We start from the raw sequence: 57,671 nt of genomic DNA, 5'->3' as shown, positions 1-57,671 counted from the left end.
ATTTTTTTCACCTATGATGATTGCTGAGTCTGAGTCGATACTTTTGAGCCAACCAGCGCAAAGTAAGTAATGTATAAGTAACATGCAATTGGTAAAAATAGCGCCATTTGCACACCAATAGAATCCGCTAAAATACCTTGTAATAGAGGAATAATTGCACCACCCACAATCGCTAAACATAAAATGCCTGAGCCTTTAGAGGTGTATTTACCAAGACCATGTAGCGCTAGGCTGAAAATCGTTGGGAACATAATCGAATTGCATAGACCCACGAGTAAAATTGCCCACATAGCAAGGCTTCCCTCACCCGTCATGGCAATCACAACAAGCATTACGGCAAGTAAGCCATGACATGCTAATACCTTACCTGCATTAAATTTTTGCATTACAGCCGCACCAATAAAGCGACCAACCATGGCTCCTGCGAAATAATAACTAATATAATGAGCGGCCTCTTTTTCTGCTAAACCCGCAATATTATCAAGGGTCAAAAAGCCCACTAAGAAGCTACCAATTGCCACTTCTGCGCCCACATACACAAAGATACCTACGGCGCCTAAAATTAAATGGCGATAACGCCAAACACTGCCTAAATCAACAAAGTCTTCTAAATCTTGATGAGCCGCTTCACTGTCACTTTCTTTACCTAGTTTTGGTAGCTTTAAAAATGCGAAGATAACGGCAAGTATTAATAAGCTTAACGACAACATTAAATAAGGTAGCTTCACTTCTTCTGCCGTGGCTTGGCTAATTTCAGATAGAATCAACCAACCACCAAAAATTGGCGCAACCGTCGTTCCTAATGAGTTAAATGCTTGTGTCATAGTCAAACGTGAAGAGGCTGTCTTTTGCGGACCAAGTACGCTTACGTAAGGATTTGCAGATACTTGTAAAATAGTGATACCTGATGCCAGTACAAACAAGGCCAGTAAAAATAGCTCATAAACATGGGCAACAGCGGCAGGGTAAAATAGTGCACAACCAACGGATGCAACCACCAAACCCACAACAATACCAAGCTGATAGCCAATTCGACTGACCAACTTACCTGCCGGAATTGACATCACAAAATACGCACCAAAGAAGCAAAATTGGATGAGCATAGCCTGCGTATAGTTAAGTGAAAACATACCTTTTAAGTAAGGGATTAATATGTCATTTAGACAAGTTATAAATCCCCACATAAAAAATAATGTGGTCAATGATGCCAGTGCGAAGTGTTGCTTTGGCATATCTGCTTGGCTTGAAGCAGCCGAAACAGGAGTTGATACATGAGCCATAATTTTCTTCTCTAGTTAATTATATTTATCAGTTTGTTACAGCAAAATTTGGTACTTAATCACTAACAACAAATAGCGAAATATGTTGCAACATTAAATGTAAGCGCTTACATTTATAACATATTAATCATATTTAGCAATTTATTTGCGGAAAAATTGTAAGCGCTTACAGCCGAGTCTAAACTCTAATCAGCTAAGTCTTACACTAACCCGAAGGACGCGTATCAACTGTGCATAAATCAATTTCACTGTTACCTGATTCACCTTTACTCAAACCCGAGTTCACTTTCGGTGTTGCAACAGCCTCATTTCAGATTGAAGGTGCACGCGAGCAACGCCTCGATTGTATCTGGGATACATTTTGTGAAAAGCCTGGAACCATCGCAGACCAAAGTCATGGTAATGTAGCTTGTGACCATGTTGCTCGTTGGCAGCAAGATGTCGAGATGATTGTAGACTTGAGCGTAGATGCTTACCGCTTATCTATTTCGTGGCCTAGAGTCATGCTTCAAGATGGCTCGGTAAACGAGCAAGGAATGGCGTTTTATGTTCAGTTATTAACAGCTTTAAAAGCACGTAATATTAAAACCTATGTCACTTTATATCACTGGGATTTACCCCAATACCTTGAAGATAATGGTGGCTGGTTAAATCGTGAAACGGCCTATAAATTCAAAGAATATGCCGAACTTGTGACTCGCCATTTGGGTCACCTGGTTGATTCATTTGCAACCTTGAACGAGCCTTTTTGTAGTGCCTATTTGGGTTATGAGGTGGGTGTACATGCACCTGGTATTAAATCACAACAGGCAGGTCGTCAAGCAGCTCATCACTTATTGCTTGCTCATGGCCTTGCCATGCAAGTATTACGTAAAAACTGCCCAGAAACAGAAGCGGGTATCGTATTAAACTTCAGCCCGACCTACCCTTTAACAGCCGATGATATAAAAGCCGCAGAACTTGCTGATCAGTACCATAATCAATGGTATATCAAAGCTGTTTTAGAAGGCGCTTACCCATCTTTATTTAATGATTTAGCTGATGAAGTTAAGCCCACTATTGTTGCTGGCGATATGGCGATAATTAGCCAAGCCGTCGACTTTATTGGCGTTAACTACTATACCCGCATACACTACAAAAATACCGCTGATGGCTGGTTTGAAGAAGCAAGCCTTGCGGGTGTACGTGTTACAGATATGGGCTGGGAAGTTTACCCACAAGGTTTAACTGAGCTTTTGGTATCACTGCATCAGCAATATGATTTGCCAAAAATGTATATCACTGAGAATGGCGCAGCCATGGCCGACACGTTAGAAAACGGTGAAGTGAACGACATTGAACGTGTAGATTATTATCATACCCACTTAAATGCGGTTTGTGATGCAATTCGCCAAGGCGTCGATATTCAAGGCTACTTTGCGTGGAGCTTAATGGACAACTTTGAATGGGCGTATGGCTACGAAAAGCGCTTTGGATTAGTTTATATTGATTATCAAAACCAACAACGCATTTTAAAAGAAAGCGCAAAACAATATCGCACACTACTTAAACAGCGATAAAAATAACAACAATCGAGAACACACATGCTGACTAAAAGAGAAAAAATAGCCTACGGATTAGGCGACACAGCAAGTAATATCATCTTTCAAACGGTGATGTTATTTTTAACTTTTTTCTATACTGATATCTTTGGTATTTCACCCGCTATTGTTGGCACCTTGTTTTTAGTGGTGAGAGTCGTTGATGCAATTACTGACCCATTGATGGGGGCTTTAACTGATTCAACCCGTACTAAGTGGGGAAGTTATCGTCCCTACTTACTCTGGCTTGCCCTACCATTCGGGGTGATCAGTATGATCACCTTCACCACGCCAAACCTACCTGAGTCAGGTAAAGTCATATACGCTTTTGTTACTTACACTTTACTGATGCTGGTTTATACCGCTATTAATATTCCTTACTCAGCGTTAGGGGGAGTATTAAGTGGCGACCCTAAAGAGCGAGTATCTATTCAGTCTTATCGATTTGTATTTGGCATGCTCGGCGGCTTAATTGTCAGTGCCTGTACTTTGCCTTTAGTCAACTGGCTTGGAAAAGGTGACAACGCCACAGGCTATCAACTCACTATGGCCTTGATGAGTGGCTTAGGCGTCATTCTATTTTTAATTTGTTTTCGCTTTACCAAAGAACGCGTTGCGGCTCATAACAGCTCATCATTAAGCTGGAAAAACCGCATGAGCACGCTTTGGCAAAATGGCCCGTTTAAGGTGTTGTGCTTTGCTGCATTTATGCTGTTAACCAGTATGGTATTACGTACAACCCTTGCCATTTACTATGTAAAATATGTACTTGGTGAAGCCGAGCTAGTCACTTATTTTGTTACCATCGGTATGATAGGTAACATTCTTGGTTGTGCTTGTGCGAACCCACTGAGTAAACGAGTTGATAAGAAAACCGCCTATATTCGTTTGCAATATATCTCTGCAGCAATTAGTTGCGTGGCATTTTGGTTGCCTGGCGAGCAGCTGATACTTGCCTTTGTGGTGTACTTTTTATGGTGTTTTTTCACGCAAATGGCGACCCCTTTATTGTGGGCAAAAATGGCTGACACCATAGATTATGGGCAATGGAAAACTGGTGAAAGACTGACAGGCCTTGTTTACGCGAGCGTAGTATTTTTTATTAAGCTTGGTCTTGCCCTTGGTGGTGCAATTGCAGGTTGGTTACTCGCATTTTATGGCTATGAAGCAAATACCGAACTGAGTGAGCAGACACTTTCGGGTATCTTAATTTCATTTACCCTTTACCCTGCAATAGGTAGTATGCTTGTCGCTTTTATCATGAAAAGGTATATTCTTGATAATCAAACAGTTGAGCAGATCAGTGCCGACTTATCGTTAAAGCAGCATCCATAACTTTGTTTAGTAAGGAATAACATGGCCACCATTTATGAGGTGTCGAAACTTGCAGGTGTTTCCCTTGCAACCGTTTCACGAGTAATGAACAACAATGCAAATGTCAGTGATGCCACCCGTAAAAAGGTCACTGCTGCAATGGATAAACTTGGCTATAGACCTAATTCAATTGCTCAGTCATTGGCATCAAATTGCTCTAACAGTGTTGGCTTATTGGTCTCTGAATTACAAGGTCCATTCTACGGGCCTATGATGAGTGGCATTGAAGATACCTTTCGTAATCAAGGCAAACACCTGATTATTGCTGCAGGTCACAGTGATGAAGAACGCGAAAAACAAGGCATTGAATTTCTGATTAGTCGTAATTGCGATGGTCTTATTTTGCATGTTGAAGCAGTTAGCGACGAGTATCTTATTAAACTCAGTAAAGGTCGAACTCCCTTTGTATTGATCAACCGCTATATCAGTGAACTCAGTGACCGCTGTATTCTGCTTAACAATATCAAAGGTGGTTATTTAGCTGCTAAACATGTTTTAGAGCATGGTCATAAAAAAATTGCCTACATCAGCGGGCCTCTTTGGAAACAAGATGCCAAAGACCGCCTAGAAGGACATAAGCAAGCACTACATGAGTTTAACCTTGAGTTTGATGAAAACTTATTATTCCAAGGTGATTTTATGGAAGAGAGCGGCTATGAAGGATTAAAAGCCCTTCATCAACAAACGCATCCTTTCACTGCTTTGATATGTGCCAATGATGAAATGGCGGTTGGTGCCATGGCAAGTGCTAGAGATTTAGGTTTAACTTTACCTAAGCAATTATCGATTATGGGTTATGATAACGTGTTTTTCACCCGCCATGTTTACCCACAATTGACCACGGTTAACTACCCAATAGATGAAATGGGTCGTATGGCAGCGGACTGGGTGTTAAATCATGTTTATCAAAAACAAACCCCACCGCTACAAACATTATTTGAACCTGAGCTAGTAGTTAGGCATTCAATTAGCTGTCAATAAGCTCTGATAACAAGCCAAGATTAATCGGCTTTAAGAGGACTTGCTCAATCTCAAGAGGTTCGATTTTTTTAGGCTCTGGCTCTGCGCCACTAACAATAACTAACTTTAAGTTAGGGTGGCGCTGTTTAATTTCGCTTGCTAAATCAAGGCCTTCACCATCTGGCAAGTGCATGTCGAGTAAGACTTTATCAAAGTTTTGATCGTCTTTGAGTGTCGCAAGACACGCAACACAGTTTGGTGCTATTACCGTTTCAACACCTAAACTTTCAAGCAATAACTGAGTGATTTGCGCCGCATCACTGTCATCTTCCACCAATAAATAGCGAGTGCTCTGTATGGTCATTTCAGGGCTGTCATCTTGCTCAACCACAGGTTCAGTTTTACCTTCGCAAATATAATGATTTAGCACTTGGTAAAGCAACCCAGCATCAACAGGTTTTGCAATCATATCGTTAAAGCCAAGCGCACTTAATTCTGTTTTCACCCCTTTCATAGTGGCGGCGGTGAGGGCAATAATGGGCCCTTGATAACCCATTTTGCGAAGCTCAATAGTGGCTTCTTTGCCACCCATAACGGGCATATGCAAATCAATAAATACTATATCAAAAGGCTTACCTGCTTGCTCTGCATTAGCTACTTTTTCAATCGCTTGTTTACCGTTTTCTGCATATTCTACTTCTGCGCCAGTACTGGTGATCATATGACCAACCAGATTGCGTAAATCTTTTAGGTCGTCTACCACTAATACCCGCCCACTTGTTTTAAGCGTGGTTAGTTTTTGCTGAAAATCTGGGTTTGAATCAAAGCGAAGTACTTGGCGTTCAATATCTCGAATGTTGCCAGGGTAAATAGAAAGAGTAAACTCTGAGCCCACGCCTTGGGTTGACTCAAGTTCAATACTGCCTTGCATACGGCTCAGTAGCTCTGAACAAATTGCAAGGCCAAGCCCTGCTCCCCCCACATCTCGGGATTCAACATCAGCAATTTGTTCAAATGGCTTAAATATCAATGCTTGTTTTTCTGCTGGAATACCTAAGCCTGTATCTTTAATGCTAAAAAACAGCATTTCACGCTCCTGGACCCAAGCAGTCCAAGCACGAACGGTAATTTCACCTTGGTTAGTAAACTTAATAGCATTATTAATGATGTTAATTAGAATTTGGCGCAACCGAGTAGCATCGGTATTGATCACTAGAGGTAGTGCCTGTTGTGACTCAAAATTAAGAGTTAAGCCTTTATCAAGCGCTGAGACACGCATTAGGGTATAAACATCAGTCATTAAACTATCTAAATTGACATCACAGCAGTTTAGTTCAAGTTTATCAGCAGCTATTTTTGATAGGTCGAGGACATCATTGAGTAAGCTCAATAAGTGCTTACCATTTCTATAAATCACGCTCAACTCATTTTGGGCATGTAGATTTTTATCGCTGTGCATGAGTAACTCAGTGTAACCCAAGATGGATGACAATGGTGTACGTAACTCATGACTTAAATGTGCCAAGAAGCGGTCTTTAGAGCGGTTTTCTGCTTCGGCTTTTAAGCGCTCTACACGCTCATCTTCAACATCTCGGCGAGCTAAAGCATAACGAATAGCACGGGCAAAGCGGCTAGAGTTCATCTCACTCTTGACAAGATAATCAACCGCACCAGCATCAAGCGCTGCAGAATCGAGAGCTTCATCAGATTGCCCTGTCAGCATGATAATCGGACCGCGAAAACCGTTATCAACGGCCCGTTTCAGCACTTCTAAGCCATCAGAAGCACCTAAGCGATAATCTAACAAACAAATATCATGCTTGTTTTCGCTAAGCACACTAATGGCTTGTTCTGGGCAGCTTAACCACTCAACATCGAATGTATGGGAACCTAATTGTTCTAGGTAGTCGCAGGTGAGAATATAGTCATCTTCATCGTCTTCTACTAAGAGTAATCGGGTTACCTTATCTAACATTCTGGCTCCTTATGCCAATTAGCCTAATTAAGTATTGTCGCTAATCGGAATTAATCGTTTCGTGATGTTGGCAGCTCTACAAACTCTACCCAGTATTTTCCTAGTGTTTGCATCAATTCGACTAAACCTTCAAAAGTAACCGGTTTCGTGATGTATGATGCAGCGCCTAAGTCATAGCCTCTAACCATATCTTCTTCTTGTTTTGATGTGGTTAAAATCACAACCGGAATGCCCTTCAAGTTAGGGTTCGCTTTGATTGCTTGGAGCGCTTCTCGACCGTCCATGCGCGGCATATTTAAATCAAGTAAAATCAAGCCCGGACGTGGCGATTTTTCTTTTTCACTAAATTTGCCTTTACGCTCAAGATATTCAAGCAGCTCTACACCATCTTCAACAAAAAATAGCTCGTTCAATACACGGCTTTCGGCCAATGCATCTTGGGTTAATAAACGATCATCTTCGTCGTCGTCAGCCATTAAAATAGTAATTGGTTTAACTTTATTAAGTGGCATTACGCCTCTCCTTGTAGTGTGAAAAGCGATGTTTCCACAGGTAATTTAATTGTAAAGCTTGCACCTTCATTAACGCGACTATTCGCCGTGATTTCTCCACCATGGCGTTCAACGATTCGGCGACAAACTGATAGGCCTATGCCTGTGCCCTTATATTGAGAGCGACCATGCAAACGCTGGAATGGTACAAATATTTTTTCTAGGTACTCTTCAGAAAAGCCAATTCCGTTGTCTGAAATAGTAATTATTTCCCACTCTACCTCTGCGTTATGAACTTGACTAAACTCTTTGTTTCGCTGGTAACTAATGTTGATTACAGGCGGCACATTTTCACGCCTAAACTTCACTGCATTAGACAGAATGTTTAAGAACAATTGCAGCATTTGGCTTGGATCAGCTTGAATGTGCGGTAACGTATCGATATTAACAGTGGTTTCAGATTCATTAACCGCGATTTCAAGATCATCAAGTACTTCTGCAACAACCTCATTTAAGTCAGTATCAGTAAAGTCTTTGCCCCGAGTCGTTACTCGTGAGAATTCAAGCAAATCATTGATTAAGTTAGACATTCGCTGAGCTGCGTTTTTCATGCGATTAATATAATCAATGCCTTTTTCACCGAGATCATCTTTGAACATTTTTTCAAGGCGGTCACTAAAAGCTTGAATCTTTCGCAGTGGCTCTTGTAAGTCATGACTTGCAACAAAAGCAAATTCTTCAAGCTCTCGATTTGAGCGGCTTAATTCATCTGAATAGATGGTCAGCTCTTGGGTGCGCTCTGCTACTTTTGCCGCAAGGTTCTCATTTTGATTTTCAAGTTCAGCTCGGTACTTGGCTTGGTTACGCAAATTGATACGTGTTAACAAGAACATACCAATAATTAATAAAGTGCTAGTAACAGCTGTAATTGCAAATGTTAACTTAGCATCGTCTTTTATTTGCGAGAGTTTAGTGAACTGATCTATCTTGAAATTAAGCTCACGCATTTGAATTTCATCAACTGCTAGGCGAATTTCTTTATATAAGTCGCGACCTTGGTTAGTTAATAACAAACTACGAGCCTTAACGTCTTTATTGGCTAAAGCCAGATCGGTCGTTTTAGTCATTACCGCAATTTTGTCATTTACTAAGTAAAGAAAACGAGCAATGCGATCTGCCTGACCCGGTATTTCTGAATGCAAACTTTTCACAAGCATTATCTGTGCTTGCATCGAGGCAATTGCATCATTGTAAGGCATTAAGTAGTCTTCACGATCAGTGAGTAAATAACCACGTTGACCCGATTCAGCTTGCACCAAAGATAAGTGTAATCGCTCAATTGCTGTATTGAGCGAGTTCGTGTTATCTAGGCTGTTTTGTGTTTCAGTGAGCGAGCGAATACTATCAATAGCTAAAAAAGCGTTAGCCACCACGATACAGAGCACCACGGCAATAAAGCCAGCCCAATTGATCGCTATTTTTCCTTTTTGTTTGTGCATTTACTTCCTAATCTATGAGTGCTTAGTCAGCCCCGTGAGTGTCACTTATTTCTTGTAAGTGCTCACTACACTGCTGGCAATTAGCTATTATTTTATTTAATGCCTCAAGTGCTTTTTGCTTTGGCATATCATTTTCTAATACGAGCTTAACTAACTCTGCATTCATTGAAATACGGTTTAGCGGCGCACGAGCGTCGTGCACCATTTTTCGTAAAGACTCGTTATTATTCATAGCCATCCTTTGTTATTTATATTCGCCAATGCCTCCATAAGCATTTAAACGGTTATAAAGAGTTTTAGTACTGATCCCCAGCATTTGTGCTGCAATCGTCTTATTACCTTGTACTTTATCTAAAGTAGCGTGGATCAATTCTTTTTCAACTTCTTCAATAGTTTGCCCTGCAACAACTTGATTTGCTTGGCTCTCTTTATTCACTTTAGAGAACGGAGACTCTAATGATTCAGGCAAGGTAATAGCTGCGCCTTTAGGGTCACTCATAATAAAAGCCCGATGAATAGCGTGGCGAAGCTCACGCACGTTACCAGGCCAATCATGCCCTTCTAGCTCTTTGATTTGCGCTGCTTGCCATTTAAAGTCGGTGCCGTTTTCTTCATTGAGTTGCTCTAAAAAGGCATTGGCGAGCAGTGGAATATCTTCTTTTCGCTCACGTAGCGGTGGAATATCAATGGGGAATACCGCTAAACGAAAATAAATATCTTCACGAATAACATTGTTTTGCGCAAGGTCGGTTAAGGTGCGGTTGGTAGCAGAAATAACACGGCAATTCACCGCTTGCTCTTTGGTGCCACCCACTCGGGTTACTTTTTTGCTTTCAAGAACGCGTAGTAAGTTTGGTTGCATATCAATCGGCATTTCGGTGACTTCATCTAAAAACAAAGTACCACCAGCAGCTTGTTCAAATACACCCTCTTTGCGCGCAATAGCCCCTGTAAACGCGCCCTTTTCATGACCGAACAATTCGCTACCAATCAGCTCTTTTGAAAATGCACCACAGTTGGTTGCCACTAACGGACCATCACACTCAGTCGCATTATGAATTGCCTGCGCCACCACTTCTTTACCTGCACCACTTTCACCCATCAACATCACATTGGCAGAAGTGGCTGCAACACGCTCAATCATAGTATAAAGCTTCTGCATCACCTCAGATTCACCAATCAGAGTGCCAAAATGACGTTTTATTGCTGGCGTTGCTTTTTTCTTAGGGGCTGATTTTTTCGGGTTGAGTACACGCTCGATATCTTCGCGTTGTAAAGGTTTAACAAGATGCCCTACATTAGGTTCACACATCTCTGCTAGCTTACCTTTTACTGAAGGGTGCCCTGAAATTAATGTGACTCGAGGAGATTGACCTATTGCTTTTAAATGCTCAAGTAAATGAAGGCCGCTGCCATCTGGCAACATGAAGTCTAAAAAGACATGATCAAACGTGTTGTTTTCAAACCATTGCTCCGCTTCTGCCAAATTTGCTGCGGTATTTATATTATGCCCAAGAAACTCCACTATGTGACAAACTACATCGCTAAATTCACTGTCATCATCGACCAAAAGTACGTTCAACATATTCATTTCCTAAGCTTTTTTCATCATTCTACGCAAATTTTTTTCGAAAAGAAAACCAAACACGCTAGATACCTAAATAGTTCTTAATTACAGTTATATTACCTTATTAGTTTCAATTTGGGGTAAGTATAATGAATTAAATGCGAAAAAAAGGTTATTATGGCGCATTCAATATTAAGCTGAGCTGTACTTGCGTTAATTTAAAGTTGTAATCCCATGAAGCTATTAAGAAAAGTAATTCACCCAAGTTTAAGTAATGACTATGGCACGATATTTATTCGTAACACTGCGCGTGCTATCGTATTAAAGGGTGAACAAATACTACTTTTATATACCGCCCGTTATGATGACTACAGCCTACCAGGTGGTGGAGTTGATGAAGGCGAAAGCATTGAGCAAGGGCTTCACCGAGAATTACATGAAGAAACAGGCGCACAACACATCCAAGTAAACCGACCACTGGGGTTATACGAAGAAATCAGGCCTTGGTATAAAGACGACTTCGACTGCGTTCATATCAAGTCTTATTGCTACTTCTGTGAAATAAGCGATGAATTTGCAGAGCCAAAAATGGAACATTACGAAGTGCAAAATGGCATGCACCCTAAATGGGTAAATATTTTTGATGCCATAGCACATAATGAAACCACTATGGCAATGAGTGATAAACAGGGCTTATCAATTCAGCGCGAGACCTTTTTATTAAAGCGAATTGCTGACTCGCTTTAGTTTTATTTAAATGGAAAGCATGCTGTAACACTTTGAATATGCATCTATTGACATGTTTTCATCGCTTTTGGAGCGATATAAAAACGCAAAAGTCCTAGTAAATTACTCAATAAAAACACTGCTTCCATTACCACTGCTACTGGCGAGAAAATCAGAACATTATGTGTTAACCAACATAGTGTACCTAAGAGCATAAAAAGCCTTAGTAACAAATCTTTACTCTGAAACGAAGCATAAGTCTGAATTAAGGTCGCTGTTAGGGCAATAAAACTCACCCAAGTGTGCCAAGTAAATAGCACTGCGCTTATGCTCAAAAGCATAAATGCAATCATCACCCAAGTTTTGCGCGCAAAAATAAAGTAACCATAACGTAGTGCTGCGATCAGCATTAAACATGCTGCACTTAAGTTATCGAGCAGCATAAAGTGCACAGATGTGAGTAAAACAGAGCTAAACAAACAAGCTAAAATTGCTTGTCTTTGTTTAAACTGAAATGAAGCCAAATCGAGTAATGTGGCAATGGCCACTAAGCATTGAGATAAAATAAACATAACGACTCCTGAAAAATCAGCAGTGTAATGTTCACTGTTTTGCTGCGCCTTAACTTAAGTTAAGACGCCGCCTAATTCGTGATAAAGAAATAGCTGAGATCCCTAAATACATAGCAACTTCGTTTAAACTCAGTTGTTCAAGCCAGTGCGGTTTTTGATCCCGTAAATATTGATAACGCTGCTCTGGCGTATTCAGTAATAAAAATGCTTCTTTTGCTTCTTTAAATAGTAGCTGCTGACTAATCAGGTTATGTTTGATTGCTTGCCAGTCGGCACTCTCGAGTAAAACTAAAGGCACCTTAATAAGCTCAGCATCACGTATTACTTTAAGTTGGTAAAGCGCAGGGGTTTTAGTTAACCAATTACCATAAAGCAGTGCAAATTCATCTTGAAAGTAAAACTCTTTACACTTTTGCACGCCTTGTGATGATGCATGTAATGCGCCAAGCACCCCAGACACAATTAAGTAACCAGCATCTTGTTCGTCGCCTTGTTGTAATAAAACATCACCTTTAGCGCAACGTTTTATAGAGCATTGCCCAGCAAGCTTGTTACGAAATTCACTGGCAAGCTGATGATAACTATCACCTAGCGGAAGTAACTGGGGATCAGTCAAGATTGCCAACCTTGCATTAATAACGCAGTAATTTGCTCTGCGTTAATACCTTCTCGAACAATAAAGCGCTCACCACACCAAAGCGGTGAAAAACCACTATCGCCTATGGCTTCGGCTTTTGAGCGTAATGCGGTCATCGCAATCGACGCATAAGGAAAAGGCGGTGCCTGCTCTGGCATTGCACCTAACTCTTGCATGACTCGGTTGCGAACTCCTCGTGCTGGGCGACCTGAAAATAAGGTCGTCAATTCTGTAGAATCTGGCTCGGCCGTTTTTAATACTTCACGATGTAAAGCACTTGTCGTAGCTTCTTCACAAAGTAAGTAAGCACTGCCTACCTGCACTGCAATCACGCCCAAGGCTTGGTACTGTGCTACATCTTCAGAAGTACAGATCCCCCCTGCTGCAATAACGGGTATATCAAGCTCTACACACTCTCGTACTAATTGCACAGTAGTGGGTTGCAACGATAAATCCATCGATAAAAAATGCCCACGGTGGCCGCCTGCTTCAATCCCTTGTGCAATAATCGCATCGGCCCCATTTGCTTGTAACCAGCGCGCTTCATCTAACGTTGTGGCTGATGAAAGAACAGTCCCGCCCCACGCTTTGATCTGAGAAACAATATCCTTACTTGGCAGACCAAAATGAAAGCTGACAACAGCGGGCTTATAGGGCGCGATAATATCTATCACTTGTTGATTAATTGGCTGACGAGAAGCATTACGGGTTAATTGTGAGGCATCTACATTTAACTCTTCAAAATAAGGTGCTAGCACCCCATGCCAAGCAGTTTGCTGAGCCAATGTATAGTCAGGTGTCTGATGACAAAAGAAATTAAGATTATATGGCTTATCAGTATTCAGGCTTATGTAATCAAGTTCTGACTTAAGCTGCTCTGTCGAAAGCATAGCACAAGGCAACGATCCAAGCCCCCCGGCTTCACAAACAGCCACAGTCAGCTTAGCATTTTGCACACCCGCCATCGGTGCTTGAATAATTGCAAGTTCAGTATTTAACACAGAATTTGTCATTACGTATTCCTTGTAAGTTTTGCAGCCTGTTGCAGTATTTACATAAAAAGAGAGCGAAGCAAACACAAGATAAAAATAAAGTTATTACAAAACAAAAACATAGAAAAATAAAAAACAGGTATTAGCTTTGCAGACTCTCTCCTACAATTTTGTAAGGAGATAATGATGACTGATACTGTTACTACAATCAATCCAGCCAATGAGCAAACCTTAAATACGTATAATTTATTGTCATTGCAACAAGCACAGAGTGAAGTTGACCAATGCCATCAAGCTTTTTTAAAGTGGCGCACTACATCACATGAACACCGTGCAAAATTACTTAATCAACTAGCAGAAGTGATTGAGTCTAATCAGCAAGAAATAGCACAACTGATGACAGATGAAATGGGCAAGTTATATCAACAAGGTCTTCAAGAAGTTGAGCTGTGCGCTGCAATTTGTCGCTACACCGCAGAACAAGGGCCTCAAGTGCTTGCTGATGAAAAGCGAGATATGCAGGACGGTCATGCAATTATTAGTTACCAACCAATTGGTGTGATTCTAGGTATCCAACCTTGGAACTTTCCGCTTTATCAGGTTATTCGATATGCTTGCGCTAATATCATGGCGGGTAATACCACGGTGCTAAAACACGCTGGTAATGTATTTGGCATGGCCGAAAAGATTGAGCAAATGTTTTCACAAGCAGGCTTTGATGATTATTGCTTTAAAAACTTACTGATTGACGGCAAAACTGCAAGCGAGCTAATTGCGCACTCAGCTATTCGTGGGGTGACATTTACTGGCAGCGATGAAACTGGCAAAAAAGTTGCTGAGCAAGCTGGCAAACAAGTGAAAAAAACCGTCCTAGAACTTGGCAGTAATGATGCTTATATCGTACTTGATGATGCCGATTTAAATACTGCCATTAGCGCATGTACACAAGGTCGTTTGATCAACAATGGGCAAACCTGTGTAGCAGCAAAACGTTTTATTGTTGTTGATGCGTTATATGATGATTTTAAAGCCTTAATTAAAGAACAATTTGAGCAAGTTGTGCTTGGCGATCCAAATGATGAAAAGACAACGCTCGGTCCAATGGCTCGCAAAGATCTGCGTGATAAACTGCATCAACAAGTTACAGACTCAGTCAATGCTGGAGCTAATATTATCACCGGTGGCAAGGTTGCTGAGCACACCGGCTTTTACTACACCGCTACCCTTCTTGAGAATGTTAAACCAGGAATGCCTGCTTACGATGATGAATTATTTGGCCCTGTCGCATCACTTATCAGAGCAAAAGATAATGCTGAGGCAATGCAAATCGCTAATGACTCTCGCTATGGCCTTGGCGGCGGTATTTTCTCAAAAGACGAACAGGCAGCCATTGAGCTTGCAAAGCAGCACTTTGATACTGGTATGGTCAATATTAACGGCTATGGTCTTGCGCAACCAAACTTGCCATTTGGGGGGGTAAAAGACAGTGGTTATGGCCGTGAACACGGCGGATTTGGGTTACGAGAATTCGTTAATATTAAAACCATTATGGTCAACGATTAAAATAAAAAGGGCTCATATGAGCCCTTTTTTACACCACTTCACTTAATTAAGAGATCAATTATAAGGTAATAGAAGCTCGTTGATAGCAGGCAAAAATTTAGTTATTTAGTTTTTCTAAGTCAGAAATTTTTCATGTAGGTAACGAGAGGGTTAATCACTCAAAGTGATTAAGTATTATTGCGGGTTGGTATTACACCTAATATTTATTACTCTTTAAACATTGGCACTTGCTGCTTGGACGCAGCAGGCATTTTCAACTCATCAATCGCTTCCTCTTTGTCTATTTGTTCTAGCTGTTTTTGATTAGCTGAGTCTGGGTTATAAACAAGCTCTGTAAGTAGGGCAAAATGGTCAGAGCCATATTTTTCCAAACGCTCTATTCGCTTGACACTGAACTCATTACTATGAAAAAGATGATCAAGTGGCCAACGCATAAAAAAGTAACTTGCATGAAAGGTGTTAAAAAACCCGCGCCCTTTACGTGGGTCCAATAGACCGCTGATACGCATAAACAAACGTGTGCTGCGTGACCAAGCAACATCATTTAAATCACCAGCAACGATACAAGGTCGCAGTCTGTTTTTAAGTGCTTTTGCTAAAATAATGAGTTCAGTATCTCGGGGGCGCGAGCTGTCCTCTTCTGTGGGGCTAGGGGGAGCTGGATGAATAAAGTGCCCTTGCACTTCAATCCCATCAGCATCTTCAAACAAAATATGAATAGAAGGTATATCGCTTTCGATAAGCTCACTGACTTGCTGGCGTTTAATTTTGAACTTGCTGTACAAGTGCATGCCATAACGATTATCTTTTGGGCAGTACACACGATACGGGTACTCTGGTTCTAAACAGCTCAGTTTATTTTGCCAAGTTTGATCAGACTCTAGAGTAATGAGTAAATCAGGTTGGTGCGTTTTTACTATACCAATGAGTTTGTCATATTCGGTGTTCGACATCAGGACATTTGCCGACATAATACGAATACTGTGCTTATCGCTTTTATTGCTTGAGGCAACTTCTTTGTTAGCCAGTTTTGTGTAGGGGTAAATCCATCCGACTTGCAAAATCAGCACAATGATACTTGCAACTGCGCAACCAATAAAAAGCCATGAATCAGTGGTGCTAATTAAATAACCTGCCGCAATTAAACTCGCACAAGCAAGGTAAACCACTTGCAAGCGTACAAAATCACAACTGCGAATTAGATAATGTTGGGAGTATGAAAATGGCAAGATTGAGACCACTAGCAGCATGGCCAATAGTGAACTCAATCCATAAGTCATGATCGATGCAAACAAAATTAGCGGCTCAAAATAGAAATAATTTCTCGGGTGTCTTCCACTAAACGCACGACAGTACCGTCGACTTGAATTGAAATTAGACCATCTCTATCTCGTGATTTAATCACTTTACCGCGGCGGTAAATATCACGATCTAGGATATCGCCTTTACGTAATTTTTTTTGCCAACCAGGTGGTAAATCACCACCATTATCAAGTTTTTTTTCAAGGCCCGGCGGGAGACTTTTACCTTTATCCTTATCCTTGTCTTTTGCAAGTGCGCCAGCCGTCACTAGGCTTAAACCTATCACTGCAACAGTTAACAATGCTTTCATGCGAGTGTTCCTTCTATTAGTTTCAGTTAAGCGTAGCAAGTTTTTCTGAACTGGATATGAAACAAGCAAAAAAAAAGCCGCTAAGCGGCTTTCGACAGGATTAACGATGGCGAGTGACAATTGATAAAATCTCTCGCGTATCGTGTACTAGATGAATCAGGCGATCGTCGATTTCGATGGCAATAATGCCATTTCGGTCACGACGTTTAATCACTCGACCATGGCGATATATATCACGGTCAAGAATATCACCATGATGATAACGCTTATACCAACCTGGTGGTAAGCCACCACCATGCCCTACTTTTTTGTATAAACCGGGTGGCAAATCACGATAGCTGTAGCGGTCATATCGATCATAGTAGCGATCATGTTTGTCATGATGATAATGCTTGTGGTGTTTCTTATGTTTATGGTGCTTTTTATGCTTTTTACGTTCGTGTTTTTGTTCGTATCTATCATGGTCACGATCATGTTTCGCGTTTGCTTCCATAGGTATCAAACTTAAACCTAAAACGGCAACTGAGATAGTAATTAATTTATTCATAATAGAGACCCTTAACGTTTGCTCTTGGTAAAAAGCCTAACGTTTTAGCCTGAATCATAGATGAAGGGTTACAATTTAAAAACGTAACTATTTACATATCAACACATTAGAAAGCCAATCTTTACATTTCTTTAAACTTCTTTGGCACTATTTATGAAAAACTGGGTCTGAGTTACAGCTCCGTTTGCATCGTTTGTCGTTATATTTACCAACGCAAACAAACGCTTCCTCACTACATAATAAGGATAATTTATGAATGCACTAAAATGGTGTTTGATATTTAGTATTGCTGCACTTACGGGTTGTAGTGCCATAATGAGTCAATATGGAAATCAAAAAACGCAATCAAGTTCTTTGGTTGAGTACCTTTATCCAGATCAGCAAGACAGAGCTGCCCATCAAGCGACCATCCCAACCTTGAACTTACCTGCCACTGTAGGAATTGCCTTTATCCCTAACAAGTACAATGGTGGCTTGCATCATAGTGACGAAGTGGCACTGCTAAACAAAGTTAAAAAGCAGTTTATGCAATATGACTACATAGACCGCATTGAAGTGATCCCAAGCACTTATTTAAAAGGCGGCGAAGGGTTTACCGCATTAGAGCAAGTATCTCGTTTATATGATGTGGATATTATGGCGCTTGTTTCGTACGACCAGGTGTCGCAAAGCTTAGAAAATAACGCTGCATTTTTATATCTAACTATTGTTGGTTTATATGTGATTCCGGGCAATGAAAACTCAGTACAAACCTTTGTAGATACCGCCGTATTTGATGTAAAAAGCCGAAAAATGCTGTTTCGCGCTCCAGGTATTCATAAAGCAGAGCAACGCAGCACAGCTATTGGCATTGATGAAATAGCTAAAGAGCAGTCGCTGGCAAGCTTTAATGGTGCCGTTGATGACATGATCACAAATCTCGATGCTGAATTGGCGCAATTTAAAACCCGCGTAAAAGAAGAAAAAGTAGCCCATATCACGCATAGAGATGGCAGTGGCAGTAGCTTATTCTGGTTAGTAGCGCTACTGGCTGGCTTTGCTGTCCATCGCCGTAGTTCGTGCAGACAAAGTTATTAATCGCGAAAGCTTTTACCCATCCTAAAAAGCAGTTACCCTTTGGTTTTTGTTGTACCTAACCAAAGGGTTTTCATGAAGTTGTCGATACTCTCAGTGCTTGTGAGCACCTCATTATTTAATCAACAAGCCTTTGCTAATAATGAACTAGAACATATTACAACTACGGCCTCGCGTAGCGAAGTGTTGTCAGATCCATTGCCTGTTGTGGTCAGCAGTATTTCACAAAAGCAACTGGCGCTTATCGCTCCAACTCACATTGAACAAGCCCTTAAACAGGTTGCTGGTGCTAATCTTCAACACGGTAACGGCCAAGAGTATTTACCCGCTTTACGTTCGCCTGTACTTTCTGGTGCAGGAGCCTGCGGCGGCTTACTTACCGCTGAAGATGGTATTCCACTTCGCGCAGCTGGTTTTTGCAACATCAATGAATTATTCGAAGCCCACACTGAAATGGCAGAACGCATCGAAGTACTGAAAGGCCCGGGCTCTGCTCTTTACGGTTCAAACGCAGTACATGGTGTAGTCAACGTGATCACCCCAGATACAACCTATGACCACAACCAACTTGGTTTTGATTACGGATCGTTTGGCTACACCCGCTACAAACTGGGCACTGGCCGTGATTTTGGCCAGCAAGGTTTAGGCATTAATGCCACGATCACCCGAGATACGGGTTACCGTGATGACGAAAGTGTTGACCAAGAAAAGCTATCACTGCGTCACCGTTTTGATGGCGAAAAACTAAGTGTAAGTACAGGCCTAACCTACACTCACTTAGATCAACAAACTGCAGGCTACATAGAAGGCTTTGAAAGTTATAAAGACGAGCAAATAGCACAGTCTAATTTTGATCCAGATGCGTTTCGTAAAGCACGTTCTTTACGTATTTGGTCAAAACTAAATTGGACACAAGATGAGGCTAACAACTTTACCCTAACGCCTTATATCCGCGACCAAAACATGACCTTCTTTAAGCATTTTTTACCGGGTACTCCCCTTGAAGAAAATGCTCAGCAAGGTGTTGGCCTTCAATCAAGCTGGCAGCATAAGTTAACTGGTGCAAGCCTCTTAACAGTTGGCTTTGATGGTGAGCTGACAGATGCTGATTTTTTACAATATCAGGATAGCCCGACTCAAGGCTCAGCGTTTTTAGTCGCCACCGTACCTCAAGGTAAACATTACGATTATCAAGTAACTAGCACCCTATTAGCACCATTTGTTAACCTTGATTGGCAGCTTGATGACTTACTCATCAGCCTTGGTGGTCGATACGAGCGTATGCGCTATGACTACACTAACCATATGTTGGCTGGTCGTACAAAAGAAGATGGCACAGCATGCGCAATGGGCGGGTGCCGTTATTCTCGACCAGAAAGTAGCGTAAATAGCTTTACGAACTTCTCGCCAAAGCTTGGTTTAAGCTATCAATATGCTGATAACCAGTTTATCTACGCCAATGCTTCAGAAGGGTATCGAGCACCGCAAGCGGCAGAGCTTTATCAATTACAACGCGAACAAAATGTTGCAGAACTTAACTCTGAAATAGCTAAAAACCTCGAGCTTGGTTTAAAAGGTCAACAAGCACAGCTGCATTATGTATTTAGCATTTATGCAATGAATAAAAAGAACACCATTTTCCGCGACAGTGATTTTTATTATGTCAACGACGGCCATACCCAGCATCGTGGTGTTGAGCTTGAATTAGCCTATGCCATTACACCAAGCTTATCGATGCAAATAGCCGCAAGTCATGCCAAACACACATATAGTTATAATCAGTTACTCGGTGGGGTTAATATCAATGGCAATCTCATTGATACTGCACCACGTAACATTGCAAACTTACAGCTACTTTGGCAAGCAAACGATATAACACGTGTTGGACTTGAGCTGCATACCACCAGCAGCTACTTTACTGATCCTGAAAACCAGCATAGTTACGAAGGCCACTCATTAGTTAACTTAAGAGCAGCATGGCAGCTAACACCTAACTTTACCCTTACTGCACGAATAAACAATTTAACCGATGAGCACTATGCTGAGCGCGCAGACTACACCACATTTAGTGGCGATCGCTACTTTCCGGGTAGACCGCGCAACGCCATGATATCAGCAAGCTATCAGTTTTAAGTAACCGTTTTATTTGGTGAGCTATCTCATAGTTCACCCACGCTGTTTAGTGTTTTGGTATGATAAAAGTACCTATAGCTATCTTTCCAAACAGCGTGTCATCTTCTCAAAACGTAATTCGTAACCTTCTATTAGTACTGGGCATTTTTCTAATTGCAGCCAGTTTACGTGCTCCTATCACTGGGATCGCACCTGTACTTGAACAAATCATTGAACAATTTCAGTTAAGTGCATCACAAGCCGGTATGTTGACTACTTTACCTTTAATCGCGTTTGCTATTGCCTCCCCCATGGCGGCGAGCCTTGCTAAAAAGTGCGGTCTTGAAGTATCGCTGTTCATTGCCCTTGTGCTTATAGGTGTAGGAGTCGTATCTCGCGTTATTGACTCAGCCACAGTGTTATTTATTGGCACTGCAGTGATTGGCGTCGGTATCGCGATTGGTAATGTGTTATTGCCAAGCCTGATAAAACGGGACTTTCCCCATAAAGTGGCTGTTATGACGTCTAGTTATGTTTTGGCAATGGGGATATTTGGCGGAAGCTATTCAGCAATAATCATTCCGCTGGCAGAATATAAAGAACTTGGCTGGCAATTAGCCCTCGCCAGTTATGCCCTATTAGTTGTACTGGCTACTGTTGTGTGGTTACCACAACTTAAGCAACATACCATGCCAAAAAAATCATCTGTGCCAAGTAGTACACAAAGCAAAATTTGGCACTCAGCACTTGCTTGGCAAATCACTTCACTGCTCGGCTTTAACTCATTTTTCACTTATATCATGCTAGGTTGGCTGCCCAGCATTTTAATAGAGGGTGGTCATAGTGCGCAGCATGCTGGTGCTTTACAAGGCGCCTTTCAAGTTGCCTCCGCCCTGCCAGGGATTGTGCTTATTCCGCTACTTGCCAAATTAAAAGATCAACGTATTTTAACTTTAAGCCTTGCGTTACTTGGGGCGCTTTGTTCACTTGGGTTATTAGTTGCACCTAGTTTCGCGATGTTTTGGTCAATCACTCTAGGTTTTTGTTCAGGCGCATGTTTTATTCTAGGTTTATCATTCGTAAGCCTGCGAACTCAAGACTCAATGCAAGCCGCAGCTTTGTCGGGCATGGCACAATGTATCGGATATTTATTGGCTGCAACCGGCCCTATTATTGCGGGTGCCTTACATAGTTATTTTAATAATTGGGAAGGAGCACTTTGGCTGTGTATTGCATCAAGTCTACTGTGTGCTTTGTTTGGTTATTTAAGTGGCCGAAATCTAACTATCGGCCAACAACAAAAAGGGGCAGCTAATTAGGTGCGGTTTCAAAGATACTCATATCACTTAGGTTATCGAGCCAAGGCTTATGTGAGCGATACCAAATATGCGCTTTAGGGATAAGTTCATCAGCTTGCTCTACAGCGCCAATACGTAAGCCATAAATACGCTCACCTGCACCTACAGAAGTCGCGTACAAGGCTGTACCACAGTTACCACAAAAGCCTTGCGCACGCTGATTACCACTTTCGGCTATTTTTATATATTCTTTTGGCTCAGCACCTGTAAAAGTAACCCCATCTGGCACAGACACCACAACAGTGCGAAAAGGCGCACCCGAGATAATTTGGCAATCTGTACAGTGACAGTTAATCACTTTATTTTCATCAACTTCTGCACTGTAAGTTACCTCACCACAATGACAACGACCTGTTACCTTCATATTAAATTCCTTGTTGAGATGACTGCTCTTTTACTGGGTAGTGATTGGCATGTTTTAAGCTTTGTAAGTCATTAAAACGTACCCCATGCTGGGCCATAATAGGATGTATTTTTTTGCTGATCAATTGCCTAATGTAAAAGGGCTGATTCGGTACAAAATGGTGGATTGTGTGTGTACGACCAAAATCAAAACAAAATAATTGAAACGGTAAAAACCAGCGACTGGTGATCACATGCGTTTGCTCTAGCAAATTATTTACACCACCATAATAATGCATTGAAGATGTCACCAAGTTAAGAGACGTTGAGCGAATGATATTAGGCACGATAAGTACCACCATTAAGAATTCAGCCCCAGTAAGTAACTCTAATCCCCAAGCGGGTAATGTAAATGGCTGCACAAATTGCAGAGCATAGTAAGCAATTACCCCATAAAGAGTCGCAAAATACGCTGTTGCAACAGGAAAGCCAGCATTAAAAACTCGTAAAAACTTAAAGCCACTAATTTCTTTATTAAATCGCTTGGTATTAATTAATAAACCTAGCAAGCCATCAGTGATAACCAACACCCTCAAAAATGGTGATTTTATGCCATTGCCCACTAAGCGCTCCTCTAAATCTTGCGAGGTGCCGGATACTTTATGGTGATGTAAGTGAATTTTTCTGCGATACCAAGGGTTAACCGTATTTGGCCGCATTAGCCACACGGTTAGCATCATCAGGTTATGTGTAAAAGGACGATTACTAAAATACTGCTTATGGATCAGATCATGTTCAAGTTCATGCGATATCGAGGTAATAAAAGCAGCCAAAATGATACACAGCCATGCAGGAATAATAGCTAAATAATAGAGTGTCGCAACGCCGAACAGTGAACATAACGACACGAGTAGAATAGCCATAGCAATCGTATTTTGCTGATTAAGTATAGGATAAAGCGCTCTTAGCGACTGCTCTTCAGCCTTAATAGCTGAAACTATCGTCTTTATATTTTGCTTTGCAGTTGATTTTGACATAGTAAGCTTTTACTAGCAGGTTGATATCAAAATCATACCGTAATTACCTACTGCGCTCGAGGAAATTGCGTTAAAAATGGCAGTATATCGCTTGCTGGCAATGGCTTTGAAAAGTAATAGCCTTGGATATAGTCACAGCCAGCTTCTGTTAGTACAGCCAATTGTTCGCGTTCTTCAACCCCTTCAGCAACAACTTTAATACCCAGAACACGACTCATTTGAATAATTGATTTGACCAGCGCTTCGTCACCTGAATCAACATGTACTTCATCTATAAAAGACTTATCTAGCTTAAGTACATCGACAGGAAAACGGCGTAAATAGCTAAGAGACGAATAACCCGTACCAAAATCATCTAATGAAATTAAACACCCTGCTTGCTTCAACTGCCTTAACACATCTAGATGATTGGTATTTTCTGGAGCTAAAACACTTTCGGTTAATTCAAATGAAATTTGGGATGGTTTAACCCCTTGGCTTTTAATAATCTCAAGCCATGTATTACGCTCAGGGTTATACTCAGTAAACTCAAATAAAGAACGGTTTACGTTAAAAACAACGTTTTCATAACCTTTTGCTTCTAACTCTTTTACTTGCTGACAAGTTTTAGTCAACACGAGTTCACCGAGTGGAATAATCACCCGAGACTCTTCAGCCAAAGGAATAAACTCAGCAGGTGATAGCCATTGGCCTTGATTATTCCAGCGTACTAAACTTTCGAATTTAGCAACTGTGTTATTTTCAATATCGATAATAGGTTGAAAATACACTTCAATATCATTGTTTTTCACAGCTTGGGTAAGCTGTTCTACTAACAAATTGTGTTTTTTGACCTTGTTATCCATCTCTTTACAGAAAAACAGGTACTCATCACCTGTTTGCTTGGCATTTAAGGTGGCAAGTTCAGCTTGGCGTATTAAACGACGGGCAACCTTTTCAATTTTATAATTTGAAGTAGCCGTTTCAGTTTGCTCAAATTGACTCATTCCCAGCGTAACTGAAACCTGCTGACTAATTCCACCAATCGAAAAAGGTTCAACAAGTAACGCGGTAATTTGTTTGCAAACATGCTCAAGTTCACTAACGTGCTGATAAGTTTGTAAGATGGCAAAGCTATCACCATCAATACGCGAAAAAGCACATTCTTTAAAACTGCCATTAAGCCGTTTTGACAGCTCGCATAGTACCTTATCACCAAACGTTAAGCCGTAGACTGTGTTGATGTCTTGAAACTTATCAACATCGAAGTAGATCACTGCTAAGTTAGTATTCGCATCATCTTGGTAAGACAAAGACGATATTAGCTTGCATAAATACTCTTTAAAGTAAAAACGATTGGTTAAACCGGTGAGTTGGTCATGGTTTGCGTGAAAATAGATTTTCTGTTCAGCTTCTTTTTTCTCGGTGATATCCAAAATAAACGCAACATAGCAATCTTCACCATTATTTTGCATTTTGGTAATAGATAAAAATTGCGTATACAGCTTACCTTGTTTGGTTTTATTCGTTATTTCACCAGACCACTTACCCTCTGTATTAATTTGATGCCACATCGCTTTGTAAAAATGTGGATCATACTTGTTTGAGCTTAAAATTTTTGGGTTTTGCCCTAATACTTCACTCAGCGAGTAACCGGTCATTTCAGTAAATGCCGTATTTGCATAAGTAATATGTACATTATGGTCGCAAATAAAAATCGCTTCGTGGCTTTGCTCGATAAGTTGATTTGCAAAATCAAGTTTAGCAATAAAGCGGTCTTTTTCGATTTCTCGCTGAATAAGACCTGTAAATAACGAGAAGAAAGACTCTATTTGCATCGCATCGTTTATTTCATGCTGAAATAGTGCGACAAGAATAGTATCTGTTTTGCCAGATATACTTTGTAAAGGCACACCCACATAGGCTTCTATGCCCATATCAACAAGTAACTGATCGTTAGGGAATAGCTGCTGAACTCCAGAGCTATAACTTGAGATACTGCCACACCTTACATCGTTGCATGGCGTACAGCGGATATCGTAGCTGATGTTTTCTACAATTTCGTCATGCTCAGCCAAAGCGATGGTTGTCGCATGCAAAGTCGACTCATCAACTTGAGCTAAAAAAACATGAGAAGCACCAAGCACTTCCGATAAAGACAGGCATATTGCATTATAAAAGTTTTCACTTTTTAAATTTGAAATACTTTCAACTATACGCTTTAAGTCGTATGTACCCACGCTAAGTTACCTTACCCGATATTGTGCACTAAGTGATTGACCTCACTTATAGTTTAGAAAACAAATTGTATTATAAGACGCATGCAAACACCATCGTACTCTAGTCTTAAACGGTTACTTTCCAAGCAAATAAGCACACATTTTTCATGGTTATTTGTAGATCAAACATAGTTTGAACTTGGTCGGTTATAAATAGAACAAAAGTTGCTTTAATAGTGGTGGAGTTGGTACTTAAATTTGAGTTATAAGCTCTGGGTCCTAGGTTCTGGGTACTAGGCGATAGGCGATCACTCGGCTGATAGCTGATAGCTGATAGCTGATAGCTGATAGCTGATAGCTTTCAGGCATAAAAAAACCCTAACCGATTGGCTAGGGTTAAAAAGTGGTACCAGTAGGCGGACTTGAACCGCCACGCCCGAAGGCAACGGATTTTGAATCCGTCATGTCTACCAATTCCATCATACTGGCTTCATTTTTCTTTAACCTTCTAAACACGAGAAGATAAAGAAAAACCACTTTAGAGCAAAAGCTTTTTAAACTGCTTTTGTCTCTATGCCAAGCATTATACAAAGAATAGGTAAGGCAGCAAGCGTTTTATGCGGTGCCACTACTCAACCGCACAATAATTAAACAAGTTGTTAACTTTAGAGTTTTGGCATCATTCGTGAAACAATAGCCTGACAATCGATGTCATGACTAAGACAGCCGTACTGGCTAAAACTCACTTCATTTAGACGACTCTTCACAAACGCGTCTGCAATAAGTGGCTCGCCAAATTGTAATAGCGTTGATGCTTGCCAAAGTAGCGCAAGCCTTTCAATTATGCGTCGAGCATGCATTTCGAGATTCGCGGCATCAGTGAGCATTCGTTGTAGTTCATCTAACTTTGTCGCGTAGTCGAGGCTCAAACTGCGTGCCTTTTCAAGCTCATTCATAAGCACCTTCAGAGATTCAGGCTCACGATTAAATACACGCAAAAGATCAAGGCACTGAACATTACCAGAACCTTCCCAAATTGAGTTAACAGGTGCTTCTTTATAAAGTCGACTGATAATGTTGTCTTGCACATAACCCACGCCACCAATACATTCCATAGCCTCATAGGTCTGCTGCACCGCACGCTTACAGATCCAGTATTTACCTATTGCAGTGGCACTGCGTACTAATGCAACTTCATTGCTATTACCTTGATTATCAAGAGCATGTGCAATACGCATGGAAATAGCAAGTGCAGCTTCAGCCTCGATAGCTAAATCTGCCAGTACATTAAGCATTAGTGGCTGCTGGTGCAGGTTTTTACCAAATACACTTCGCCCTGAAGTGTGCCATATCGCTTCTTTCACAGCTTGCAACATCAACGAACTTGAACCAAGCATACAATCATAACGAGTCAAAGCGACCATTTGAATAATAGTTGCAATGCCTCGCCCTGGCTCTCCTAGCAACCAGCCATGCGCGCCTCTGAACTCTATTTCAGAGCTCGCATTCGATTGATTACCTAACTTATTTTTTAAACGCTGAATATACATGGCATTTTTCTCACCAGTTTCGAGCCAGCGCGGCACTAAGAAGCAGGATAATTGGTTTTCATCAGTGTTAGCGAGTACTAAAAATGCGTCACTCATGGGCGCTGAGCAAAACCATTTGTGCCCAGTTAAAGCGTATAATTGCCCTGCGCCACTTTCATTAATAGCTGCGGCTTTAGTGGTATTGGCTCGAACATCAGAGCCGCCTTGTTTTTCGGTCATCGCCATACCTATAGTGACACCCTTTTTTTCAGACCAAGGCTTATTATCTGGGTCGTAATGATTTGCCATTATTTTCGGTAGCCACATAGCTGCGATATTTTCTTGGCTGGCAATAGCTGGCACACTGGCAAAAGTCATGGTTAATGGACAGCCGGAGCCCGGATCTGCATGATTGTGCAGCACTGCCATCACAGCTCTTACAACATGACTCCCGGCTTTTTGTTGCTGCCAAGGCAATGCGCAGTGCCCTTGCTCTATGGCATGCTGCATCAGCTCATGATAGCTTGGATGATAGTCAACTTGGTCTATGCGTTCGCCAAACCGACTGTGAGTCGTTAATTCTGGTAAGTGTTTGTTTGCTAAAAAACCAGCTTGCAGTAGTACGCCACCCACTTGCTCCCCATACGCAGCTAAATGCACAGTTCCCCACTGCCCTGCAAAACGGTTTTGCCAATACTGTAATACGGTATCAGCCTCGTAGGCATTGTAGTTTTCAAGTGGTTTGGGTTGATTAAATACCTGATGGGTTTCGCTTTGAGAAACGGCCATAATTGTGTGCTCATTTTTTATTATTTTCTCAACTATAGCAGGTCAGACCTGTTTGTCGACTTGCTAAACGGCCGTTAAGTATTTCTTGTTTGCTCGGGACTTTGCTAAACTACTGCGCAATTTAATTGGATGAGATTGTTTATGTCAGCTGAGTTTCCACGTGCCGGTTTCTGGCGCCGCTTTGCCTCTTTAATCTACGATACCTTGGTTATCATTGCCTTTGCGATGCTGACTACCGTACTGTATTTATTAGCTGTTCAAGGGCTAATTTCTTTAGACTTACTAAGCATTGGTGACGCTGAGGATGTATCTGCTTTCATTCAAAACTCGCCATTACTGTATGGCATTCGAAGTGCATTATTGGTAATAGTGAGTATTAGTTTCTTTAGCTACTTTTGGGCTAAGAGTGGCCAAACAATTGGTATGCGGGCATGGCGTTTAAAGGTGCAAACCCTCGATGGTAAATTAATTAGCTGGCAACAAGGTGCACTTAGAGCCATTACTGCGCTATTAGGTTTAGGTAATTTAGTGGTGTTGGTCGATTTTAAAAATAAGCGCGCATTGCAAGATTACATCGCAAAAACTGAAGTGATCACCCTCACCAAAGAAGAAAATAAACGTATTTATCGCTCACTTGATTAAGTGATTAAGCAACACATCAAGTACAAAAAAAGCGTGGCAACAAACCACGCTTTTTTGTGCATTTTAAACGAGCATTACACTCGTTTATTCAATAGATAAGTAGCAAACCCTATAAACAGTAAGCTTGGTAACACAGCACCAACCACAGCTGGAATTTGATAAACCATCACCACAGGACCAAAAATTTCATTGGTTAAGTGGAAAGTAATACCTGTTATTACACCCATGATGATACGTGCACCCATGGTTACTGTGCGAAGCGGACCAAATATAAACGATAAGGCAACTAACAACATAACGGCTATAGATACCGGTTGCATAACCTTACGCCATAAAGCTAACTCATAAGTGCTAGTATCTTGCTCATTCTGTTTTAAGTAACTTAAATATGACCAAAGCCCAGTAAACGACAGTGCTTCCGGCTTAACCGACACCACCCCGAGCTTCTCGGCGGTCAGTTGCGAGTCGTAAAACTCTTCTTTTTGCTGCTCTGTACTAATTTGCTCTGGCGTGATCATTACTTTGTTTACATCACGCAACAACCAACCATCTTTACGGTTCACGGCTTCTTTTGCTTTCGTAATTTGAGTAAGTTGCAACGATTTATCAAAGTGATACATGTGAACACCGCGTAAAGTGCCCTGCTGATCGACATCTTCAATATTAATGAAATTGCTGCCATCTTTAGCCCACACACCGCGCTTGGCATTAAAAATATCCCCACCATTAATTGCTTGGTTACGGATTTCTTTTGCCTTGAGCTGTGCTTCAGGGGCGCCCCATTCACCTAGCGCCATCATACAAATCGCCATAAACATCGCGGTTTTCATTACTGATGCAATAATTTGTAAACGTGACATACCCGCCGCTTGCATGACTACCAGCTCACTGTTTGATGCCAATGCACCTAAGCCTGTTAAGCCACCAATCAAGGCTGCCATTGGGAAGAAGATAACTAAATCACCCGGCATGCTGTATATGGTGTAGATCAGCGCGGTTGCAATATCATAGCTACCACGACCAACCGATTTTAACTGCTCAATAAACTTAATTAGGGTACTAATTCCTACCAGTACCATTAAGGCAAAACCGGTGGTTTGAATTATGCTGCGACCTAAATACCAGTCGAGTGTTTTCATCATGCGTTTAACTCCCGCTTAGTCACAACTGCTTTTAACCATGCGCCGAGCGGGCGACCTTTAATAATCAAGAATCCACCAATAAATAAGGCTGACAAATGGATCCACCATAAACCAATTGAAGGAGGAATTTTGCCATCTTCAACTGCAAATTTAGCCGCATTGAGTAATATGAAATACCCTAAATACAAGCTGATTGCAGGCACTAATTTAGCAAATTTACCTTGGCGTGGATTTACCACACTTAAAGGGACTGCTAGTAAAGTTAGTAATGGAATTGACAGCGGAATAGCTAGACGCCATTGCCACTGTGCAATGGCTTCAGAGGTTTTCATTTTGAATAAATCAAGCGTTGGAATAGCTTCTAACTTACGGCGCTGATGTTCAATTTCTTGATCTTGAATTTGCACACTGTAACCATCGAACTCTGTTAAGTTTAACGCAGCAGACTCGCCATCTGTTTCGTAGCGCTTACCATCGTTAAGAACAAGTTGCTGTTCACCGTTTTCTTGCTCAATCACCACACCACGTTCTGCATACACCAAACGGGCTAAGTCACCTTTTTCACGGTCGGGTAGCTGAGCAACAAATACCTTGTGTAGCTCTTTGCCACCATTTTCAATATTGTGAATAAAGACCACGGCTTTTTCGTTACCGGTTTCTTGGAAACGACCGGCACGTAATGCCGATAAGCCTGCATCCGCTTTTGCTTGCTCTTTTAATTGATATTCTTGTTCACTGGCCCATGGCGCAACATAAAGTGTCAGCGCCCCAGCTAAAACAGCCATCGCAGTGCTTGAAATAAGGGTTACCCGAACCACGTACCACTCACTAACACCGCAGGCTTTGAAAACAGTCATTTCGCTGTCGGCATAAATGCGACTGTACGCCAAAATAATACCCAAGAAGATACTCAAAGGCAGTATAAGAGAAGCTAGTTGAGGAAGTTTTAGTGCAATCATCGAAAGCACAAGTTTAGCTGGAAGACCCCCTTCAGAGGCGTCTCCTAAGATAACGACAAACTTTTGAGACACAAAAATAGTCATCAAAGTTAAAAATACGGCGACCTGCGACTTGAAGACTTCAGTGGTCAAATAACGAAAAATTAGCAATGCTCGCCCCTGTTAAACATCGAGTTTCACTGGAATAGTAAGGAATTTTGAGTAAACTAGTTATTTTACTCACTTTATTATATGCCATCAAAGTTAAATATCATACCTAGCAAGAACATATAATCTTGCATAAATGGTGCAGATGGCGTCTATTATGTGATATTGATATTCACATTAAGATAAAGTTCAAAAACACATAAATAGAGTCATAGTTTATGTACTAAGATTAGTGCTATTAAACTAAAAAATGTAAGAAAGGACTCGAAAAAGAATTTCTTACCCTTATAAACTAAGGTTATACGACTCAATATCAGGAGTAACAATGGAATTTAGCGTAAAAAGTGGTAGTCCAGAAAAGCAACGTAGCGCATGTATTGTAGTAGGCGTTTATGAGCCACGTCGTTTATCCCCCATTGGTGAACAATTAGATAAAATCAGTGACGGTTATATCTCAAATTTGCTACGCCGCGGTGACCTTGAAGGTAAACCAGGCCAAGTATTGCTATTACATCATGTACCAAATGTACTGAGTGAGCGTGTGTTGTTAGTCGGTTGTGGTAAAGAGCGTGAGCTTGATGACAAACAATATAAACAAATCATCTCAAAAACGATTAACACGCTAAACGAAACCGGTTCAATGGAAGCAGTATGCTTTTTAACAGAGCAACACGTTAAAAGCCGCGACACCTACTGGAAAGTGCGCCAAGCAGTTGAAACAACTCAAGACTGCTTATACACCTTCAACCAACTGAAAAGCAAAAAGAGCGATCCGCGTCGCCCACTTCGTAAAATTGTTTTCAACGTGCCAACACGCCGCGAGTTAACAATTGGCGAAAGCGCCATTGAGCATGGCTTAGCAATCGCTGCAGGTAGCAAATTATGTAAAGACGTTGCCAACATGCCACCAAATATCTGTAACCCTGCGTATTTAGGGGAACAAGCACAAGAGCTTGCTAATAACTTCGATAATGTAAGCGTTGATATTATTGGTGAAGAAAAAATGGCTGAGCTTGGCATGAATTCATACTTAGCGGTTGGTCGTGGTAGTGCTAATGAATCAGTTATGTCAGTAATCAACTATCAAGGTGGCGACAAAGACCAATCACCTATCGTATTAGTAGGTAAAGGCTTAACCTTTGACTCAGGCGGTATTTCAATCAAGCCTGGCGAAGCCATGGATGAAATGAAATACGATATGGGTGGTGCAGCGGGTGTTATTGGTACTATGCGCGCATTGGTACAAATGCAGTTACCTATCAACGTTGTCGGTGTTTTAGCCGGTTGTGAAAACATGCCAGGGTCAAATGCTTATCGCCCTGGTGATATTTTAACAACGATGTCAGGTCAAACCGTTGAAGTGTTAAACACTGATGCTGAAGGTCGTTTAGTGCTGTGTGATGCCCTAACTTATGTTGAGCGTTTCGAACCAGATACTGTTGTCGACGTAGCAACACTTACGGGTGCGTGTATTATTGCTCTGGGTTCACATGCAACGGGCTTACTATCTAACCATAACCCACTTGCCCATGACCTACTTAAAGCGTCTGAGCAAAGTGGCGACCGCGCATGGCAGCTTCCGCTATGGGATGACTATCAAGAGCAACTTGAAAGCCCATTCGCTGATTTTACCAACTTAGGTGGTCGTGCTGCAGGTACGATTACAGCAGCATGCTTCTTATCTAAATTCACCAAAAAATACAACTGGGCGCATTTAGATATCGCAGGTACAGCATGGCGCAGCGGCGGTAAAAACAAAGGTGCAACTGGTCGTCCGGTTCCTATGTTAACCCAGTATTTGTTAAACCGTGCGGGCATAAGTGAAGCAAGTCACGATTAAGCCTTGTCGAAAGCTTAAAACTAACCCTAAATAAGGCGCCAAATGGCGCCTTATTAATTGAAGCAATTCGCGTTCTATGTCAAAATCCCTGCTTTGATCTGTGTATCTGTGGGGACGAAAGTCACTATGAATATGAACGCACAATTTTACGTTCTAAAACAAGATGATAGTGTCCACCAAACGGCAGACGCTGTTTTCGATCTTGCAGCCAAAATTGCTGCAGATCAGTATCGTCTAGGTCATCGCGTATTTATTTACGCCGATAACACCGACACGGCCCACACAATCGACGACATTATTTGGTCATTTGAACCAGATAGTTTCGTACCTCACAACTTACAAGGTGAAGGCCCTAAAGGTGGCGCTCCGGTTGAGATTGGTATGACTCCACCTGTCGGCAACAGAAAAATATTAATCAACTTAGCTGAACACCTACCGGATTTTATCCGTCGTTTTCAGCAGGTTTATGATTTCGTACCCGTTGAGCCAAATGCTAAACAAGCCGCCCGTGAGCGGTTTAAAAAGCTTCGCCAACTGGGCGCCCATATTGCAACGCAAGAAATTGACATTTAAGCATTTATTTAAGGTTCTGTGTAATGGATAAAACCTATAATCCGCAAGATATTGAACAGTCTTTATACCAAGGCTGGGAAGAAAATGGCTACTTTAAACCGTCTGGCCAAGGTGACGCATACTCAATTATGATCCCGCCACCAAACGTCACGGGTAGCTTACACATGGGCCACGCGTTCCAAGATACCATCATGGATACGCTAACGCGCTTAAAGCGTATGCAAGGCAACAACACATTATGGCAAGTAGGTACTGACCACGCGGGTATCGCAACACAAATGCTTGTTGAGCGTAAGCTTGCTGCTGAAGAAGGTAAAACACGTCACGACCTAGGCCGTGAAGCATTTATCGATAAAATCTGGGAATGGAAAAACCACTCTGGCGGCACGATCACTAAACAATTACGTCGTTTAGGCGCTTCTGTAGATTGGGACCGTGAGCGTTTCACTATGGATGAAGGCCTTTCTGAAGCCGTAAAGGAAGTATTTGTACGTCTTCACAAAGAAGATTTAATCTACCGTGGTAAGCGCCTAGTTAACTGGGATCCTAAACTACACACAGCGATTTCTGATCTTGAAGTTGAAAACAAAGACAAACAAGGTCACATGTGGAACCTACGGTACCCACTTGCTGATGGCGTAAAAACCAAAGATGGTAAAGACTACATCATTGTTGCGACAACACGTCCTGAAACAATGCTAGGTGATTCAGGTGTTGCTGTTAACCCTGATGATGAGCGTTACCAAGACCTAATCGGAAAAGAAATTTTACTGCCTATCGTAAACCGTCGTATTCCAATTGTTGCCGATGAGCATGCAGACATGGAAAAAGGCACAGGTTGTGTGAAAATCACGCCTGCCCACGACTTTAACGATAACGAAGTGGGTAAACGTCACCAACTACCAATGATCAACATCTTCAATAAAGATGCTGCTGTATTAAGCGAAGGCGAAAGCTACACATTCGACGGTAAAGAGCTTGAGTTAGATGCGCCAATTCCAGAGCGTTTACACGGCCTTGACCGCTTTGATGCTCGCAAAGCAATCGTTGCTGAATTTGAAGAACTTGGCCTACTAGAAAAAATCGAAGATCACAGCCTAACGGTACCTTACGGTGACCGTTCTGGCGTAGTAATTGAGCCACTTCTTACAGACCAATGGTATGTTCGCGTAGCACCTCTAGCAGAGCCTGCGAAAGAAGCAGTTAAAAATGGCGATATTAAATTTGTACCTCAACAATACGAGAACATGTACTTTTCGTGGATGAACGACGTACAAGATTGGTGTATTTCACGTCAGCTTTGGTGGGGTCACCGCATTCCTGCTTGGTACGACAACGAAGGTAACGTATACGTTGGTCGTGACGAAGCTGAAGTACGCCGCGATAACAACCTTGCTGATGATGTTGCACTTAAACAAGACGAAGACGTTTTAGATACTTGGTTCTCATCTGCGCTTTGGACTTTCTCAACGCAAGGCTGGCCGGCAAACACTGATGATTTAAAAACTTTCCACCCGTCTGACGTATTGGTAACAGGTTTCGACATCATCTTCTTCTGGGTTGCTCGTATGATCATGATGACCATGCACTTCATCAAAGATGAAGACGGCAAGCCACAAGTACCATTTAAAACCGTTTACGTAACTGGCCTTATCCGTGATGAAAACGGCGATAAGATGTCTAAGTCGAAAGGTAACGTACTTGATCCTATCGATATGATTGACGGTATCGACCTTGAAAGCCTAGTTGAAAAGCGCACTGGTAACATGATGCAGCCACAACTGGCGAAGAAGATTGAGAAAAATACCCGTAAAACATTCGAAAATGGTATTGAAGCACACGGTACAGATGCACTGCGTTTCACCCTTGCGGCAATGGCTTCAACGGGTCGTGATATCAACTGGGATATGAATCGTCTTGAAGGTTACCGTAACTTCTGTAACAAACTATGGAACGCGAGCCGTTACGTATTAATGAATACAGAAGAGCAAGACTGTGGCTTCGCTACAGATGCTGAAAAACAGTACTCACTAGCTGATCGTTGGATTTTAGGCCAATTTGAAGCAACTGTTAAAACCTATACTGAGCATCTAGAAAACTACCGTTTTGATCTAGCAGCAAACACCATTTATGAGTTCACGTGGAACCAATTCTGTGACTGGTACCTAGAGCTTACTAAACCAGTATTGTTTAAAGGTAACGAAGCACAACAACGTGGTACTCGTCATACCTTAATCACAGTATTAGAAAGCCTACTACGCTTGATGCACCCGTTAATGCCTTACATCACTGAAACGATTTGGCAACGTGTTGCGCCACTTGCAGGTATCGAAACTGCCAACACTAGCATCATGGTTCAAGGTTTCCCTCTTTACAATGAAGCAAATGTTGATAGCCAAGCGATGGCTGACCTAGAGTGGGTTAAGCAATTCATTCTTGCTATTCGTAACATCCGTGGTGAAATGGATATCAGCCCAAGTAAGCCTCTATCTGTATTGCTTGCTAACGCGTCTGATGAAGACAAGCGCCGCTTAACGGAAAACGAAGCATTCTTAGCTTCTCTTGCTAAGCTTGAGGAGTTCACGCTACTTGATAACAAAGACGATGCACCAGCGTGTGCAACTTCGTATGTTGGCAACCTTGAGATCATGATCCCAATGGCTGGCTTAATCGATGTTGAAGCTGAACTTGCTCGTATCGCGAAGCAGCTTGAAAAAGCAGAAAAAGGCTTAGCACAAGTTCAAAACAAGTTAGCTAACGAGAAGTTCGTAAATAACGCACCAGAAGCAGTGCTTGCTAAAGAGCATGCTAAACTGGCTGAATTTACAGATGCGAAAGACAAACTATTAGCGCAAAAAGCGAAAATCGAAAGTCTATAACTTACAAGTAATTAAGCGTGATATAAAATCACGCTTACAAAAAAGCCGCGCTATGACATTGTTATAGCGCGGCTTTTTAATGCTCTGTAGCAGCGGCTTTACGTCGCGTCACAATTAAAATTTGTAGTTGTACTGAGCACCAACTAGTACTGCGTGACCTTTTGATTCATATTCCCATGAAACATCTTGGCCTAAAGAAGCCGCTAAGCTGTCTTTTTCTGAGAAGTTCTGTGTTTTACCACGAAGGATACTTACACCTAAATCAACATTTGAGTTTTCACTAAATGCGTAGTTACCACCAAATGAGAACCAAAAACGATCTGTATCAGGGATAGAGATTGAAAGGTGTGATTGGTCTGCTGGCGACTCATCGTAGGCAATACCTGCACGAAGTAAAAGTGCATCGCTGTATTGGTAGTCAGTACCAATAGAGTAACGCATTGAATCAGAGAAGTTCTCTGCTTTAGAGAATACTGGCGTTTCTTGGCTTGGTGTATAAGCTTCTAACTTTTGGAAGCTGTCCCAACCAGTCCATAAGATGCTGTAATGTACACCAAGCTTCTTATCAATTTGGTGTGAACCTGAGAACTCAGCAATTGCTGGTAAAGTTAATTTTAACTCACCAGGTACTACAGTACCCGCTAAGCCGCCAACAGCTGCTGGAAGTTGGTTTGAGTACTCACCTTCAAAGTCGATATCAGTTTCGCTACGGTAGTTAAAACCAAAACGACTGTTTTCGTCTAACTGATACATTGCGCCAATATTCCAACCAAAGCCGTAGTCGTCACCTTCAAGGTGAGCGATTTGCGTGCTAGCTGGTAAACCAAACGGGTTAGTACCTGCATTACGAACAACTTTAGCATCTGCATAAACATAGTTTAAGCCAAGGCCTAGACTGAACTGTTCATTAATTTTGTATGAAGCGCTTGCATTCATGTTAATTGTAACGATTTCAGTTTCACCTGCGATAGAACCCGCTGCGTAATCGTCTTTAAATTCAGTTGAAAGACCGAAGTTTGAAAAAGCACCAAAGCCTAAAGACACTTTGTCGTTTAAAGGCATAGTGAAGTATCCTGCAGGTATAAATGCAGATGGAGCGATACTATCATCATCGATAGAGCTTTTATCTAAGCCGTACGCAGCACTTTCACCTTTTAAGCTTACATCTGGAATTACCGCAATACCTGCAACTGAAATTTGCTTGTCTTTGAATAAAGACATAAGTGCAGGGTTACGAGCAACAACAGACGCGTCATCAGCAACAGCTGCTTCACCAGCATATGCACGACCTAAACCTGATACGTTTTGCTCAGCTAATTGGAAAGCTGCAGCAAAGCTGTCAGCAGAAACAACAGCAAGTGATGCTGCAATAAGTGTTTTAGTGAACTTCATAAATCTGTGTCCTCTTGCAAACTTGTGCGAAAGCTAATCCAACAACGAGGGCAACCTATTAGTTAAGCATAAAAGATTAGCGCTGTATGTTGGTATTAGATGTTTTATTCTAATAATTACAAACTTTCGAACATTACCTTAATTAAGATCAAAAAACTGTAATTTTTCGTTAGAATTAGGTAAAAAACCGACATTTTAACAACGAGATAACAACTTATTAAAACTCATCAGAGGTCTGATTACAAAAACACCAAGTGATAGTAGTTATCATTTGCATTGACATCTATTTCACGTCCTATTAGACTAAAAATAAAGGTTTTTCTGTAGAGCTTGAGTATGGAAATCGCATTGATTATTGCAGCACTGATATTATGCGGTGTCAGCGTTCATTATTTTTGTAAAGCAAACTATTGCGCTTGTACTAAAGCAGGTGATTGCGATAACCCAGTTAATCACTATTGGCTAGGTGCTATGCTGAGTGCTGTTTTATCGCTTCTATTCTGTTGCGTGGCCTTACATGTGGAAAAAGGCTCTTTGCTTTGGTTGGTATTAATGACAAGTTGTTTTAGTGGTGCATTTATATCAGCAAAACGCAGCGCCAAAAAACGCTGTATTAAGTCTAAACAAGCAGATGCTCTTTTAACAAACGAGCCAAATTAAGCTGATAATCTAATGGTTTGATGCTAGCCATAATTTTTAGTTCTTTTTCTACGCTTAGATCGACATCTTTAGCTGTAATATGGTGCTTGTGCTTAGCATTATAGAAAACCTTTATCTTTGGCTTAATAGGATTTTCGTGGTTACCCTCCATAACTAGCGCTAAGCGCTCATTGTTTAACTTAACGATTGTGCCAACTGGATGCACACCCAAGCATTTAATAAAACGTTGTACTAATTCAGAATCAAACAATTGTTTATTAGCAAGTAAATAACGCAGAGCTGAGATTGGCTCTTCACCCATTTGATGAGGTCTATCTGCAGTCATCGCATCATAAACATCAACAATGGCCATCATTCGTGCTGCGCGACTAAGCTTTTCAGCAGCAATACCACGTGGGTAACCTGTACCATCTAAACGCTCATGGTGATTTACTATCATATCGAGCATTAATGGTGTAATGCCCTTTTCACCTTTTACTAAGCCAAGGCTCTGTGCCACATGCTTTTTAACAACTTGCATTTCATTGTCATTCAAAGCGCTTGGTTTAGATAGTACACCTTGTGGCATTTTCGCTTGACCGATATCGTGCATCAATGCACCCATTGCCAGCTCTTTAATTGTCTTTTCTTTGTAGCCTAAATACTTGGCAAACACACTCACCAAAATCGCGGTGTTGATCATGTGCCGCCAGTTATAAATATGCTTATCTTTGAGGCGAGTTAAAATAGTTAATGCATTGTGATTACGAAATACCGAGCTGACTATATCAACGGCGATATCATCAAGCACCGATACATTCATTTTCAAACCCGATGTAATATCAGAGTAGAAACTTTGCAGTTTTCGGCTATGTTGTTCGTAATGCACGCTGGCTTTTAGAAACTCTTGTTGAACCGTGATCCCTTGCGGTGAGCCATTAGCTGCAGGCTTTTGTTCAACTTTCGGTTTAGCCGGTTCAGGTTTTGGTTGGTATTTTTTAGGCAGTGCAACATCGCTTTGTGTAAAGTCGATGAGTAGCTCTTCAACCCCTTCAGAGATCAGGCGTTGAATAATTGTTTTATCACGCACTAAACCACGTGTTTTGATCTTAATACTATTTACATGCTCTTGTTGCTTACTGACACTGTCAACAAACATCCCTGGTACAAGTTCGGCAATGGGTAAGGTAATAAGCATATGTGAGCTTAGCGCATAAAACATCGAGTTTTTTATTATCGCTAATTGCTTACAAATGTCTATAGATTGGGTAGCGAATACGAAATAGGTATGAGTTAGAAAGGAGGAAGTTAGAAAGTTTCTAGGGGAAAGTTAGAAAGTAGCAACTCGCTAACTTTATCCCTGAAAGCTGACGGCTGATAGCTGACAGCTCTCTAGCTGTTTATTCCTGAAAGTAAGTGCCCCAGCCGTCGTATTCAACACCTGTTTGCTGAGCAAGTGCTTCTAGCTTATCGACATCTTCCATAATAGCTTCTACGTCAAGCTCACACTCAACAACCACGTCAAAGCTCCATACTTTCTCGCCGTCTTCTAGCTCAAGTTCAGCTGGCTCTTCAACATCGTATCCTAGTTTAAAAGCGGCTAAAGCTGCTTGCTCTAACTTTTCAAAATTTTCGCTAACAAAGTGGTGTTCCACTTCATAAAGTACTTCAGGATCTGAGCCATCTTCAAGTAATGAAGTAACGATGTCTTCAGTAATTTCGCGCCAATTTTCCATTATTTGTTTCTCACTTGAGCATCTAATTCAGTTATTTTAGCAGCCATAATCTGATGAACATGTGAAGCATGGTCACGAGCAGATACGTCTTTATCAAGATAAATCGGCGCTAACATTTCGAGGTAAATTGTACCATTATCCCAGCGATTTAGCTTAATAGTTTTGTGCGTTGTACTCATACAAACTGGCACAACGGGCACATCAGCACTCATTGCTGTGTGAAATGCCCCTGTTTTAAAAGGTAATAAACCACGACCATAGCTTCGTGTGCCCTCAGGAAACATCCAAACAGATAGACCTTTTTGTTTTATTTTCTCAGCTGATTTAGAAATTGTGCCTGCGGCTTTTGAACGATTTGCACGGTCAATCAATATGTTACCCGATAACCAATACAGCTGACCAAAAAACGGGATCCATTTAAGGCTTTTTTTACCTAGGCTTACGCAGTTCTCTGGCACCATGGCAGGTAAAGTGAATAGGTCATAGTTATTTTGATGATTTGCCACATACACAGCAGGGCCTATATTTTTTGGATCATCGTGGTATTTAAGCTCAAGTTTTACACCTAAAATTTTAGCTACCTTGCAAAACCAACCTGAAATAATATGTACATTATTGGTATGAAATGGCTTAACAAGACATAAGAGCAAACCAAACACACAGCTTAAAATTATAAATAAAGCCATGAAAATGATGCGAAAAAAAGCTAACAAACGAATTCTCCTCGTACTAAACAGCGCGCATTATAACGTGAAAAGTGCCATAGCCATAGCTTTAAGCGCACATGTGTAAGCCTAAGCAATATATCATCATTTCACTACAAATAATGAGCATAAAAACGACAAACAAACGTGAGAGGCCTCTTTGTATTTACAGATTTTTCTCAAAAAAATTTATGAAGCCTCTTAAAGAGTAATGGCTTTTAAAATGCTAACTTTTTCATACCCCTACCCTATTTATAAACTACAAAAAACGGTAAGTGCTAATGAAAAAAACTCCTATAGTCATAGCGTTACTTGGCTCATTTGCTTTGTGTCACTCCTTTAATGCATCGGCCTTACAGACCAATACATTTAATCAAAACGAGTTTCATAGTGACACAACAGGAAACTTCCCAGCCACGGTCCTTTTTGCACAAAACTCAATTACGCCATCACAAAATGGGGTTGAAGACGACATTCAACCTCACTTGGTAGCCGAACGAAGAACGATGATCATGTTTAAGCCACATGATAAATTGAATAATGATGCAAAAATTATATTAAGCGTACTTGATCACAATAATAGCCTGCTTTACCAAACATATATGCGCTCGCCAGAAAACTTCACTAAACCTTTTGGGTTTGAAGATAGTGACAACCCAATTAGTTATAGTGAAGACACATTTTCAACTATAGTCCCCGCATCTGTTGTTAAACCAAATATGCGCCTCTCTTTCCAGTTTGAAGAGAAACAAGGAGAGCTGAAGAACGTTACTGTAGGTGGAAGCTCAAACTTAATCATTAACACAATAGATATTGGTTTACTTACGCCTTATCGTGACAAATTCACATTTCAAAATGATCCAGACTTACATCGACAGTATTTCCAACAAGTCCCGCTCAGTAAATTAACAGTTAATAAGTTCGAGCCGATTCACCTTACTGAAGTAATGTTGCCAAATGGTAACTTACTTACCGACTCAGATCCGAGTAAAGGAGGGGTTTATAGCGGTGATATGCGTCATCAAATCGCAAAGAACTTATTTTCCCACGGTATTAATAACGCTAACTATGGAATTAACGCTTCAGGAATGTCTGGTCCCACTTCACATCCATTCAGTAGTGCACAATTAACCGCTCATAATGCTATCGGTAAATATAGTAATGGTATTTTTGTTCATGGTTTATCCGGAGGGGCTGGAATGGTCACCTTGCGCCGCTCTGAAGGAAATGAGTTTAGCCATGAACTTGGCCATAATTATGGTATGGGACACTACCCTGGTGGTTTAGATGGTGTGTTGCATCTCCTGCGGATGAACGTAACTCAACCTGGGGTTGGGATGCGGATTTAGATAAATTTATACCTAACTTTTCATCTATAGTAACTTACAAAGACCGTTGCTATAAGGAAACGTGTATTGCGTCTTTTAATGGCCACCAATATGGTAAAGGATCAATGTCTGGTGGTGGGCCAATGTATTACGAATTCAATAAATATACGTTACACACTCCATATGAGCTAAATCGTATTCAGCGTTTTTTTGAAAGCAAAGCTAATTTTTCTCCAAGTTCAATGACAGGTTTCACAAAATGGAATCCTGTTAGTAAAAAAATGGAACCGTGGAGTAATATTGTAGTAGATACAAATACGAAGAGTAATTTGCAAAGAACACCTTACAAGCAAGATGTTGCCATTACGACTCTGATTGGCTTTTATGATCCCAACAAGCAACTTTCAAGCTTTATCTATCCTGCGCTTCATGGCTCATCTGGTGCGGTGTATAAAGATAACTTTGCAAAGTCTAGCTGCCAATTAATTGTGGTCACTGAAAAAGCAGGTACAAAAACTTTTAATTTGCCTGAGAATCGATTAAATACAGATAAAATGAATAAGTTTCATATCAATATCGAACAGTCTGCCAATCCTGTTTTTGCTTCGATTCACTGTGGTTCAAATATCTTAGTAGCTAAAAATTTAAAACCCGCAAAACAAAATTTAGCAACCTCGATAGCCAGTACATTCGACAAGCCAAAAGCCTGTATTGTTAATATTGAAACAAATGAGGAGTTTTGTCTTGAGGATGGGCAAAAAGTAAGTTCTTTACCTGCATTTGTGCACAAGAAGCCAATTTATGTGAGAGCACCACAAGGTTTGCAAGTCATGTTATCTGATTACACTAATTTGTCTTATAACCGTATAGCTACGTTCAATGGAACTGTTGAACATGAAAAACTTAAAAAAGTACTTGCTAAAAATGGCCATTACCTTGACTTTTCTAAGCCAAGATCAATGCGCGTTTTTAGTTCAAAAGAAGCCTTAGGTTGTATTGTGAGCTTAATAGATCAAAGTGAGTACTGCCTCAGTGCAAATGAACGCTCTGATTACAAACTACCTTCTTTTATTTATAAACACCCAGTTTATATAAAAGCAGCCCCCGGTGTAGCCGTTGTATTATCAGATTGGCCGAACCTCTCTTATCGACGAACAGCTCAATTTACCGGGCATACAAGTCATCAGGAATTAATGGAAGTAAAAGCTGATAATGGTCATTATCTTAACTTTTCTAAACCGGCATCAATGAAAGTTATAGCGAATTGATGAAAAAATAAGGCCCTTTCGGGCCTTATTTTTATTCTGTTACTTCTGAAGTTGGCTCTTCATTATCATCAACTTGTGTAAATTCAATAACAGCTTCATCTACCCGTTGTAGACCACGCGGTAACTTGTTACCTCGCCTACCCCGTTCGCCATGGTAATGCTCAAGATCACTTGGTTTAAGTGTCAGTTTTCGCTTTCCTGCATGTAAGGTTACACTACTGCCTTCTGGTACAACCGCGAGCACTTTTACGAACTCTTCACGAGCTTGTACTTTCGCACTAGGAATAGAAATAATCTTATTTCCTTTACCCTTACTAAGCTTAGGTAGATCGCGCAGTGGGAATAACAACATTCGGCCTTCGTTAGAAATAGCCATACAGTAATCTGTCGCTACATCAGTAACTCTAATTGGCGCGAGTAATTCACCGCCTTTAGGTACGCTAACCAGCGCTTTACCGTTTTTGTTCTTACTCACAAGATCTTTAAAGTCGCTAATAAAGCCGTAACCCGCATCTGAAGCCATTAACAACACTTGGTTATCTTCTGCCATCACCACATGCTCAAAGTTAGCGCCAGAGCTTAAATTAAAACGCCCAGTCATAGGCTCACCTTGGCTTCGTGCTGAAGGTAAGCTATGCGCATCAGTCGCAAAAGCACGACCACTTGAGTCAAGGAACACTGCTGGCTGATTACTCTTACCTCGCGCAGAGGCTTTATAGCTGTCGCCTGATTTATAACTTAGTCCTTCAACATCTAAATCATGACCTTTACCGACACGAGCCCAGCCTTTTTCAGATAATACAACGGTGACTGACTCTGAAGGGATAAGATCTTTTTCACTAAGAGCTTTAGCTTCGACACGCTCAACGACTGGCGAGCGACGTTCATCACCGTACATTTCAGCCGCTTCTTGGATTTCTTTTTTCATCAAGGTCGACATACGACGCTCTGAACCAAGAGTTTGCTCTAACTTGTCACGCTCAAGCGCAAGCTCATCTTGCTCACCTTTTATCTTGAACTCTTCAAGTTTTGCTAAATGACGTAGTTTTAACTCTAAAATCGCTTCCGCTTGAATATCAGTTAAACCAAAACGCTCCATTAAAACAGGCTTTGGTTTATCTTCAGTACGGATAATTTCGATGACTTCATCAATGTTTAAAAAGGCCGTTAATAAACCTTCTAAAATATGTAAGCGTGCGAGTACTTTATCTAAACGGTGTTGTAAGCGACGGCGAACTGTTTCGCGGCGGAACGTTAACCACTCTGTTAAGATACTACGTAAATCTTTAACTTGCGGACGACCATCAAGGCCAAGCATGTTTAGGTTTACACGGTAGTTTTTTTCTAAATCTGTGGTTGCAAATAAGTGAGCCATTAATGGCTCAGCTTTAATGCGGTTTGAGCGTGGAACAATTACAATACGGGTTGGATTTTCGTGATCAGATTCGTCACGTAAATCCGCAACCATCGGCAGCTTTTTAGCATTCATTTGAGCTGCTATTTGCTCGAGCACTTTTGCACCTGAACACTGGTGAGGCAGCGCAGTGATCACAATGTCGCCTTGCTCTTCAGTGTAAATTGCACGCATCTTGATAGAGCCACGTCCAGTTTGATAAATCTTACGAATATCGTCTTTCGGTGTGATGATCTCAGCTTCTGTTGGGTAGTCAGGCGCATGCACTAACTCAAGCAACTCTTCGATTTCAGTCTTTGGCTTATCAAGTAATAAACAACAAGCACTGGCAACTTCACGAACATTATGTGGGGGTATATCAGTTGCCATACCCACCGCAATACCGGTTACACCATTAAGTAAGATATGCGGTAAACGCGCAGGCAATACCATTGGCTCATCGAGTGTGCCGTCAAAGTTTGCGGTCCAATCTACGGTGCCTTGACCAAGCTCTTTTAGTAGAACTTCTGAGAACTTAGATAAACGCGCTTCGGTGTAACGCATTGCAGCAAATGACTTAGGATCATCCGCAGCACCCCAGTTACCTTGACCATCCACCAGCGGGTAGCGATAAGAAAACGGCTGTGCCATTAACACCATCGCTTCGTAACAAGCACTATCACCATGCGGGTGGTATTTACCTAGTACATCACCCACGGTACGCGCTGATTTTTTATATTTTGCTTGTGCCGATAACCCCAGTTCGCTCATTGCATAAATGATACGACGCTGTACAGGTTTTAGACCGTCACCTACGTGAGGTAAAGCACGGTCCATAATGACGTACATTGAGTAGTTTAAGTAGGCGTCTTCAGTAAAGCGCCCCATTGTTTGTTGTTCTACGCCTTGCATCAGCAAGGTATCTGTATCACTCATTAACGCTTACCTATTTTTTCTTAGCACTAACACGATAAATCGCGTTAGCAAAGTCGTCTGAGACCAATAAGCTGCCATCTGCAAGCTCTGCAAATGCAACTGGGCGACCAAATGTTTCTTCGTTTTGCATAAAGCCTGTGATGAACGGGGTGTACTTAGTAATACGACCTTGCTCAACATTCGCTAGCATCACTCTATAGCCTGATTTTTTACTGCGGTTCCAAGAGCCATGCTCAGCAACAAACAGCTGTTCTTTGTATTTCGCAGGGAACTGCTTGCCGTTATAAAAATGAATACCCAGTGGTGCAACATGAGCACCTAATGCAAGAGCTGGTGATTTGTAGTCGGCAATACTTTTACCTTTACCAAACTCAGGATCTAAAATTGCACCTGCGTGAACATAAGGGAAACCATAATGGGCGCCCTCTTCACCTTCACCAACACGGTTAATTTCACAAGGTGGCATATCATCACCCATCATGTCACGGCCATTGTCACTGAACCAAAATGCATTAGTTGTAGGGTGATAATCAAAACCAACTGAGTTACGAACTCCTTTGGCGATTGTTTTAATTTCTTTTGTATCCACATCTAACGAAAAGATACGACCGTACTTGTCGTCTTCAGCACAAATGTTACATGGCACACCCACAGGCACAATTAGCTCACCCGTTGGCGCAAAACTAATGAACTTCCAACCATGGTGACGATCAGTCGGAAACTTGTCGTAAACCACATCGAATTTTGGATCTTTTAGGTTTTTATCGATGTCTTTAAAGCGAATGATTCGTGACACTTCAGCCACATATAAGTCACCGTCTTTGATTGCTAAACCTGATGGCATTTCAAGACCTGTGGCAATAACCATTTTTCTATCAGCCACACCATCACTGTTGTGATCAATCAGAGCATAAACATTTCCTGCTTTACGGGAACCTGCGTAAACAATGCCTCTTTTTGAAACCGCTATTTGACGCGCATTTTCAACATCATCAGCAAACAGACTAATAGAAAAACCATCAGTAACTGTTAACTTATCAAGAATATCTTTTGCCATTACAGGCGCTGATAACAAGCTCAGCGATAATATTGAGGTCAGTATTTTTTTCATTTTTGTCTTGCCCTTTAATTCTTTGCTAGAAACTAGATTGCCACACACTTTATTAAACTTCAGCGCGGTTACCGTGATCTTCTAACCACTGACGGCGGTCTGACGAACGTTTCTTCGCAAGTAACATATCCATCATTTCCATAGTTTGCTCTTCTTCGTCCAAGGTTAATTGCACTAAACGACGTGTATTAGGATCCATGGTCGTTTCGCGTAATTGTAACGGATTCATTTCACCTAACCCTTTGAAGCGTTGAACATTGACTTTACCGCGTTTTTTCTCGGCTTCAATGCGCGCTAAAATACCGTTCTTTTCATCTTCATCAAGGGCGTAATAAACCTCTTTACCAATGTCGATACGAAATAGCGGAGGCATAGCTACGTACACGTGGCCTTGTTTTATTAGCGATGGAAAGTGACGAACAAACAGCGCACAAAGCAAGGTGGCAATGTGTAATCCATCCGAGTCAGCATCGGCCAAAATACAAATTTTGTTATAACGCAGACCAGATAAATCACTTGAGTCAGGGTCGATACCAAGGGCCACAGAAATATCATGCACCTCTTGTGATGCTAAAATTTGCCCTGACTCAACTTCCCACGTATTTAATATTTTACCGCGCAGCGGCATAATTGCTTGGAATTCACGGTCGCGCGCTTGTTTTGCTGAACCACCTGCAGAGTCACCCTCTACTAAAAACAGTTCAGTGCGGTCATTATCTTGAGCGCTACAATCAGTTAATTTACCGGGTAATGCAGGGCCTGAGGTAATGCGCTTACGCACGACTTTTTTAGCAGCACGTAAACGGCGCTGTGCATTTGAGATACATAGCTCAGCTAATAATTCAGCGGTTTCAGTATGTTCGTTTAACCATAAACTGAATGAGTCTTTCACCACACCCGAGACAAACGCAGCACATGAGCGAGATGATAACTTCTCTTTCGTTTGGCCTGCAAACTGCGGGTCTTGCATTTTAACCGACAATACGTAGCTACAACGCTCCCAGATATCATCTGGGGTAAGCTTTACGCCTCGTGGTAATAAGTTTCTGAATTCACAGAATTCACGCATCGCTTCAAGCAAGCCTTGACGCAAGCCATTGACATGCGTACCGCCTTGAGCGGTAGGAATTAAGTTAACATAACTCTCAGCGATCGATTCACCACCTTCTGGTAGCCACACAACAGCCCAGTCAGCGCCTTCTGTTGAGCTTGAAAACTCACCAATAAAAGGTTCTTTTGGTAATACTTCAAAGCCTTTAACTGCTTCAACTAGATAGTCTTTTAAGCCCGTTTCGTAATACCACTCTTGGCTTTCTTTAGTTTGCTTGTTGGTAAACTTAATGCGCAGGCCTGGGCATAATACCGCTTTGGCTTTTAATAAATGATTAAGCTTAGTAAGAGAGAAGTTAGCTGAGTCAAAATAGCTGGCATCAGGCCAAAAACGCACGGTTGTACCTGTGTTACGTTTGCCCACAGTGCCAATCACGTTTAAGTCTTCAACTTTATCGCCGTTTTCAAAGGCCATGCGAAATTGCTGTGCATCACGACGGACGGTAACTTCAACACGAGTCGATAGCGCATTCACAACCGAAATACCTACACCGTGTAAACCACCTGAAAACTGATAGTTTTTATTAGAGAACTTACCACCAGCGTGCAGCTTGGTAAAAATAAGTTCCACACCCGGAATACCCTCTTCTGGGTGTATATCAATTGGCATACCACGGCCATCATCGATAACCTCAAGCGAGTTATCTTCATGAAGGATGACATCTATTTTTGTTGCATGACCTGCCATTGCTTCATCGACACTGTTATCGATAACCTCTTGACCTAAGTGGTTAGGACGAACCGTATCGGTATACATACCTGGGCGGCGTTTTACGGGCTCTAACCCGTTTAAGACTTCAATTGCTTCGGCGTTATAATTTTGCTGACTCATAGTTTTTATATCTTTTATGCGCTTAGCTATGTTTTACGTGATTTTAAGAAAATCTACAATACTTGCAAAGGTTTGTTCGAAGCCGATAAAACTATGATCGCCTCCAAATTCAACGTGTTGCTTACACTGAGAATAATATTTAACCGCCTGCTGAAAAGGCAGTACTTCATCGCCCGTTTGCTGTAACAAATAAATCAATGAAGGGGTGTCTAATTGCGGCAAATATAAACTGCGCAATGCATCCATGTGACGAGTACCAAGTTCATAGTGACTATCTTGATACGGGTTATAATTTTCCCCTAAATAGTTATCGAGTAACTCAAATGGGCGAACCGCAGGATTAATTACCACCGCGGGTATCGAATAACGTTGCGACAAATAGGTCGCATAAAAACCGCCTAATGAACTACCTAGTAATACAGTATCATCATTTAACAGTTGTTCTAATTGTAAAATTGCATGTAACGGCTCATGAGTTAGTCGCGGCACCTGATAATCTACATCGAATTGCGCCATATGCTTACCAAAACGAACTGCTTTATAAGATTGCTCAGAGCTATTAAAACCGTGTATATAAATTACTCGTTTAGCCATACTACATCCGTGCTTAACAGTAAATTTTGTTGCCCATCAATGTTTAAGTTGATGAGTCGAAATGCAGGGCCTAAGTCCTCTTGCTGCCATGCCATGGTGTGCTTAGTAAATTGTATCGAACTGGCTGGTGTCGCAAACACGCTGAGATCACGGTAGTTTTGAGTGTACTCATGATGAACATGGCCATGGAACACGCCAATACACTGCTGACTGTTGACACAGGTATTTAAAAACTGCGGACCATTTTCTAACATATGCTTATCTAAGTAAGCCTGAATAGGTAGCGGATTATGATGACAAAACACTACGCTCGGGACTTGTCCTATCGCCTCGCTTAATTCATTTAAATGTGTTTGTGTTACCCAGCCTGCAGGGGTCGAACCTTTTGAGTTTACCAAAAGTAGTTGCCCACCTAAAAAGGTAATACGTTTACTACTTAGAATTTGTGAACTTGTAAGCGCTTCATATTCAAAAAGTTCATCATGATTACCCGGCAGCCAAAATACCGGACAATTGAGCGCTGCGTCTGCTATTAACTTAGCAAAAAGCTGATAAGACTCACTGCTGTGATCTTGTGTTAAATCACCACCAAACACCACACAATCCGCATTTTGCTCAGCAATAGCCTGTAAACAACGCGCAAAATATGCTGCCGTATTCACGCTAAAGTATTCACCACTAGTATCTTTTGATAGATGGCAGTCAGTGATATGAGCGACTTTTAGCGCTGTTTTATCAAAATGGTAGGCATTACTAAACCAAGCCATTGTTTACATCCCAATTTAAAACTGCTCGGCCATTTTCAACACAAGCAATCAGCCAGTCATACAAAAAGGCATTAAGCTGATATTTTTCATCTTTTTGATGCATGTTCGGGTTTGGATAAGCGTAAGAAGGCTTAATACGCTGATGAAAATCATGATGCACAATTTCGGCTACTTTCGCATCATGGTACATACGCACAGTTAAATACAAAGGCTTAACTGAGGCTAAATTACCCGCCTCTTGGCTAATAGAAATATCTGTGGTGTATTTTGCTGTATCGTCAACTTTAACAGCAAAGGTACTATGGCCTAATTGCACCTTTCGCTCCTGACCTACACGACGCTCATGTGGTAATAGTTTAAGCGCACGCACATAGTTATGCTCACACAAAGTTAAATACTTAGGTAAGCTTTGAATATAACGCTGCTGGGCACTGACATACGACAAAATAATCCCCTATGAGTTTTTCCAATCAGACAGTATACGTTGCTTATTCAGTGCTAACCACTGTAATGAGATAACTGTGGCAGCATTGTCTATTTCACCTTGCTCTAAACGTAACATAGCCTCATCGTATGACATTACATGAGTTTTGATATCTTCATCTTCATTATCTAAACCAAAAATTCCACCTTGATACCCAGCTAAGTCAGTGCGTGCTAAATATAAATACAAACGCTCAGTTGTACCACCTGGGCTTGAAAGGTAAGACATCATAAATTCTAGCTCATTAAGCTCAATGCCCGCTTCTTCAAATGCTTCTCGCTTAGCAACATCTTCGTAATCAGTACTGCCATCAGCCATGCCTGCAATACACTCAAGCAACCAAGGTGACTGCTTGGATGCTAACGCACCTATTCGGATTTGCTCGATTAATAAAACTTGGTCGGTCGTAGGGTCATAAGGAAGTACTGCAACAGCATGACCACGTTCTAATATTTCGCGTTTAACTTCTACCGATTTACCACCAGCAAACAATGCATGATGAAAGCGATAAGTATTAATTTTAAAGAAACCATCATAAACACGCTCAATCGGCTTTAACTCTATGTCATCATGGTTAAATTGTGAGATTGCTGATATTTTCATTCACTATTTCCTTTACGTTTTAAGTAAATGTTACGGCCAATTATATTCTGTTACACTTGGACATGCAGATTTACGTAATTTTTTTTTGGTTATTCATTAAAAAAGAGTACCATGGTGACAGTACAAAATTGTCTAAGGACTGAACGAACAATGAAAAAAACACTACTCGCTGCGCTGATCGGGTTTTCAAGCGCACTGACTGCAACAGCTAGTTATGCTGAAGACTTACTGCAAGTATACGAGATTGCTACGGCAAACGATCCTACCGTACTTAAAGCAAAAGCCCAAGCAGATGCGCAAGCCTATGAGAGCGATCGCGCGTTAAGTGCACTATTACCACAAATTGGTTTAAGCCTTGGTTACCAATCAACCAAATCAGATCTTTATGACGGTAATGATGCAACGGGTTATACCGGTTATGACTATGATCCTGATGAATTTAGCCGTAGTATCAGCTTAAACCAAACACTGTTTGATTTAGGCGCATGGAATTCACTTGGTATTGCAGATAAACAAGCACTACAAGCAAATGCTCAGTACGACTTTGCTCGCCAAGATTTAATCGTTCGTGTTGCTGAGGGTTACTTCAACGTACTAAGTGCAATCGATAACCTTGAGTTCGTACAAGCAGAAAAGCGCGCTATCGAGCGCCAATTGCAACAAACTAAAGAACGTTATGCGGTTGGTTTAACAGCGATTACTGATGTTCACGAAGCGCAAGCTCAGTACGATAACTCTGTTGCGCAAGAAATTGTTGCTAAGAATAGTGTTGAAACAGCTCGTGAGCAGCTTCGCGAAATCACAGGTAAATACCACGCTAAATTAGATATGTTGAATACCGAAACGTTTTCAACGGTTGCACCTAAAAAACAGTCAACTGACTACATCGAAATTGCAAAAGACAACAACTTAAATCTGCAAGTTTCAAAAGTCACGGTTGATATTGCTAAAGATCAAATCGATTTAGCAAAAGCGGGGCATTATCCGAAGCTAACATTAAATGCTTCATATGGTGACAGCCTAACTGACTTAAACAGTAACTCACATAAGCCACGTGAAGATAGTGCTAAAATTGGCGTAAACTTTAGCCTGCCTATCTACTCAGGTGGTGCAACTACCGCTGCAACTGAGCAAGCTCGTGCTTACTATGTCGCGGCAAGTGAAGACTTAGAAGCAAGCTTACGTGCAGTAACCCGCTCAGTTATCACATCATACAACCAAGTGGTATCTGACATCGCAACTTATAAAGCTCTACAACAAGCTGTTGTTTCTGCTGAAAGTGCGCTTAAAGCAACTGAAGCAGGCTTTGAAGTTGGTACACGTACTATCGTAGACGTACTGATCAGCACGCAAAACCTTTATAATGCAAAAAGTAATTTAGCAAACGTTCGTTACCGCTATGTTGTTTCAACACTTCGTTTGAAGCAAGCTGCTGGTACACTAACAAGCGAAGACCTTGCGGCAATTAACCAAGGTTTAAAAGAAATCTAGTAATTTCTTCTAATGAGTCCTTATTTAAAAGCCAGCCTCGTGCTGGCTTTTTTGTATTTTTAAAGACATACAGTTAAACTAGCTTTTTTATTTTCAGAGATTTTTTTGTGGTTAGTTCATCTCCTTTTAAGGCGTCTTTTTTAGGCCCTCGTTACTGGTTAACTTGGGTTGGCGTGTTCTTTTTATATCTTATCTCTTGGTTACCACATAAATTACAACTAGCGCTTGGAAAACTACTTGGTCGTTTAGTACACCGTTTTATGAAGCGCCGCCGTCATATTGCTGAAGTGAATATTCGTTTATGTTTTCCTGATATGCCAGAACATGAACAACGCGAATTAGTACTTAAAAATATGGAAAATACTGGTATTGCAATGATGGAAACCGGCATGGCTTGGTGGTGGCCCCAGTGGCGTATCAATAAAGTGTTTGGTTCAGTTAAAGGTCTTGAGCACTTTGAAAAGGCTCAGCAAGCAGGTAAAGGTGTGCTGTTACTTGTGCCACACTTTTTACACTTAGAAATGGCGAGCCGTATTATGGGTGTAAAACACCAAGGTATTGGCTTTTATCGCCCACACAATAACCCTTTGATGGAATATTTCACGACTAACGGTCGTCTTCGTTCAAACGAATACTTAATTGGCAAAAAAGATGTCAAAGGCTTATTAAAAGCACTTAAAAATAAAAAAGTTTGCTACTACTTGCCAGATCAAGATTACGGCCGTAAACGCTGTGAATTTGCCCCCTTTTATGCGGTAAAAGAAGCTGCAACAACAACGGGGACGCTGCTATTTTCAAGTAGCCGCAACTGCGAAACGGTGAGTTTAACTAGTCGTCGTGATGAAAATGGTCGCTACCACCTAGAAGTGTTACCTGCTCTTGAAAACTTCCCAAGTGGTGATGATCTTGTTGATGTTACTCATGTAAATCAACGTATGGAGCAAGCCATCGATTTAGCGCCAGAACAGTACATGTGGCTACATCGCCGCTTTAAAACCCGTCCAGACAAGAATGCCCCTTCTTATTACAAGTAGAGTGACATTTTGCTGTTTGTATGGTTTTATAAAGCTAATCAACAACAAGAGTATTAGAAATGTGGTTCTGGGTTAAGCATTTATCACTAGCATTTATTTTAATTGCTGCTGCTATTTACTTTTTATTCGGTAGTGGTCCAGTAATGGACATGAAAGATACTAAGAATGCTGCGGCACAAGGCTTATCGCGCTTTTATGCAGCACTACGTAACCAAGTAAATGACAAAAATAACGAACGAGATAAGTACGTTCTTAAATTGCCTACGCCAGAAACCAGCCTTGATGTAGCACTTTTTGAACGTGAAAAAGTAGTCGATCCTTCATCGCCAAACTGGACTGGAGAGATTCAACCACGTCGTTTTGAAAGTGGTAATACTCTAAAAGATGTACTCGCGGATTATGCCCGCCACGAAGATATCGTGCTGTACTGGTATTTAAGTAAAGACTATGTGGTAAAAGACCATTTTCGCGTTGATAGTAATTTTGTCTCAACACTTTACCAAGTTGGCCGCGCCATCAACGATGATTTCGAAAATGAGGTTTACACTTACTTCTGCTTTAAGCAAAGAGCAGCGGTAATAACCGAGCTGCCCTCTGCTTATGTGCGCGAAAACTGCCGTCGCTTAAAAAGCTAAAACACCTGCTGCCACGCCTGACTTACTAAGTCGATGTGCTGAGTTAACTCAGCACGTGGCGCACAACGCCCTTGCTGATTCAAACTCATCACATGATAGCGTGAACGATACGCAATATACGCAGCGATTAACTCTTGCTGCATTTGTTCACTGATACAATCCAAACGAGCTGCATCAGCTAAAATACGCACATTATCAGACCAAGTAGTTAGCTCAGGGTGCTGCATAGCATTATTCAACACCAAGTACTGAGTGATAAACTCAATATCTGTAATACCGCCCCTATCTTGTTTTAAGTCAAATAGCTCATCATTCCCTTTAGCAAGGTGAGCGCGCATTTTTTCACGCATCTCAACAACATCTGTTTTCAGCTTTTCATTATCGCGGGCTTGGCATAAAACGTCTTTGCGAATTTGTGCAAAACGCTCGCTCAATGAGGTTTGCCCATAAATCATTCGTGAGCGGACTAGTGCTTGATGCTCCCAAGTCCATGCTTGAGTTTGTTGATAGTGATAAAAGCTTTCTAGATTAATAGCCAGTAACCCAGACGCTCCTTCAGGCCTTAAGCGAGTATCAAGCTCATACAAAATGCCAGAAGCGGTGCGAGTATTGAATAAGTGCATTAAGCGCTGCGCCAGCTTTAAGTAGAACTGCCTAGAATCAATCGACTTATCACCATCAGTGTAACTGCTACCATCGTGGTTATGCACAAACACAAGATCAAGATCTGAATCGTAACCGACTTCAAAACCGCCCGTTTTGCCATACGCTATCACTGCAAAGCCTTTTTCTTGCTCTGAAGTATTCGCTGGCTGACCAAAGCGCTCAACACAGGCATGCCATGCTATATTTACAGCTTGCTCTACAATAGCCTCAGCAAGCGCAGTAAGGTGATCACTTACTTTCATTACACTAAGAACACCTGTTGCATCTGCTGCGGCAATACGTAATTGATGTGTTTGTTTAAACTGACGAAGTGCTTCCATTTGCAATTCTAAGTCACCATGCTCAATGCGTAAGAAATACTGTCTAATTTCATTTTTGTAAGCAGACAGAGGCGTCGGTTTATAGAGCACCTGAGGATCGATCAGCTCATCAAGTAAAATTGGGTAGCGAGAAATATGCTCACCTATCCATTTACTATGACAACAAAGTGAAACCAGCTGATTTAACGCACCGGGATTTTCGTATAGCAGCTCCAAGTAGGCGGTTCGTGAAATGATCTTATTCAGTACTTGGCAAATCATGGTAAAGGCATCACAGCTCGCTTTAGTTACAGTGAGTTGTTTAAGTAAAAGCGGCATTAATTTATCGAGGATATCACGACCTCGACTGCCAATTTTCGCCTTAGTTAATCGCGCTTTAAAATCTTCGAGCGCCGGTTGCCAATCAAGGTTCGGCTCACACATCAGGCTAACATCAGTCATTTCCCAAGCGCTAATATACTCACTTTCACAAGGATCCGCCGTTTCACTTTCAAAGCCAATCACTTGTTCGAATTCACTATGTACTTGGGACATGGTCTGCTCAATGCTAATTAAACACTGATTAAAATCTTCTTTGTTGAGCAAATAACATAAACGTTGTTGGTTTAGCTCGTCATCAGGCAAGGTTTGCGTTTGTTTATCATCGAAAATCTGTAGGTACTGCTCAATTTGACGTAAATCTAAATAGTTCTGTGTTAATAACTCAGCTTCTTTATTCGACATAACTTGGTTGTTTACGAGCTCTTTTAAAGCAACCAATAATGACTGAGTTTGTAAATTAGCTTCACGCCCTCCTCGCACCATTTGCAGAGCTTGCACTATAAACTCCACTTCTCGAATGCCGCCTGCACCCAATTTAATATTGTTTGTAAGGCGCTTTCGGCGTACCTCTTGAGCAATCATTTGCTTCATTTTACGTAACGATTCAATCACCGAGAAATCAATATAGCGACGATAAACGAACGGGCGAAGCAATTCATAAAACTCGTCCCAATAACGATTTTCTGAACCAATTAAACGCCCTTTTAGCATGGCATAACGTTCCCACTCACGCCCTTGCTCTTGGTAATAGTCTTCCATTGCATTAAAACTCATCACCAAAGGCCCACTTTCACCAAATGGGCGCAGACGCATATCGACCCGAAATACTTGGCCATTTACCGTAGTTTGGTTAAGCGCCATAATTAGTTTTTGCGCCACTTTAGTATAAAACACCTGGGCTTCAATGGAGCGGCGACCACCTTGTGTTGCAACATCGCGTGGATAAGAGAAAATTAAATCAATGTCAGATGAGTAGTTAAGTTCTCCTCCGCCAAGTTTCCCCATGCCTAAAACTAACATTGGCATTGCATTACCGTCATCATCAAGCGGCATGCCGCTGACTTTAGCTACTTGTGCAAATGCCCATTGATTAGCACTATCGATAAGCTGGTTTGCAAGCGCTGAGATATAAGCAATACTGTCAGCAATTGGGTTAGCACAACACAAATCAAGAAAAGCCACTTTCAACCAGTACTTTTCGCGATATAAGCGCAGCTTTGCCATCGCTGCGTTGTCGTCAAGTTCGCTAATTTCAGCACTGTTTAACGGAGCTTCAATCTTACGGTTAGTGAGTTCATTATCATCTAGTAACCAATCTTTTAGGTCTGGTTGAGACTGTAAGCAATTCCACGCAAAGTCACTTAAAGACAATAAGTTAATAATTTTCTCTTGCTCCGCTTGCCCTTTATACAGGCTCTCGAAGCGGGTTTGGCCTAACTGATGTAGTGACTCGGTAAGCGCGTGTAAATTACTCATTAAATACTCTCTTTTAACTTGCCAATAACCGTACTAGAATGATTATCAAAGAATTATTTAGCAGGGACCTGCATGTCATATTTATCACTATCTAACACTAGTTTAGTCGCGATTGCTATTAGTTTCGCTGTAATTTGCGTCACTATAGTACTGCTACGTATTCTAACGCAAATCAAAGCAAAACAAGCGCTTAAAGAAGAGCTTGCACAGCATGATAACTTTGCTATGGGGATCAGCTTTGCCAGTGAGATCATGGTTGTTATTGCTACCATTGCCTATATATTTGATGAAATTAGCTTAAGTGCAGCGCAGTCTAACCCGCTCAAGGTCCTATTACTTATTGTGCTGTTATTTAGCTTTATCAAAATAGGTCACTTAATTCACCGTAAATGGATTTTGCATCGCTTTAACGAAGAAGCGGCCATATTAAAACAAAATGTCTGTGCTGCTTTAGTCGACTCAGGCATGTTAATCGCAAACTGTATTATTGCTCTTGGTCTATATAACTGGTGCCATACCCAAGGCTATAGCAGCTTGCTGATCGCCACTGTAAGCTTTTTTGTGCTGCAAGGTATGTTTGCCCTTGATAGTAAAATCCGAGAGTATCGCTTTGCCAAAGCCAACCAAGGTGCATCGCTACAAAGTAATTTTAATCTTGAAAATACTTCTATTGGTATTCGCTATGCGGGTAAGTCTATTGGCCTAGCACTTGCGGGTTATGCTGGTCTTGCCAGTGCATCCTTTATTAGTGGTAAGATGGTAGAAAATTTATTCACTCTAGTATCTCATTGCGGTGCAATGTGGGTATTGTTGTATATTTTGAGCTATATTATTA

50 protein-coding genes and 1 tRNA gene (1 of these 51 running past the window's edge) are annotated in these 57,671 nt (G+C 41.3%); 19 read left to right on the top strand and 32 right to left on the bottom strand.

Translation table 11 applies throughout. The features are described 5' to 3' along the window. Together L1D46_RS04305 and L1D46_RS04300 are read right to left on the bottom strand one after the other, a co-directional pair. Positions 1–2, bottom strand: partial view of an exo 1,3/1,4-beta-D-glucan glucohydrolase gene (locus tag L1D46_RS04305; protein WP_239976885.1) — a 2-nt sliver only. The gene continues 2,515 nt to the left of window position 1, outside the view; only 2 of the gene's 2,517 nt are visible here; the start codon is cut by the window's left edge — 2 of its three bases fall inside, at positions 1–2; the stop codon falls past the left edge of the window. 9 nt (positions 3–11) lie between these two features. Then, the gene (locus L1D46_RS04300; RefSeq protein ID WP_130049588.1) at positions 12–1,280 is read right to left on the bottom strand and encodes a sugar MFS transporter; all 1,269 of its coding nucleotides are present in this window, start codon (positions 1,278–1,280) and stop codon (positions 12–14) included. Positions 1,281–1,510: 230 nt separating this feature from the next. Here L1D46_RS04300 and L1D46_RS04295 point away from each other — a divergent pair, with 230 nt between their 5' ends. Genes L1D46_RS04295 through L1D46_RS04285 form a run of 3 tightly spaced genes read left to right on the top strand, consistent with a single transcriptional unit; the run spans position 1,511 to position 5,215 of the window. Then, positions 1,511–2,839: a GH1 family beta-glucosidase gene (locus L1D46_RS04295; protein ID WP_167658161.1), complete on the top strand. Its 1,329-nt coding sequence runs from the start codon at positions 1,511–1,513 to the stop codon at positions 2,837–2,839. A 24-nt stretch (positions 2,840–2,863) separates the two neighbouring features. Next, positions 2,864–4,195 carry a glycoside-pentoside-hexuronide (GPH):cation symporter gene (locus L1D46_RS04290; protein ID WP_130049590.1) on the top strand — a complete coding sequence of 444 codons (1,332 nt, stop codon included), beginning with the start codon at positions 2,864–2,866 and terminating at the stop codon, positions 4,193–4,195. A gap of 21 nt (positions 4,196–4,216) precedes the next feature. Further along, the gene (locus tag L1D46_RS04285) at positions 4,217–5,215 is read left to right on the top strand and encodes a LacI family DNA-binding transcriptional regulator (protein WP_130049591.1); all 999 of its coding nucleotides are present in this window, start codon (positions 4,217–4,219) and stop codon (positions 5,213–5,215) included. Here the strand turns inward: L1D46_RS04285 and L1D46_RS04280 are convergent. From L1D46_RS04280 to L1D46_RS04260, 5 genes are read right to left on the bottom strand one after another with little or no spacing between them, the layout of a single operon-like run. After that, on the bottom strand, positions 5,202–7,169 hold the full coding sequence (locus tag L1D46_RS04280) for a response regulator (protein WP_178926631.1): 1,968 nt from the start codon (positions 7,167–7,169) through the stop codon (positions 5,202–5,204). The two genes, L1D46_RS04285 and L1D46_RS04280, sit on opposite strands and share 14 nt — an antisense overlap. 50 nt (positions 7,170–7,219) lie before the next feature. Further along, entirely contained in the window at positions 7,220–7,681 is a 462-nt protein-coding gene (locus L1D46_RS04275; RefSeq protein WP_130049593.1) for a response regulator, read from the bottom strand. Continuing rightward, positions 7,681–9,159, bottom strand: a complete 1,479-nt coding sequence (locus tag L1D46_RS04270) for a sensor histidine kinase (protein ID WP_239976884.1) — start codon at positions 9,157–9,159, stop codon at positions 7,681–7,683. The genes L1D46_RS04275 and L1D46_RS04270 overlap by 1 nt, the downstream gene beginning before the upstream one ends. 22 nt (positions 9,160–9,181) lie before the next feature. After that, positions 9,182–9,397 (bottom strand): histidine kinase, encoded by a 216-nt coding sequence (locus tag L1D46_RS04265; protein WP_130049595.1) that lies wholly within the window; start codon positions 9,395–9,397, stop codon positions 9,182–9,184. A 6-nt stretch (positions 9,398–9,403) separates the two neighbouring features. Then, on the bottom strand, positions 9,404–10,744 hold the full coding sequence (locus tag L1D46_RS04260) for a sigma-54 dependent transcriptional regulator (protein WP_178926629.1): 1,341 nt from the start codon (positions 10,742–10,744) through the stop codon (positions 9,404–9,406). Between the two features lie 216 nt (positions 10,745–10,960). Here L1D46_RS04260 and L1D46_RS04255 point away from each other — a divergent pair, with 216 nt between their 5' ends. Continuing rightward, positions 10,961–11,473, top strand: coding sequence for an NUDIX domain-containing protein (locus L1D46_RS04255; protein WP_130049597.1), 513 nt, complete (start codon positions 10,961–10,963; stop codon positions 11,471–11,473). Positions 11,474–11,517: 44 nt separating this feature from the next. Here the strand turns inward: L1D46_RS04255 and L1D46_RS04250 are convergent, their stop codons facing one another. Genes L1D46_RS04250 through L1D46_RS04240 form a run of 3 tightly spaced genes read right to left on the bottom strand, consistent with a single transcriptional unit; the run spans position 11,518 to position 13,674 of the window. Next, a complete protein-coding gene (locus L1D46_RS04250) occupies positions 11,518–12,024 on the bottom strand; it encodes a YgjV family protein (protein WP_239976883.1) in 507 nt (168 codons plus the stop codon). Between the two features lie 49 nt (positions 12,025–12,073). Beyond that, positions 12,074–12,640: a Crp/Fnr family transcriptional regulator gene (locus L1D46_RS04245; RefSeq protein WP_239976881.1), complete on the bottom strand. Its 567-nt coding sequence runs from the start codon at positions 12,638–12,640 to the stop codon at positions 12,074–12,076. After that, positions 12,637–13,674 (bottom strand): nitronate monooxygenase, encoded by a 1,038-nt coding sequence (locus L1D46_RS04240; RefSeq protein ID WP_239976879.1) that lies wholly within the window; start codon positions 13,672–13,674, stop codon positions 12,637–12,639. Before L1D46_RS04240 ends, L1D46_RS04245 begins: the two co-directional genes overlap by 4 nt. Positions 13,675–13,839: 165 nt before the next feature. Between L1D46_RS04240 and L1D46_RS04235 the strand changes: the two genes are divergently transcribed. Continuing rightward, a complete protein-coding gene (locus tag L1D46_RS04235; RefSeq protein ID WP_239976877.1) occupies positions 13,840–15,216 on the top strand; it encodes an NAD-dependent succinate-semialdehyde dehydrogenase in 1,377 nt (458 codons plus the stop codon). A 206-nt stretch (positions 15,217–15,422) separates the two neighbouring features. Here the strand turns inward: L1D46_RS04235 and L1D46_RS04230 are convergent, their stop codons facing one another. The 3 genes from L1D46_RS04230 to L1D46_RS04220 form a co-directional block, all read right to left on the bottom strand. Beyond that, positions 15,423–16,496 carry an endonuclease/exonuclease/phosphatase family protein gene (locus L1D46_RS04230; RefSeq protein WP_239976875.1) on the bottom strand — a complete coding sequence of 358 codons (1,074 nt, stop codon included), beginning with the start codon at positions 16,494–16,496 and terminating at the stop codon, positions 15,423–15,425. A gap of 17 nt (positions 16,497–16,513) precedes the next feature. Beyond that, positions 16,514–16,828, bottom strand: coding sequence for a hypothetical protein (locus tag L1D46_RS04225; protein ID WP_167658170.1), 315 nt, complete (start codon positions 16,826–16,828; stop codon positions 16,514–16,516). Positions 16,829–16,928: 100 nt separating this feature from the next. Further along, positions 16,929–17,375 (bottom strand): hypothetical protein, encoded by a 447-nt coding sequence (locus L1D46_RS04220; protein WP_239976873.1) that lies wholly within the window; start codon positions 17,373–17,375, stop codon positions 16,929–16,931. 252 nt (positions 17,376–17,627) lie between these two features. On the opposite strand from L1D46_RS04220, the gene rhlP reads away from it, so the two are divergent. From rhlP to L1D46_RS04205, 3 genes are all read left to right on the top strand, one after another. Beyond that, positions 17,628–18,452, top strand: coding sequence for a rhombotarget lipoprotein (gene rhlP / locus L1D46_RS04215; protein ID WP_239976870.1), 825 nt, complete (start codon positions 17,628–17,630; stop codon positions 18,450–18,452). 72 nt (positions 18,453–18,524) lie between these two features. Beyond that, on the top strand, positions 18,525–20,582 hold the full coding sequence (locus L1D46_RS04210; RefSeq protein WP_239976868.1) for a TonB-dependent receptor: 2,058 nt from the start codon (positions 18,525–18,527) through the stop codon (positions 20,580–20,582). 59 nt (positions 20,583–20,641) lie between these two features. Further along, positions 20,642–21,880, top strand: coding sequence for an MFS transporter (locus tag L1D46_RS04205; RefSeq protein WP_239976866.1), 1,239 nt, complete (start codon positions 20,642–20,644; stop codon positions 21,878–21,880). Here L1D46_RS04205 and L1D46_RS04200 read toward each other — a convergent pair. From L1D46_RS04200 to L1D46_RS04180, 5 genes are all read right to left on the bottom strand, one after another. Then, the gene (locus L1D46_RS04200; RefSeq protein WP_239976864.1) at positions 21,873–22,283 is read right to left on the bottom strand and encodes a GFA family protein; all 411 of its coding nucleotides are present in this window, start codon (positions 22,281–22,283) and stop codon (positions 21,873–21,875) included. The two genes, L1D46_RS04205 and L1D46_RS04200, sit on opposite strands and share 8 nt — an antisense overlap. A 1-nt stretch (position 22,284) precedes the next feature. Then, positions 22,285–23,298 (bottom strand): fatty acid desaturase, encoded by a 1,014-nt coding sequence (locus L1D46_RS04195; RefSeq protein ID WP_239976862.1) that lies wholly within the window; start codon positions 23,296–23,298, stop codon positions 22,285–22,287. 47 nt (positions 23,299–23,345) lie between these two features. Beyond that, complete coding sequence (locus L1D46_RS04190) at positions 23,346–25,517, bottom strand: GGDEF domain-containing phosphodiesterase (RefSeq protein WP_239976860.1); 2,172 nt, start codon at positions 25,515–25,517, stop codon at positions 23,346–23,348. A 383-nt stretch (positions 25,518–25,900) separates the two neighbouring features. Then, a tRNA-Leu gene (locus tag L1D46_RS04185) sits at positions 25,901–25,985 on the bottom strand. A 176-nt stretch (positions 25,986–26,161) separates the two neighbouring features. Further along, entirely contained in the window at positions 26,162–27,814 is a 1,653-nt protein-coding gene (locus L1D46_RS04180) for an acyl-CoA dehydrogenase family protein (protein ID WP_239976858.1), read from the bottom strand. 141 nt (positions 27,815–27,955) lie between these two features. On the opposite strand from L1D46_RS04180, the gene L1D46_RS04175 reads away from it, so the two are divergent. Beyond that, positions 27,956–28,456 carry an RDD family protein gene (locus tag L1D46_RS04175; RefSeq protein ID WP_167658177.1) on the top strand — a complete coding sequence of 167 codons (501 nt, stop codon included), beginning with the start codon at positions 27,956–27,958 and terminating at the stop codon, positions 28,454–28,456. Between the two features lie 74 nt (positions 28,457–28,530). Here the strand turns inward: L1D46_RS04175 and lptG are convergent, their stop codons facing one another. Both lptG and lptF read right to left on the bottom strand, forming a co-directional pair. Beyond that, entirely contained in the window at positions 28,531–29,598 is a 1,068-nt protein-coding gene (gene lptG, locus L1D46_RS04170) for an LPS export ABC transporter permease LptG (protein ID WP_239976856.1), read from the bottom strand. Then, positions 29,595–30,707 (bottom strand): LPS export ABC transporter permease LptF, encoded by a 1,113-nt coding sequence (gene lptF / locus L1D46_RS04165; protein ID WP_239976855.1) that lies wholly within the window; start codon positions 30,705–30,707, stop codon positions 29,595–29,597. The genes lptG and lptF overlap by 4 nt, the downstream gene beginning before the upstream one ends. A 322-nt stretch (positions 30,708–31,029) precedes the next feature. Here lptF and pepA point away from each other — a divergent pair, with 322 nt between their 5' ends. From pepA to L1D46_RS04150, 3 genes are all read left to right on the top strand, one after another. After that, entirely contained in the window at positions 31,030–32,544 is a 1,515-nt protein-coding gene (gene pepA, locus L1D46_RS04160) for a leucyl aminopeptidase (protein WP_130049615.1), read from the top strand. Positions 32,545–32,670: 126 nt separating this feature from the next. Then, positions 32,671–33,117, top strand: coding sequence for a DNA polymerase III subunit chi (locus L1D46_RS04155; protein WP_130049616.1), 447 nt, complete (start codon positions 32,671–32,673; stop codon positions 33,115–33,117). Positions 33,118–33,140: 23 nt separating this feature from the next. Then, positions 33,141–35,996, top strand: coding sequence for a valine--tRNA ligase (locus L1D46_RS04150; RefSeq protein ID WP_167658179.1), 2,856 nt, complete (start codon positions 33,141–33,143; stop codon positions 35,994–35,996). A gap of 114 nt (positions 35,997–36,110) precedes the next feature. On the opposite strand, the gene L1D46_RS04145 is transcribed toward L1D46_RS04150, so the two are convergent. After that, the gene (locus L1D46_RS04145; RefSeq protein WP_130049618.1) at positions 36,111–37,388 is read right to left on the bottom strand and encodes an outer membrane protein transport protein; all 1,278 of its coding nucleotides are present in this window, start codon (positions 37,386–37,388) and stop codon (positions 36,111–36,113) included. A gap of 336 nt (positions 37,389–37,724) precedes the next feature. Between L1D46_RS04145 and L1D46_RS04140 the strand changes: the two genes are divergently transcribed. After that, the gene (locus L1D46_RS04140; RefSeq protein WP_167658180.1) at positions 37,725–38,048 is read left to right on the top strand and encodes a hypothetical protein; all 324 of its coding nucleotides are present in this window, start codon (positions 37,725–37,727) and stop codon (positions 38,046–38,048) included. Here the strand turns inward: L1D46_RS04140 and L1D46_RS04135 are convergent. From L1D46_RS04135 to L1D46_RS04125, 3 genes are all read right to left on the bottom strand, one after another. Further along, on the bottom strand, positions 38,008–39,225 hold the full coding sequence (locus L1D46_RS04135) for an HD-GYP domain-containing protein (RefSeq protein WP_167658181.1): 1,218 nt from the start codon (positions 39,223–39,225) through the stop codon (positions 38,008–38,010). The genes L1D46_RS04140 and L1D46_RS04135 overlap by 41 nt on opposite strands. Positions 39,226–39,427: 202 nt before the next feature. After that, complete coding sequence (gene rraB / locus L1D46_RS04130) at positions 39,428–39,763, bottom strand: ribonuclease E inhibitor RraB (protein WP_167658182.1); 336 nt, start codon at positions 39,761–39,763, stop codon at positions 39,428–39,430. After that, complete coding sequence (locus L1D46_RS04125) at positions 39,763–40,476, bottom strand: 1-acylglycerol-3-phosphate O-acyltransferase (RefSeq protein WP_239976852.1); 714 nt, start codon at positions 40,474–40,476, stop codon at positions 39,763–39,765. Before L1D46_RS04125 ends, rraB begins: the two co-directional genes overlap by 1 nt. Positions 40,477–40,748: 272 nt before the next feature. On the opposite strand from L1D46_RS04125, the gene L1D46_RS04120 reads away from it, so the two are divergent. Both L1D46_RS04120 and L1D46_RS04115 read left to right on the top strand, forming a co-directional pair. Continuing rightward, positions 40,749–41,816 (top strand): M66 family metalloprotease, encoded by a 1,068-nt coding sequence (locus L1D46_RS04120; RefSeq protein WP_275668398.1) that lies wholly within the window; start codon positions 40,749–40,751, stop codon positions 41,814–41,816. Between the two features lie 8 nt (positions 41,817–41,824). Then, positions 41,825–43,063: a TagA domain-containing protein gene (locus L1D46_RS04115; protein ID WP_345779674.1), complete on the top strand. Its 1,239-nt coding sequence runs from the start codon at positions 41,825–41,827 to the stop codon at positions 43,061–43,063. A 31-nt stretch (positions 43,064–43,094) separates the two neighbouring features. Here L1D46_RS04115 and parC read toward each other — a convergent pair whose 3' ends face one another. The 7 genes from parC to L1D46_RS04080 are packed head-to-tail and all read right to left on the bottom strand — an operon-like array spanning position 43,095 to position 50,893. After that, positions 43,095–45,392 carry a DNA topoisomerase IV subunit A gene (gene parC, locus L1D46_RS04110; protein ID WP_130049623.1) on the bottom strand — a complete coding sequence of 766 codons (2,298 nt, stop codon included), beginning with the start codon at positions 45,390–45,392 and terminating at the stop codon, positions 43,095–43,097. Positions 45,393–45,402: 10 nt separating this feature from the next. Further along, entirely contained in the window at positions 45,403–46,503 is a 1,101-nt protein-coding gene (locus L1D46_RS04105) for a PQQ-dependent sugar dehydrogenase (protein ID WP_239976851.1), read from the bottom strand. Positions 46,504–46,555: 52 nt separating this feature from the next. Then, the gene (parE, locus tag L1D46_RS04100) at positions 46,556–48,445 is read right to left on the bottom strand and encodes a DNA topoisomerase IV subunit B (protein WP_130049625.1); all 1,890 of its coding nucleotides are present in this window, start codon (positions 48,443–48,445) and stop codon (positions 46,556–46,558) included. 33 nt (positions 48,446–48,478) lie between these two features. After that, positions 48,479–49,039: a YqiA/YcfP family alpha/beta fold hydrolase gene (locus L1D46_RS04095; RefSeq protein ID WP_130049626.1), complete on the bottom strand. Its 561-nt coding sequence runs from the start codon at positions 49,037–49,039 to the stop codon at positions 48,479–48,481. Continuing rightward, positions 49,024–49,806: a metallophosphoesterase gene (locus L1D46_RS04090; protein ID WP_239976850.1), complete on the bottom strand. Its 783-nt coding sequence runs from the start codon at positions 49,804–49,806 to the stop codon at positions 49,024–49,026. Before L1D46_RS04090 ends, L1D46_RS04095 begins: the two co-directional genes overlap by 16 nt. Beyond that, on the bottom strand, positions 49,793–50,251 hold the full coding sequence (locus L1D46_RS04085) for a DUF1249 domain-containing protein (RefSeq protein ID WP_130049628.1): 459 nt from the start codon (positions 50,249–50,251) through the stop codon (positions 49,793–49,795). The genes L1D46_RS04090 and L1D46_RS04085 overlap by 14 nt, the downstream gene beginning before the upstream one ends. 9 nt (positions 50,252–50,260) lie before the next feature. Next, positions 50,261–50,893, bottom strand: a complete 633-nt coding sequence (locus L1D46_RS04080) for an NUDIX domain-containing protein (RefSeq protein ID WP_130049629.1) — start codon at positions 50,891–50,893, stop codon at positions 50,261–50,263. Between the two features lie 150 nt (positions 50,894–51,043). On the opposite strand from L1D46_RS04080, the gene tolC reads away from it, so the two are divergent. The 3 genes from tolC to L1D46_RS04065 all read left to right on the top strand — a co-directional run bounded on the left by tolC (position 51,044) and on the right by L1D46_RS04065 (position 54,053). Further along, the gene (gene tolC / locus L1D46_RS04075) at positions 51,044–52,384 is read left to right on the top strand and encodes an outer membrane channel protein TolC (RefSeq protein WP_130049630.1); all 1,341 of its coding nucleotides are present in this window, start codon (positions 51,044–51,046) and stop codon (positions 52,382–52,384) included. Positions 52,385–52,491: 107 nt separating this feature from the next. Next, the gene (gene lpxL / locus L1D46_RS04070) at positions 52,492–53,418 is read left to right on the top strand and encodes an LpxL/LpxP family Kdo(2)-lipid IV(A) lauroyl/palmitoleoyl acyltransferase (RefSeq protein ID WP_130049631.1); all 927 of its coding nucleotides are present in this window, start codon (positions 52,492–52,494) and stop codon (positions 53,416–53,418) included. 59 nt (positions 53,419–53,477) lie between these two features. After that, the gene (locus L1D46_RS04065) at positions 53,478–54,053 is read left to right on the top strand and encodes a TcpQ domain-containing protein (RefSeq protein WP_130049632.1); all 576 of its coding nucleotides are present in this window, start codon (positions 53,478–53,480) and stop codon (positions 54,051–54,053) included. Here L1D46_RS04065 and glnE read toward each other — a convergent pair. Beyond that, positions 54,050–56,836, bottom strand: coding sequence for a bifunctional [glutamate--ammonia ligase]-adenylyl-L-tyrosine phosphorylase/[glutamate--ammonia-ligase] adenylyltransferase (glnE, locus tag L1D46_RS04060; RefSeq protein ID WP_178926616.1), 2,787 nt, complete (start codon positions 56,834–56,836; stop codon positions 54,050–54,052). The two genes, L1D46_RS04065 and glnE, sit on opposite strands and share 4 nt — an antisense overlap. A 72-nt stretch (positions 56,837–56,908) precedes the next feature. Here glnE and L1D46_RS04055 point away from each other — a divergent pair. Continuing rightward, positions 56,909–57,671: hypothetical protein (locus tag L1D46_RS04055; RefSeq protein WP_239976849.1), on the top strand; the 763-nt coding region annotated here is incomplete at its 3' end.

The organism is Pseudoalteromonas sp. Isolate3, from assembly GCF_022398505.1.
GTDB classification, from domain to species: Bacteria; Pseudomonadota; Gammaproteobacteria; order Enterobacterales; family Alteromonadaceae; genus Pseudoalteromonas; species Pseudoalteromonas apostichopi.
This window is presented reverse-complemented; position numbering and strand designations above follow the sequence as displayed.

Bases quoted from the DNA above. Each gene is read 5' to 3' on its own strand.
- rraB (WP_167658182.1), bottom strand. From the start codon at position 39,763: ATGGAAAATTGGCGCGAAATTACTGAAGACATCGTTACTTCATTACTT.
- L1D46_RS04220 (WP_239976873.1), bottom strand. From the start codon at position 17,375: ATGAATAAATTAATTACTATCTCAGTTGCCGTTTTAGGTTTAAGTTTG.
- pepA (WP_130049615.1), top strand. From the start codon at position 31,030: ATGGAATTTAGCGTAAAAAGTGGTAGTCCAGAAAAGCAACGTAGCGCA.
- lptG (WP_239976856.1), bottom strand. From the start codon at position 29,598: ATGATGAAAACACTCGACTGGTATTTAGGTCGCAGCATAATTCAAACC.
- L1D46_RS04240 (WP_239976879.1), bottom strand. From the start codon at position 13,674: ATGACAAATTCTGTGTTAAATACTGAACTTGCAATTATTCAAGCACCG.
- L1D46_RS04200 (WP_239976864.1), bottom strand. From the start codon at position 22,283: ATGAAGGTAACAGGTCGTTGTCATTGTGGTGAGGTAACTTACAGTGCA.
- parE (WP_130049625.1), bottom strand. From the start codon at position 48,445: ATGAGTCAGCAAAATTATAACGCCGAAGCAATTGAAGTCTTAAACGGG.
- L1D46_RS04175 (WP_167658177.1), top strand. From the start codon at position 27,956: ATGTCAGCTGAGTTTCCACGTGCCGGTTTCTGGCGCCGCTTTGCCTCT.
- L1D46_RS04065 (WP_130049632.1), top strand. From the start codon at position 53,478: ATGTGGTTCTGGGTTAAGCATTTATCACTAGCATTTATTTTAATTGCT.
- glnE (WP_178926616.1), bottom strand. From the start codon at position 56,836: ATGAGTAATTTACACGCGCTTACCGAGTCACTACATCAGTTAGGCCAA.
- L1D46_RS04300 (WP_130049588.1), bottom strand. From the start codon at position 1,280: ATGGCTCATGTATCAACTCCTGTTTCGGCTGCTTCAAGCCAAGCAGAT.
- L1D46_RS04195 (WP_239976862.1), bottom strand. From the start codon at position 23,298: ATGTCAAAATCAACTGCAAAGCAAAATATAAAGACGATAGTTTCAGCT.
- L1D46_RS04275 (WP_130049593.1), bottom strand. From the start codon at position 7,681: ATGCCACTTAATAAAGTTAAACCAATTACTATTTTAATGGCTGACGAC.
- L1D46_RS04140 (WP_167658180.1), top strand. From the start codon at position 37,725: ATGGAAATCGCATTGATTATTGCAGCACTGATATTATGCGGTGTCAGC.
- L1D46_RS04135 (WP_167658181.1), bottom strand. From the start codon at position 39,225: ATGCTTATTACCTTACCCATTGCCGAACTTGTACCAGGGATGTTTGTT.
- L1D46_RS04260 (WP_178926629.1), bottom strand. From the start codon at position 10,744: ATGTTGAACGTACTTTTGGTCGATGATGACAGTGAATTTAGCGATGTA.
- L1D46_RS04205 (WP_239976866.1), top strand. From the start codon at position 20,642: ATGATAAAAGTACCTATAGCTATCTTTCCAAACAGCGTGTCATCTTCT.
- tolC (WP_130049630.1), top strand. From the start codon at position 51,044: ATGAAAAAAACACTACTCGCTGCGCTGATCGGGTTTTCAAGCGCACTG.
- L1D46_RS04155 (WP_130049616.1), top strand. From the start codon at position 32,671: ATGAATATGAACGCACAATTTTACGTTCTAAAACAAGATGATAGTGTC.
- L1D46_RS04265 (WP_130049595.1), bottom strand. From the start codon at position 9,397: ATGGCTATGAATAATAACGAGTCTTTACGAAAAATGGTGCACGACGCT.
- parC (WP_130049623.1), bottom strand. From the start codon at position 45,392: ATGAGTGATACAGATACCTTGCTGATGCAAGGCGTAGAACAACAAACA.
- L1D46_RS04150 (WP_167658179.1), top strand. From the start codon at position 33,141: ATGGATAAAACCTATAATCCGCAAGATATTGAACAGTCTTTATACCAA.
- L1D46_RS04270 (WP_239976884.1), bottom strand. From the start codon at position 9,159: ATGCACAAACAAAAAGGAAAAATAGCGATCAATTGGGCTGGCTTTATT.
- L1D46_RS04090 (WP_239976850.1), bottom strand. From the start codon at position 49,806: ATGGCTTGGTTTAGTAATGCCTACCATTTTGATAAAACAGCGCTAAAA.
- L1D46_RS04230 (WP_239976875.1), bottom strand. From the start codon at position 16,496: ATGACTTATGGATTGAGTTCACTATTGGCCATGCTGCTAGTGGTCTCA.
- L1D46_RS04120 (WP_275668398.1), top strand. From the start codon at position 40,749: ATGAAAAAAACTCCTATAGTCATAGCGTTACTTGGCTCATTTGCTTTG.
- L1D46_RS04210 (WP_239976868.1), top strand. From the start codon at position 18,525: ATGAAGTTGTCGATACTCTCAGTGCTTGTGAGCACCTCATTATTTAAT.
- L1D46_RS04145 (WP_130049618.1), bottom strand. From the start codon at position 37,388: ATGAAGTTCACTAAAACACTTATTGCAGCATCACTTGCTGTTGTTTCT.
- L1D46_RS04255 (WP_130049597.1), top strand. From the start codon at position 10,961: ATGAAGCTATTAAGAAAAGTAATTCACCCAAGTTTAAGTAATGACTAT.
- L1D46_RS04285 (WP_130049591.1), top strand. From the start codon at position 4,217: ATGGCCACCATTTATGAGGTGTCGAAACTTGCAGGTGTTTCCCTTGCA.
- L1D46_RS04105 (WP_239976851.1), bottom strand. From the start codon at position 46,503: ATGAAAAAAATACTGACCTCAATATTATCGCTGAGCTTGTTATCAGCG.
- rhlP (WP_239976870.1), top strand. From the start codon at position 17,628: ATGAATGCACTAAAATGGTGTTTGATATTTAGTATTGCTGCACTTACG.
- L1D46_RS04095 (WP_130049626.1), bottom strand. From the start codon at position 49,039: ATGGCTAAACGAGTAATTTATATACACGGTTTTAATAGCTCTGAGCAA.
- L1D46_RS04080 (WP_130049629.1), bottom strand. From the start codon at position 50,893: ATGAAAATATCAGCAATCTCACAATTTAACCATGATGACATAGAGTTA.
- L1D46_RS04280 (WP_178926631.1), bottom strand. From the start codon at position 7,169: ATGTTAGATAAGGTAACCCGATTACTCTTAGTAGAAGACGATGAAGAT.
- L1D46_RS04180 (WP_239976858.1), bottom strand. From the start codon at position 27,814: ATGGCCGTTTCTCAAAGCGAAACCCATCAGGTATTTAATCAACCCAAA.
- L1D46_RS04235 (WP_239976877.1), top strand. From the start codon at position 13,840: ATGACTGATACTGTTACTACAATCAATCCAGCCAATGAGCAAACCTTA.
- L1D46_RS04290 (WP_130049590.1), top strand. From the start codon at position 2,864: ATGCTGACTAAAAGAGAAAAAATAGCCTACGGATTAGGCGACACAGCA.
- L1D46_RS04250 (WP_239976883.1), bottom strand. From the start codon at position 12,024: ATGTTTATTTTATCTCAATGCTTAGTGGCCATTGCCACATTACTCGAT.
- L1D46_RS04225 (WP_167658170.1), bottom strand. From the start codon at position 16,828: ATGAAAGCATTGTTAACTGTTGCAGTGATAGGTTTAAGCCTAGTGACG.